Annotated in this window: 52 protein-coding genes and 2 riboswitches (1 of these 54 running past the window's edge); of the genes, 27 read left to right on the top strand and 25 right to left on the bottom strand. The window is 60.3% G+C overall.

Translation table 11 applies throughout. The annotated features are described in order from the left end of the window. Positions 1-190: riboswitch (cobalamin riboswitch) on the bottom strand (it extends 12 nt beyond the left edge of the window). A gap of 42 nt (positions 191-232) precedes the next feature. Beyond that, positions 233-457, top strand: a riboswitch (cobalamin riboswitch). A 96-nt stretch (positions 458-553) separates the two neighbouring features. From AAEZ06_RS18640 to cobM, 4 genes are all read left to right on the top strand, one after another. Further along, complete coding sequence (locus AAEZ06_RS18640) at positions 554-742, top strand: CbtB domain-containing protein (RefSeq protein WP_149414599.1); 189 nt, start codon at positions 554-556, stop codon at positions 740-742. Between the two features lie 11 nt (positions 743-753). Next, on the top strand, positions 754-1458 hold the full coding sequence (locus AAEZ06_RS18635) for a CbtA family protein (RefSeq protein ID WP_149414598.1): 705 nt from the start codon (positions 754-756) through the stop codon (positions 1456-1458). Beyond that, a complete protein-coding gene (locus tag AAEZ06_RS18630; protein WP_350615544.1) occupies positions 1455-1868 on the top strand; it encodes a cobalamin biosynthesis protein in 414 nt (137 codons plus the stop codon). Before AAEZ06_RS18635 ends, AAEZ06_RS18630 begins: the two co-directional genes overlap by 4 nt. Positions 1869-1950: 82 nt before the next feature. Next, the gene (cobM, locus tag AAEZ06_RS18625; RefSeq protein ID WP_149414596.1) at positions 1951-2697 is read left to right on the top strand and encodes a precorrin-4 C(11)-methyltransferase; all 747 of its coding nucleotides are present in this window, start codon (positions 1951-1953) and stop codon (positions 2695-2697) included. A gap of 958 nt (positions 2698-3655) precedes the next feature. Here the strand turns inward: cobM and nfuA are convergent. Together nfuA and AAEZ06_RS18615 are read right to left on the bottom strand one after the other, a co-directional pair. After that, on the bottom strand, positions 3656-4240 hold the full coding sequence (nfuA, locus tag AAEZ06_RS18620) for a Fe-S biogenesis protein NfuA (protein ID WP_149415341.1): 585 nt from the start codon (positions 4238-4240) through the stop codon (positions 3656-3658). A gap of 93 nt (positions 4241-4333) precedes the next feature. Continuing rightward, complete coding sequence (locus AAEZ06_RS18615) at positions 4334-6625, bottom strand: fatty acid cis/trans isomerase (RefSeq protein WP_350615541.1); 2292 nt, start codon at positions 6623-6625, stop codon at positions 4334-4336. A gap of 164 nt (positions 6626-6789) precedes the next feature. On the opposite strand from AAEZ06_RS18615, the gene metH reads away from it, so the two are divergent. Together metH and AAEZ06_RS18605 are read left to right on the top strand one after the other, a co-directional pair. Further along, positions 6790-10500 carry a methionine synthase gene (metH, locus tag AAEZ06_RS18610; protein ID WP_149414986.1) on the top strand — a complete coding sequence of 1237 codons (3711 nt, stop codon included), beginning with the start codon at positions 6790-6792 and terminating at the stop codon, positions 10498-10500. Positions 10501-10549: 49 nt separating this feature from the next. Beyond that, positions 10550-10768 (top strand): DUF2970 domain-containing protein, encoded by a 219-nt coding sequence (locus AAEZ06_RS18605; protein ID WP_149415001.1) that lies wholly within the window; start codon positions 10550-10552, stop codon positions 10766-10768. A gap of 6 nt (positions 10769-10774) precedes the next feature. Here AAEZ06_RS18605 and AAEZ06_RS18600 read toward each other — a convergent pair whose 3' ends face one another. After that, the gene (locus AAEZ06_RS18600; RefSeq protein WP_149415000.1) at positions 10775-11854 is read right to left on the bottom strand and encodes an ABC transporter substrate-binding protein; all 1080 of its coding nucleotides are present in this window, start codon (positions 11852-11854) and stop codon (positions 10775-10777) included. 452 nt (positions 11855-12306) lie between these two features. Here AAEZ06_RS18600 and AAEZ06_RS18595 point away from each other — a divergent pair, with 452 nt between their 5' ends. The 3 genes from AAEZ06_RS18595 to poxB all read left to right on the top strand — a co-directional run bounded on the left by AAEZ06_RS18595 (position 12307) and on the right by poxB (position 16355). Next, positions 12307-13965, top strand: a complete 1659-nt coding sequence (locus AAEZ06_RS18595; protein WP_350615538.1) for a nitrite/sulfite reductase — start codon at positions 12307-12309, stop codon at positions 13963-13965. Next, positions 13949-14443 (top strand): DUF934 domain-containing protein, encoded by a 495-nt coding sequence (locus AAEZ06_RS18590; RefSeq protein WP_133103220.1) that lies wholly within the window; start codon positions 13949-13951, stop codon positions 14441-14443. Before AAEZ06_RS18595 ends, AAEZ06_RS18590 begins: the two co-directional genes overlap by 17 nt. Positions 14444-14630: 187 nt before the next feature. Continuing rightward, positions 14631-16355, top strand: a complete 1725-nt coding sequence (gene poxB / locus AAEZ06_RS18585; protein ID WP_149414988.1) for a ubiquinone-dependent pyruvate dehydrogenase — start codon at positions 14631-14633, stop codon at positions 16353-16355. Between the two features lie 46 nt (positions 16356-16401). On the opposite strand, the gene AAEZ06_RS18580 is transcribed toward poxB, so the two are convergent. Continuing rightward, a complete protein-coding gene (locus tag AAEZ06_RS18580) occupies positions 16402-16959 on the bottom strand; it encodes an NADPH-dependent FMN reductase (RefSeq protein WP_149414989.1) in 558 nt (185 codons plus the stop codon). A 227-nt stretch (positions 16960-17186) separates the two neighbouring features. Between AAEZ06_RS18580 and AAEZ06_RS18575 the strand changes: the two genes are divergently transcribed. Next, positions 17187-17423: a hypothetical protein gene (locus AAEZ06_RS18575; protein WP_133103217.1), complete on the top strand. Its 237-nt coding sequence runs from the start codon at positions 17187-17189 to the stop codon at positions 17421-17423. 206 nt (positions 17424-17629) lie between these two features. Beyond that, positions 17630-18532 carry a LysR substrate-binding domain-containing protein gene (locus AAEZ06_RS18570; RefSeq protein WP_350615535.1) on the top strand — a complete coding sequence of 301 codons (903 nt, stop codon included), beginning with the start codon at positions 17630-17632 and terminating at the stop codon, positions 18530-18532. Positions 18533-18542: 10 nt separating this feature from the next. On the opposite strand, the gene AAEZ06_RS18565 is transcribed toward AAEZ06_RS18570, so the two are convergent. The 5 genes from AAEZ06_RS18565 to AAEZ06_RS18545 all read right to left on the bottom strand — a co-directional run bounded on the left by AAEZ06_RS18565 (position 18543) and on the right by AAEZ06_RS18545 (position 23815). Further along, entirely contained in the window at positions 18543-19112 is a 570-nt protein-coding gene (locus AAEZ06_RS18565; protein ID WP_149415002.1) for a GNAT family N-acetyltransferase, read from the bottom strand. 20 nt (positions 19113-19132) lie between these two features. After that, a complete protein-coding gene (locus AAEZ06_RS18560) occupies positions 19133-21388 on the bottom strand; it encodes an Orn/Lys/Arg family decarboxylase (protein WP_149414991.1) in 2256 nt (751 codons plus the stop codon). A gap of 216 nt (positions 21389-21604) precedes the next feature. Then, positions 21605-22345 (bottom strand): DNA polymerase III subunit epsilon, encoded by a 741-nt coding sequence (gene dnaQ, locus AAEZ06_RS18555; RefSeq protein ID WP_178114538.1) that lies wholly within the window; start codon positions 22343-22345, stop codon positions 21605-21607. 156 nt (positions 22346-22501) lie between these two features. Continuing rightward, positions 22502-22954 (bottom strand): ribonuclease HI, encoded by a 453-nt coding sequence (gene rnhA / locus AAEZ06_RS18550; protein WP_149414993.1) that lies wholly within the window; start codon positions 22952-22954, stop codon positions 22502-22504. 102 nt (positions 22955-23056) lie between these two features. Beyond that, positions 23057-23815 (bottom strand): class I SAM-dependent methyltransferase, encoded by a 759-nt coding sequence (locus AAEZ06_RS18545; RefSeq protein ID WP_350615533.1) that lies wholly within the window; start codon positions 23813-23815, stop codon positions 23057-23059. 65 nt (positions 23816-23880) lie between these two features. Here AAEZ06_RS18545 and gloB point away from each other — a divergent pair, with 65 nt between their 5' ends. The 11 genes from gloB to AAEZ06_RS18490 all read left to right on the top strand — a co-directional run bounded on the left by gloB (position 23881) and on the right by AAEZ06_RS18490 (position 38888). After that, positions 23881-24648, top strand: a complete 768-nt coding sequence (gene gloB, locus AAEZ06_RS18540; RefSeq protein ID WP_350615531.1) for a hydroxyacylglutathione hydrolase — start codon at positions 23881-23883, stop codon at positions 24646-24648. Positions 24649-24746: 98 nt separating this feature from the next. Then, the gene (locus AAEZ06_RS18535) at positions 24747-26159 is read left to right on the top strand and encodes a lytic transglycosylase domain-containing protein (protein ID WP_149414996.1); all 1413 of its coding nucleotides are present in this window, start codon (positions 24747-24749) and stop codon (positions 26157-26159) included. A 247-nt stretch (positions 26160-26406) separates the two neighbouring features. After that, a complete protein-coding gene (locus tag AAEZ06_RS18530; protein ID WP_350615528.1) occupies positions 26407-28236 on the top strand; it encodes an extracellular solute-binding protein in 1830 nt (609 codons plus the stop codon). Further along, positions 28233-30071 (top strand): extracellular solute-binding protein, encoded by a 1839-nt coding sequence (locus tag AAEZ06_RS18525; protein WP_350615526.1) that lies wholly within the window; start codon positions 28233-28235, stop codon positions 30069-30071. The genes AAEZ06_RS18530 and AAEZ06_RS18525 overlap by 4 nt, the downstream gene beginning before the upstream one ends. A gap of 1 nt (position 30072) precedes the next feature. Then, a complete protein-coding gene (locus AAEZ06_RS18520) occupies positions 30073-31146 on the top strand; it encodes a microcin C ABC transporter permease YejB (protein WP_350615524.1) in 1074 nt (357 codons plus the stop codon). Between the two features lies 1 nt (position 31147). Further along, positions 31148-32167 (top strand): ABC transporter permease, encoded by a 1020-nt coding sequence (locus AAEZ06_RS18515; RefSeq protein WP_133103206.1) that lies wholly within the window; start codon positions 31148-31150, stop codon positions 32165-32167. Position 32168: 1 nt separating this feature from the next. Further along, positions 32169-33782, top strand: a complete 1614-nt coding sequence (locus tag AAEZ06_RS18510) for an ABC transporter ATP-binding protein (protein WP_350615522.1) — start codon at positions 32169-32171, stop codon at positions 33780-33782. A 131-nt stretch (positions 33783-33913) separates the two neighbouring features. Next, positions 33914-34432 carry a sigma-70 family RNA polymerase sigma factor gene (locus tag AAEZ06_RS18505; protein ID WP_350615520.1) on the top strand — a complete coding sequence of 173 codons (519 nt, stop codon included), beginning with the start codon at positions 33914-33916 and terminating at the stop codon, positions 34430-34432. After that, positions 34429-35397: a FecR domain-containing protein gene (locus AAEZ06_RS18500; protein ID WP_350615518.1), complete on the top strand. Its 969-nt coding sequence runs from the start codon at positions 34429-34431 to the stop codon at positions 35395-35397. Before AAEZ06_RS18505 ends, AAEZ06_RS18500 begins: the two co-directional genes overlap by 4 nt. Positions 35398-35509: 112 nt before the next feature. Beyond that, complete coding sequence (locus AAEZ06_RS18495) at positions 35510-37978, top strand: TonB-dependent siderophore receptor (protein WP_350615516.1); 2469 nt, start codon at positions 35510-35512, stop codon at positions 37976-37978. Positions 37979-38054: 76 nt separating this feature from the next. Beyond that, the gene (locus AAEZ06_RS18490) at positions 38055-38888 is read left to right on the top strand and encodes a helix-turn-helix domain-containing protein (RefSeq protein WP_350615514.1); all 834 of its coding nucleotides are present in this window, start codon (positions 38055-38057) and stop codon (positions 38886-38888) included. Position 38889: 1 nt separating this feature from the next. Here AAEZ06_RS18490 and AAEZ06_RS18485 read toward each other — a convergent pair whose 3' ends face one another. The 3 genes from AAEZ06_RS18485 to AAEZ06_RS18475 all read right to left on the bottom strand — a co-directional run bounded on the left by AAEZ06_RS18485 (position 38890) and on the right by AAEZ06_RS18475 (position 40317). Next, on the bottom strand, positions 38890-39477 hold the full coding sequence (locus tag AAEZ06_RS18485) for a LysE family translocator (protein WP_149414959.1): 588 nt from the start codon (positions 39475-39477) through the stop codon (positions 38890-38892). An 82-nt stretch (positions 39478-39559) separates the two neighbouring features. After that, positions 39560-39703 carry a hypothetical protein gene (locus AAEZ06_RS18480; RefSeq protein WP_178114537.1) on the bottom strand — a complete coding sequence of 48 codons (144 nt, stop codon included), beginning with the start codon at positions 39701-39703 and terminating at the stop codon, positions 39560-39562. Between the two features lie 17 nt (positions 39704-39720). Beyond that, entirely contained in the window at positions 39721-40317 is a 597-nt protein-coding gene (locus tag AAEZ06_RS18475; RefSeq protein WP_350615511.1) for an NUDIX hydrolase, read from the bottom strand. Positions 40318-40516: 199 nt separating this feature from the next. Here AAEZ06_RS18475 and AAEZ06_RS18470 point away from each other — a divergent pair, with 199 nt between their 5' ends. Continuing rightward, a complete protein-coding gene (locus AAEZ06_RS18470; RefSeq protein WP_350615509.1) occupies positions 40517-41659 on the top strand; it encodes a GGDEF domain-containing protein in 1143 nt (380 codons plus the stop codon). Positions 41660-41955: 296 nt separating this feature from the next. Here AAEZ06_RS18470 and AAEZ06_RS18465 read toward each other — a convergent pair whose 3' ends face one another. From AAEZ06_RS18465 to AAEZ06_RS18455, 3 genes are all read right to left on the bottom strand, one after another. After that, complete coding sequence (locus AAEZ06_RS18465) at positions 41956-43107, bottom strand: alpha-hydroxy acid oxidase (RefSeq protein ID WP_133103194.1); 1152 nt, start codon at positions 43105-43107, stop codon at positions 41956-41958. A 153-nt stretch (positions 43108-43260) separates the two neighbouring features. Further along, positions 43261-43482, bottom strand: coding sequence for a PLD nuclease N-terminal domain-containing protein (locus AAEZ06_RS18460; protein WP_350615506.1), 222 nt, complete (start codon positions 43480-43482; stop codon positions 43261-43263). Positions 43483-43741: 259 nt separating this feature from the next. Continuing rightward, on the bottom strand, positions 43742-43951 hold the full coding sequence (locus AAEZ06_RS18455; protein ID WP_149414964.1) for a DUF3079 domain-containing protein: 210 nt from the start codon (positions 43949-43951) through the stop codon (positions 43742-43744). Positions 43952-44130: 179 nt separating this feature from the next. On the opposite strand from AAEZ06_RS18455, the gene AAEZ06_RS18450 reads away from it, so the two are divergent. Genes AAEZ06_RS18450 through AAEZ06_RS18435 form a run of 4 tightly spaced genes read left to right on the top strand, consistent with a single transcriptional unit; the run spans position 44131 to position 47206 of the window. Next, positions 44131-44661 carry an iron transporter gene (locus AAEZ06_RS18450; protein ID WP_149414965.1) on the top strand — a complete coding sequence of 177 codons (531 nt, stop codon included), beginning with the start codon at positions 44131-44133 and terminating at the stop codon, positions 44659-44661. Next, complete coding sequence (locus AAEZ06_RS18445; RefSeq protein WP_149414966.1) at positions 44662-44991, top strand: cupredoxin domain-containing protein; 330 nt, start codon at positions 44662-44664, stop codon at positions 44989-44991. A gap of 17 nt (positions 44992-45008) precedes the next feature. Then, positions 45009-45851: an FTR1 family iron permease gene (locus AAEZ06_RS18440; RefSeq protein WP_149414967.1), complete on the top strand. Its 843-nt coding sequence runs from the start codon at positions 45009-45011 to the stop codon at positions 45849-45851. Positions 45852-45883: 32 nt separating this feature from the next. Next, on the top strand, positions 45884-47206 hold the full coding sequence (locus AAEZ06_RS18435; protein WP_350615676.1) for a 4Fe-4S binding protein: 1323 nt from the start codon (positions 45884-45886) through the stop codon (positions 47204-47206). A gap of 47 nt (positions 47207-47253) precedes the next feature. On the opposite strand, the gene AAEZ06_RS18430 is transcribed toward AAEZ06_RS18435, so the two are convergent. The 10 genes from AAEZ06_RS18430 to AAEZ06_RS18385 are packed head-to-tail and all read right to left on the bottom strand — an operon-like array spanning position 47254 to position 57364. Further along, on the bottom strand, positions 47254-48231 hold the full coding sequence (locus tag AAEZ06_RS18430; protein ID WP_350615503.1) for a LysR family transcriptional regulator: 978 nt from the start codon (positions 48229-48231) through the stop codon (positions 47254-47256). Positions 48232-48281: 50 nt separating this feature from the next. Then, positions 48282-49217, bottom strand: coding sequence for a peptidylprolyl isomerase (locus AAEZ06_RS18425; RefSeq protein WP_350615501.1), 936 nt, complete (start codon positions 49215-49217; stop codon positions 48282-48284). Beyond that, the gene (locus tag AAEZ06_RS18420; protein ID WP_149414970.1) at positions 49214-49702 is read right to left on the bottom strand and encodes a YbjN domain-containing protein; all 489 of its coding nucleotides are present in this window, start codon (positions 49700-49702) and stop codon (positions 49214-49216) included. Before AAEZ06_RS18420 ends, AAEZ06_RS18425 begins: the two co-directional genes overlap by 4 nt. A gap of 14 nt (positions 49703-49716) precedes the next feature. Further along, a complete protein-coding gene (locus AAEZ06_RS18415) occupies positions 49717-50352 on the bottom strand; it encodes a DNA repair protein (RefSeq protein WP_149414971.1) in 636 nt (211 codons plus the stop codon). 18 nt (positions 50353-50370) lie between these two features. Next, positions 50371-52074 (bottom strand): putative porin, encoded by a 1704-nt coding sequence (locus tag AAEZ06_RS18410; protein ID WP_149414972.1) that lies wholly within the window; start codon positions 52072-52074, stop codon positions 50371-50373. Positions 52075-52113: 39 nt separating this feature from the next. Then, on the bottom strand, positions 52114-52830 hold the full coding sequence (locus AAEZ06_RS18405; protein WP_350615498.1) for an energy transducer TonB family protein: 717 nt from the start codon (positions 52828-52830) through the stop codon (positions 52114-52116). Between the two features lie 3 nt (positions 52831-52833). Further along, a complete protein-coding gene (locus AAEZ06_RS18400) occupies positions 52834-53259 on the bottom strand; it encodes an ExbD/TolR family protein (protein WP_133103182.1) in 426 nt (141 codons plus the stop codon). A gap of 11 nt (positions 53260-53270) precedes the next feature. Then, positions 53271-55079 (bottom strand): DUF2341 domain-containing protein, encoded by a 1809-nt coding sequence (locus tag AAEZ06_RS18395; RefSeq protein ID WP_350615496.1) that lies wholly within the window; start codon positions 55077-55079, stop codon positions 53271-53273. A gap of 24 nt (positions 55080-55103) precedes the next feature. Further along, positions 55104-56702 (bottom strand): ShlB/FhaC/HecB family hemolysin secretion/activation protein, encoded by a 1599-nt coding sequence (locus AAEZ06_RS18390; protein WP_149414975.1) that lies wholly within the window; start codon positions 56700-56702, stop codon positions 55104-55106. Positions 56703-56761: 59 nt separating this feature from the next. Next, positions 56762-57364, bottom strand: a complete 603-nt coding sequence (locus AAEZ06_RS18385; protein ID WP_149414977.1) for a transposase — start codon at positions 57362-57364, stop codon at positions 56762-56764. Between the last annotated feature and the right edge of the window lie 307 nt (positions 57365-57671).

The raw sequence follows: 57671 nt of genomic DNA, 5'->3' as shown, positions 1-57671 counted from the left end.
AGCGAGGCAGGTCTCCTGGCTTGGGGCTTGCCGGTCTTGCGACTGGCGCTGGCTGCGCCTTCCCGCCTTGTTCAGGCAGTGGCGTGGCAGTCAGATCAACCCTTTACAGTTGCGGGGGCAGCCGCGGCATCAACCGCGTTCCCTTCTTAGCTTCGACCTGGGCCGAAGAACCTCGAAAGCGCAAGGCTACAGGGGCTCGGCCAATTTGACTACCATCCCTCGCCCATGCTCTCCTACACATCTTGTTTCGGGTGCCCTTCACAGGGTGAAACGGGAAACCGGTAAATCATGTGCTTGACTCAAGCCATGACCAGTCCGGTGCTGCCCCCGCAACGGTAAGCGAGCGAAGCATCAGATCCACTGTGCCGAGATGGCATGGGAAGGCGATGCTTTTAGGTCGACTCTTTTCAAGAGCCCCCTCGCAAGCCCGGAGACCGGCCCGATCAATCAAATAACAAACCCGCGGTGGGCGGGCGCTGTTCAGAACCCTGCGTGCCTGGCTCGCAGGGTTTTCATGCGCTCGTTTCACCCTGACACTCGAAAGGGACGTGCCATGTCGATCATCAGCAGCACCTCGCATACCGCAAGCAACACCGCCACCTTGAGCCAACGCCTGACCGCCGCCATCGGTGCGTCGATTCTGGGCGCGTGCCTGGTGTATTTCGCCGGCTTCTCCCATATCGAGGCCGTGCACAACGCCGCCCACGATACCCGCCACAGCGCCGCGTTCCCGTGCCATTGAGACCTGCCGACATGATCAAGCGAATTGCCCAAACCGCAGGGTTCACTGGCCTGCTGGCTGCCCTGTTGCTGACCCTGCTGCAAAGCTTCTGGGTCGCGCCGCTGATTCTCCAGGCGGAAACCTTCGAAAACGTCACGGCCGCTGTCGAAGTACATGAACATGCCAACGGCACCGCTGCCACTCACAGCCACGACGCCGAAGCCTGGGAGCCGGAAAACGGCTGGCAGCGCGTGCTGTCCACCACGGGCGGCAACCTGGTGGTCGCGGTAGGCTTCGCGCTGATGCTGGCCGGCCTCTACACCTTGTGTGCGCCAACCCGCACCGCTCAGGGCCTGCTGTGGGGCCTGGCCGGTTACGCAACCTTCGTCCTGGCGCCAACCCTTGGCTTGCCACCGGAACTGCCGGGCACCGCTGCGGCTGACCTGGCGCAACGGCAAATCTGGTGGATCGGCACGGCCGGTTCCACTGCCGCCGGTATTGCGTTGATCGTGTTCGGTCGCAACTGGCTGCTGAAAGTGTTGGGCGTAGCAATCCTGGCGGTGCCCCATGTGATTGGCGCACCGCAACCGGAAGCCCATTCAATGCTGGCTCCTGAAGCGCTGGAAACGCAGTTCAAGATTGCCTCGCAATTGACCAACGTTGCCTTCTGGCTGGCCCTGGGCCTGATCAGCGCCTGGCTGTTTCGCCGTAACCGTGACGATCAATACTCGGCATGACCACTGACAACACAGCCCCGACCCTGGTGGTCGGCCTGGGTTGCCAGCGTGGCTGCGACACTGACACCCTGCTTGCCCTGTTCAACAAGGCCCTCAACGAGGGCGGCATCGATCGCCAACACATCACTGCGCTGGCCAGTATTGATCTCAAACAGGATGAACCGGGGCTGTTGGCATTGGCCAAGGCCTTGAACCTGCCGCTGCAGTTTTTCAGTGCCGGGCAATTGGCACTTTATGAACCCCGGTTGAGCCACAAGTCGGCTATCGCCTTCACCCATACCGGCTGCCATGGCGTTGCCGAAAGTGCCGCCCTGGCCTTGGCTGAACACTTGGCCCAGGGGTCGGCGAGACTGCTGATCACCCGTCAGAAAAACGCCCAGGCCACCTTTGCGTTAGCTAGTTGCGGCTAAAATCTCGATAATCGCCAGCCTTGATCATGAGCAATCTTCATCTGAAGCCTTGCACGCTTGTTTTTTTGCATAGGAAACCGTCATGACCGTCTTTTTCATCGGCGCAGGCCCCGGCGATCCCGAACTGATTACCGTCAAGGGCCAGCGGCTGATTCGCAACTGCCCGGTGATCATTTATGCAGGCTCACTGGTACCGGCCGCCGTGCTGGAAGGCCATCAGGCCGAACAGGTGATCAACAGCGCCGAATTACACCTTGAGCAGATCATCGGTTTGATCAAGGCCTCCCACGAAAAAGGCCAGGACGTGGCACGGGTGCATTCCGGCGACCCGAGCTTGTATGGTGCGATTGGCGAGCAGATTCGCTGCCTGCGGGAGCTGGGCATTCCCTTCCAGATCATTCCGGGCGTGACAGCCGTGGCCGCCTGTGCGGCGCTGCTGGAGGCTGAACTGACCCTGCCGGATATCGCCCAGAGTGTGATCCTGACCCGCTATGCCGATAAAACTGCGATGCCAGCGGGAGAGTCATTTAATAGTCTGGCCAGCCACGGTACGACTATGGCGATTCATCTGGGGGTCAATCATCTGGAGAAGATCGTCGCTGAACTGCTGCCTCACTACGGCGCCGACTGCCCGATTGCCGTGGTGCATCGCGCAACCTGGCCAGATCAGGATTGGGTTATCGGTACGTTGGCGGATATTGCCGAAAAGGTAGCGGCCAAGGGATTCAGGCGGACGGCGTTGATTGTGGTGGGCCGGGTGTTGGCCAGTGACGGTTTCAGCGAGTCATCGTTGTATCGTGCAGGTCATGCGCACTTATATCGGCCTTGAGTATTCCCGGATGCTAATGCAAAACCCTGTGGGTTGGGTTGGGTTGGGTACATATCCGTTATTTTAGTCAGGGCGGCTTAGGGTTACGCCCTTACGGCGTGTCACTTTTGAAAAGAGCCCAAAAGTAACCAAAAGGCTCTTGCCCCACCACTTGGTGCCTCGCCTAGGCTCGGCATGCCTTCACTCCGGCATTGCTCCGTGGGCCGCCGCGATGGGCCATCCTTGGCCCAGCGCGGCTAAACCGGCGTCCTGCCGGTTTACCCACGGATCAATACCTGCGTTCAGCCATCGTGGTTAACGGGGCGCCTAAGATCAAAAGCAAAAGCACGGCGGCCTGGTAGCCGAGCTGAGTGGTGAAAAGCAAGAGCGGATCTACTGCCACCTGTAGGAGCGAGCTTGCTCGCGATGGTCGTTAACGATGACGCTGGCATCCTGAATCACCGCGGCGCCCTCAGGTTCTTCGCGAGCAAGAACTAGGCGTCCCCCTCGCTCCTACAGAAAAACGGATGGCTCTTGATCTGCCTGCCCATAAAACCAGAGGCCGAACGCAGGTGTTACGCAGTGGGTAAACCGGCAAGGATGCCGGTTTAGTCGCGCTGGGCCAGGGATGGCCCATCGCGGCGACCCACGGAGCAATGCCTTCGTTCGGGTACGCCGAGCCTAGGCGAGGCGCCGATAGGTAGGGCAGGAGCGTTTTGGTTACTTTGCCGCTTTTGCAAAGTGACACGCCGTAAGGGCGTAACCCTAAGCAGCCATTACCGCAGCAACGGATATGTACTCAAATCTGCCCCCAGCCATCAGTAACCTCAAGAGAGGTATAGATACCTATGGCTATCGCAGGCAAACCTTCCCCCCACACTTAACCCTAATTATTACAAAACCCATATAACCCGTTGAATTAAGCTCATAAAAAAACGGCGCTCACGGGGCGCCGTTTTTCATGCTCGCAGCGAACACCTTAGTAGTAGGCGTTTTCTTTCTGCGTGTGGTCAGTCACATCACGTACACCCTTGAGCTCGGGAACCCGCTCAAGCAAGGTGCGCTCGATGCCTTCGCGCAAGGTCACGTCCGCCTGGCCGCAGCCCTGGCAACCGCCGCCGAATTTCAACACGGCAATACCGTCATCCACTACGTCGATCAGGCTGACCTGGCCGCCGTGGCTGGCCAACCCAGGGTTGATCTCGGTTTGCAGGTAATAGTTGATACGCTCGTTGACCGGGCTGTCGGCGTTGACGCTCGGCACCTTGGCGTTAGGCGCTTTGATGGTCAACTGGCCGCCCATGCGATCGGTGGCGTAGTCAACCACGGCATCGTCAAGAAAGGCTTCGCTGAAGGCGTCGATGTACGCCGTGAAGCTTTTGAGCCCCAGGGCGGTATCTTCGGGTTTCTCTTCCCCCGGCTTGCAGTAGGCAATGCACGTCTCTGCATACTGGGTGCCAGGCTGGGTGATAAAGACACGGATACCGATGCCTGGAGTGTTCTGCTTGGACAGCAGATCAGCCAGGTAATCGTGGGCGGCGTCGGTAATGGTTATGGCAGTCATGGAAAATCCTCACAGGCTTGTCGGCAGTTTACGCCAATCATTGCGGAGGCACAAAGTCCTAGTATTTTTGTCGGAAAAGAAAACGCGCCGTAATCAAAGGTTTTCATAGCGATTCATGTCCAATACGCCCTCTTCCATCGGCGTTGTTTCACGGATGTACTGCGACAAGTCGTGGAAATACAGCCAAAACTGCGGATGACTGCGGCGCACACCCCAGCGGTCGACAATTCTCTCAAACCGCTTGGCATCCTTGGCGTGTTCCATGTCTTCGACGAACTCGGGCACGTCTTCGGCAGCCATATTGAATATGAAGTTCGGATAGCTGCTGAGTACGCCGGGATAAATGGTCAGGGTGTCCAGACCAGGCTGATAGCGATAGGCCTCACCGAGCATGAACGCTACGTTGCTATGGGCGCGATTGCGTAACAGGCTGTAGACCTCGCGCTTGCCGCTACGGGTCTCGATGCGCAACATCGTTGCTTCAGGCAGTTGCTCGATCACCTTGAGGCCCGCCGCAGGTCGGGAGGTCAGGCGACTCAACGCCTGCTCGGCGTCTCGCAACGCCGGATCAATTGCGGGCCGCGAACAGTACGCGCTGATGCAGCGGTTGATCGGGTCAGGGCTGGCATTGAGGTCGCCATAACGGGCGAGCAACTGGTTGGCAAAATCGCGCTTGGGGTCCTTCTCATCCAGCTTCAGCCCGCTGGGTTTGTCATTATCGATAGCCTCATAGTCCAGCCACAGCTTGACCTTGCCGCTGTTCTGGTACCAGTCATCGAGAAATCCATCCCGGGAATCGGCGGGCATCAAGCGCAGGAAGTTCTGCTCGGCGCCGTTGCGGATCAGGTCGAAATACAGCCGGGTCTGCGCCTGGTGGGAGACATTGCCGAACACGTCAAAGTTGACCGCCAACTGGTAATAGGTCCGCTCCAGCAGCGGATAGTCGAACAACCACATCGTTTGCGGTACTTCGCCGATCAGGCCCTTGTTCACTGACGCGCTGTCGAAATGGCGGAAGACCGACAGCAAGGCATTGTCATTACCCGTCCACAGGCTCGACCAACTCGGCGGCGGCAGATCCGCGTAGCTGTCCCGGCGCAGGGCTTCGTATTCGTTGCGCTTGTCGCGGTAGGCCCGCCACAGGCTCAACACACTGCCCACATCGTCGTTCTGCCCCGGCATCGCCAGCAACGGAGTGGTCTGGCCGCGATAACTGGCGTCGGTGATGTACAGGTCGTGCTCAGGGTCTTGGAACAGGGTCCAGTAGTTGTCGCGGATCACGTCCGTGGCGATTTGCCCACGGCATACCGGCCCGCGAATAAAGGTGCGCACGAAGTATTCCGCGTTATCCAGCATGAACTGGTAGCGCGCCTTGGCCGGGATGGCCTCGAAGGTCTCGAACGGATTGGCCCGGCGTGCAGGACCATAGCCAGGTAGCGCGTGGACCTGCCAGTCGCCGCTGTAGAACAGCGCCTTGATCCAGGCCATTTTCTCGGCGCTGAACGGGTACGTGATATGCGTCTTGTGGACGATAACCCCTTGCACCGGCCACAAACGGTAGTACACCTGGATGCCCGGGTCGTCATTGGGCCTGCGGGTGTTGATCAGGTCAATCGGCTGGCCGCTGGGCGTACGCGAGCGCACCCACTGGAAATAATGCCCCGGTTCGCCGCCCTCTAAATAGATATGGGCAAGGAACAGATGCTCGTAGAGCCAGCGCGCCACCAGGCTTTCCCGCGCACCGGGCTGATTGAGCAGGTTTTCCCATTGCTGTACTTGCAAGGCTTCCTGGGCACTCGGCGCCAGCCCTTGTTCATCGATGGGCGCACCGGAGGCCAACCAGCGTTGCAGGGTTTGGTACTGCTGGTTGGTCAGGCCAGTGACTGCCAGGGGCATACCTTCCTTGGGGTGGTCGCTGGCATAGGCATCGAACTCCTCCGGCAGCGGGCACATGTTTTCCCGGTTCAGGCCCAGCACAATCTCGGCGGGCAACTTGGCATTGGGCGCCAATGGCGTCTTGTGGCCCAGGTCGAGCATCCGCGCCATCAACGCCGCCTGGCTGCCTTGGGCGTCCAAAACCGAACCGAAACCCAGCGCCTTCCACTGCGCCTTGCCGAACGCATCGTAAAACAAGCGCGTGGGCTGCGAAGCCTGGCTGCGCTCACCGTCGTAGACCGCAACCTTGCTCGCACCCCGTGCGGCGCCTTCGCCGCTGCCCAGGTTGAGCTGGCAGGCCGAGTCGTAGCAGGCATGGCAGGCCACGCACTTCTCGGTGAAAATCGGCTGGATATCACGGATATAGGAAAGGCTCTGCGCGGGACCTTGTGCCTGTGTGCTGCTGGCGATCAGCGCAAGAACGACGCTGATGATGAGGCGAAGTGACATGTTTCCGGTCCCGATTTAATGCATACGGTGAAAATCCCGGTGATTCTACCGACCTGCACCCTCGCCCAACATGAGCGATATTCATGCAAAAGCTGAACATGCTCTAAAAGCGCACAGGTTTGCTATGATCCACGCCCTCCGTAATGCCTGACCAGAGTAGTCCCATGTCCGATCGTAGCGCTCGTCTGCAAGCCCTTCACCAAGCCCTCAAGGAACGCATCCTGATCCTCGATGGTGGTATGGGCACGATGATCCAGAGCTACAAACTGGAGGAAGAGGACTACCGTGGCAAACGCTTCGCCGATTGGCCAAGCGACATCAAGGGCAACAACGACCTGCTGATCCTCACTCGCCCAGACGTGATCGGCGGGATCGAGAAGGCTTACCTGGATGCCGGCGCCGACATCCTCGAAACCAACACATTCAACGCCACTCAAGTGTCCCAGGCCGACTACGGCATGCAAGGGCTGGCCTATGAATTGAACGTAGAAGGCGCCCGCCTGGCGCGCAAGGTTGCCGACGCGAAAACCCTGGAGACCCCGGACAAGCCGCGCTTTGTCGCCGGCGTGCTCGGCCCAACCAGCCGTACCTGTTCGCTGTCGCCGGACGTCAACAACCCCGGCTACCGCAACGTGACCTTCGATGAATTGGTGGAAAACTACACCGAGGCCACCAAGGGCCTGATCGAAGGCGGTGCGGACATGATCCTCATCGAAACCATCTTCGACACCCTCAACGCCAAGGCCGCGATCTTTGCCGTTCAAGGCGTTTATGAAGAGCTGGGTGTCGAGTTGCCGATCATGATTTCCGGGACCATCACCGATGCGTCCGGCCGGACTCTGTCGGGCCAGACCACTGAAGCGTTCTGGAACTCCATCTGCCACGCCAAGCCGATTTCCGTCGGCCTGAACTGCGCCCTCGGTGCCAGCGAGCTGCGGCCGTACCTGGAAGAGTTGTCGAACAAGGCCAGCACCTACGTTTCCGCGCACCCGAACGCCGGCTTGCCCAACGAATTCGGTGAATACGACGAACTGCCGGAAGAGACCGCCAAGGTCATCGAGGAATTCGCCCAAAGCGGCTTCCTCAATATCGTCGGCGGCTGCTGCGGTACCACGCCGGGCCATATCGAAGCCATCGCCAAGGCCGTGGCCGGCTATGCGCCACGCCAGATCCCCGACATCCCCAAGGCCTGCCGTCTGTCGGGCCTGGAACCGTTCACCATTGATCGCAGCTCGCTGTTCGTCAACGTTGGCGAGCGGACCAACATCACCGGTTCCGCGCGCTTCGCAAGGCTGATCCGTGAAGACAACTACACCCAAGCCCTGGAAGTCGCCCTGCAGCAGGTGGAAGCCGGCGCCCAGGTGATCGACATCAACATGGACGAAGGGATGCTCGATTCGAAGAAGGCCATGGTGACCTTCCTCAATCTGATTGCCGGCGAGCCGGACATCTCCCGGGTACCGATCATGATCGACTCCTCCAAGTGGGAAGTGATCGAAGCGGGCCTCAAGTGCATCCAGGGCAAGGGCATCGTCAACTCCATCAGCATGAAGGAAGGCGTGGAGCAGTTCATTTATCACGCAAAACTGTGCAAGCGCTACGGCGCTGCGGTGGTGGTGATGGCCTTCGACGAATCCGGCCAGGCCGACACCGAAGCGCGCAAGAAGGAAATCTGCAAACGTTCCTACGACATCCTGGTCAATGAAGTCGGCTTCCCGCCGGAAGACATCATCTTTGACCCGAACATCTTCGCGGTCGCCACCGGTATCGAAGAGCACAACAACTACGCCGTCGATTTCATCAATGCGTGTGCCTACATCCGTGACGAACTGCCGTATGCGTTGACCTCGGGTGGCGTGTCCAACGTGTCATTCTCATTTCGTGGCAACAACCCGGTGCGTGAGGCGATTCACTCGGTGTTCCTGCTGTATGCGATCCGCAACGGCCTGAGCATGGGCATCGTCAACGCCGGCCAGTTGGAGATCTACGACCAGATCCCGGCCGAACTGCGCGACGCTGTGGAAGACGTGGTGCTCAACCGCACCCCGGAAGGCACCGACGCCCTCCTCGCCATTGCCGACAAGTACAAGGGCGACGGCAGCGTCAAGGAAGCCGAGACTGAAGAGTGGCGTAGCTGGGAAGTCAACAAGCGCCTGGAACACGCCCTGGTCAAGGGCATCACCTCACACATCGTCGAAGACACCGAAGAATCCCGGCAGTCGTTCGCCCGGCCGATTGAAGTGATCGAAGGCCCGCTGATGTCTGGCATGAATATCGTTGGCGACTTGTTTGGCGCCGGCAAAATGTTCCTGCCCCAGGTGGTGAAGTCCGCCCGAGTAATGAAGCAGGCCGTGGCCCACTTGATCCCGTTTATCGAGCTGGAAAAAGGCGACAAGCCAGAAGCCAAGGGCAAGATCCTCATGGCGACGGTAAAAGGCGACGTGCATGACATCGGCAAGAACATTGTCGGCGTGGTGCTCGGCTGCAACGGCTATGACATCGTCGACCTTGGCGTGATGGTCCCAGCCGAGAAAATTCTGCAAGTGGCCAAGGAACAGAAGTGCGACATCATCGGCTTGTCCGGCCTGATCACGCCGTCCCTGGATGAGATGGTGCACGTCGCCCGCGAGATGCAGCGCCAGGATTTCCACCTGCCGTTGATGATCGGTGGCGCTACCACGTCCAAGGCCCACACGGCGGTGAAGATCGAGCCCAAGTACAGTAATGACGCGGTGATCTACGTCACCGACGCCTCCCGCGCCGTGGGTGTGGCGACGCAGTTGCTGTCCAAGGAATTGAAGGCCGGTTTCGTCGAGAGAACCCGCCTGGACTACATCGAAGTGCGTGAGCGCACCGCCAACCGCAGCGCCCGCACTGAACGCCTGAGCTACCCGGCGGCCATCGCCAAGAAGCCGCAGTTCGACTGGAGCACTTACACACCCGTCAAGCCCACATTCACTGGCCCCAAGGTGCTGGACAATATCGACCTGAAAGTGCTGGCCGAGTACATCGACTGGACGCCGTTCTTTATCTCCTGGGACCTGGCCGGCAAATTCCCGCGCATCCTCACTGACGAAGTGGTGGGTGAAGCCGCCACCTCGTTGTACGCCGACGCCCAGGAAATGCTCGCCAAGCTGATCGACGAAAAACTCATCAGCGCCCGCGCCGTGTTTGGCTTTTGGCCGGCCAACCAGGTGCAGGACGATGACCTGGAAGTCTACGGTGATGACGGCAAGCCTCTGGCAAAACTGCACCACCTGCGCCAGCAGATCATCAAGACTGACGGCAAGCCGAACTTCTCCCTCGCCGACTTCGTCGCGCCCAAAGACAGCGGTATCACCGACTACGTGGGTGGCTTCATCACCACCGCCGGCATCGGCGCCGAAGAAGTGGCCAAGGCCTACCAGGACGCTGGCGACGACTACAACTCGATCATGGTCAAGGCCCTGGCCGACCGCCTGGCCGAGGCCTGCGCCGAATGGCTGCACCAGCAAGTGCGTAAGGACTACTGGGGCTACGCCAAGGACGAGCAACTGGATAACGATGCGCTGATCAAGGAGCAATACAGCGGCATCCGCCCTGCCCCTGGCTACCCTGCGTGCCCGGATCACACCGAGAAAGGTACCTTGTTCCAGCTGCTCGACCCTCAAGCCCGCGAAATGCAGGCCGGGAGCAGTGGCGTGTTCCTTACCGAGCACTACGCGATGTTCCCGGCGGCAGCGGTCAGCGGTTGGTACTTCGCCCACCCGCAGGCGCAGTACTTTGCCGTGGGCAAGGTCGACAAGGACCAGATCGCCAGCTACACCGCCCGCAAAGGCCAGGACCTGGCTGTGAGCGAGCGCTGGCTGGCACCGAACCTGGGTTACGACAACTAACGGCGCTGGATTGACTATGCTGTCCATACACACCTTCACCGGGGGATGTATGGACGATCCAGCCAACCACAAACCGCCAACCTTCTGGCAGATGCTTCACAGCGTGATAGCCGCCGCCTTCGGCGTGCAAAGCGGGAAGAATCGCGCCCGCGATTTTACCCACGGCAAACCCAGTCATTTCGTGGTGCTTGGCATCCTGTTCACAGCCATCTTTGCCCTGACGCTGTTTGGCATCGTCAAGCTGGTGTTGCACTTGGCCGGGGTGTGAAAGCGATCAGTGCATCAGCAGTTGCAAGCTGAAAGGGTAACGGTAGGTCGCGGGCCTGCCTTCGGCTGACAGCGCCCGAAAATCCACGTCATAATCCTGGTGAGCATTGATCTCTTGAAGGCGTCGGGCCTGTGCGGGGTCAATCAGCTGGAACAACGCCTCTTGGCGTTCCCGCTCGCCATGCAGGCCGATGCCCACACCCCTGGCATCGTCATGCACCAGTACCATCGCCCAACCGCCCAGGGTGAAGTGCCCAGCCACCAACGCGCTCAACCGTCCATCAAGAAGCGCTGCAAGCACTTGGGGTGAGCTGTTGACCGCACTGAACAGCACATCCTTGCCCGGCCTGCGGCCGCTGTTCTGCAGGGCGGTCATGGCGCCCAGAGCCATCTCGTCATTGGCCGACCACACCAGCGCGGTCTGCGGATAACGCTTGAACAACAGTGTTGCCTGCTCAAAGGCGCGCAGGCGGTTCCATTCGCCGTAAACCAATTGGCGCAGGCGTACTTCGGGATGCTCCCCCAGGGCTCGCTGCAAACCTTGTTCGCGCAGCTGTGCGGTGGGGGTGTTCTTGGCGCCGGAGAAGGCCAGCAAATCGAGGGTTTGGCCGGCGGCGACCGGGCCATGGATGCGCATCAGTTCCTTGAGCATCAGGTAACCGCCCTCCTCGTCGTTGGCGACGAGGCTACCAATCCAGTTGGGATATTTACGTGCGTCCAACAGTTGCACCTGGTCAGGCGTCAGGGCGTTATTGACGATCAGCAACTTGACCCCGCTGCCCTGGGACAGGCGTAGGATTTGCGGGGCGATGTACTGCTCGTTGACCAGCACCAGGTAGTCTGGGCGCTGGGGGCCTTGTAAAGCTTCGCGGGCCTGCTGGAGGGTGTTTTGCGGATCGCGCTCGGAATAACGCACGCGCAAATCCAGGCCGAGGTCCCTGGCGGCGGCCTGCATGAATTGCGCATAGTTGACCCAGAAGGCTTCGGTCGAGGTGCCAGGGTTGAGAAAAACCACCGACGCTGCATGGGCCATCGCCCAGAACGGCATACTCGCCACCAGCAAACACTTGCAGAGAACCTTCAGCATCATTACCTGAGCCCCGGATAGTTGCCGCCCAGTGTAATGGCAATAAGCCGGTCAATCTCGGCTAATCGCCACGGCGGGACAACCCCCAAAGCTCAGGCAACGTCCTTTATTGATGGCTGACCCAGAACACAGCCGTTGAAACCACCAAAATAATCAGAAAGAGAATGGCCCAGGCGTCCACGGAACTGTCGCTTTTGCGGGCTTTAGTCGGATTGCTCATCGCATCGCCTCTTGTCGGTTTTATGGGTGATTGCATTAAGACTCGCCCACAGTAAAGTCCATGATTGCCCCCGTGACAAATGTGGGTAATCCGATAATCAATCTCATTAGTCGATTTGGTTCTTTGCATATGCTTAAACATCACTTTTGCGCATAAACGCAAACTGGTATCGTGCGCCGGCTCCGTTGGAGTGCGCGGCCGTGCGCGCAGATTTGCCGAGAACAGGACCTATATGTACGTATACGACGAATACGATCAGCGCATCATCGAGGACCGCGTCAAGCAGTTCCGTGATCAGACCCGACGCTATCTGGCAGGCGAGCTGAGCGAAGAAGAGTTTCGCCCTCTGCGCTTGCAAAATGGCCTTTATGTTCAGCGCTTTGCGCCAATGCTGCGGGTTGCCGTGCCCTATGGCCAACTCACTTCGCGCCAGACGCGAATGATGGCCAAAATTGCTCGCGACTTCGACAAGGGCTACGCCCACATCAGTACCCGCCAGAACGTGCAGTTCAACTGGCCGGCCCTGGAAGATGTGCCGGACATTCTGGAAGAACTGGCCACCGTGCAAATGCACGCGATCCAGACCAGCGGTAACTGCCTGCGCAACGTCACCACCGACCAGTTCGCCGGCGTTGCAGCCGATGAGGTGATCGACCCCCGCCCATGGTGCGAAATCGTTCGCCAGTGGACCACCTTCCACCCGGAATTCGCCTACCTGCCGCGCAAGTTCAAGATCGCTATCAATGGCTCGACCTCGGACCGCGCGGCGATTGAAGTCCACGACATTGGCCTGGAGCCGGTGTACAACGCCTCCGGTGAGTTGGGCTTCCGTGTGCTGGTGGGTGGCGGCCTCGGTCGTACCCCGGTGGTCGGCGCCTTCATCAACGAGTTCCTGCCGTGGAAAGACCTGTTGAGCTACCTCGACGCCATCCTGCGGGTCTACAACCGTTATGGCCGTCGTGATAACAAGTACAAGGCGCGGATCAAAATCCTGGTCAAGGCCCTGACGCCTGAAGTCTTTGCGCAGAAAGTCGACGCCGAGATGGAACACCTGCGCGGCGGCCAGACCACCCTGACCGACGCCGAAGTGCATCGCGTCACCAAGCACTTCGTCGATCCGGACTACAAGGCCCTGAGCAATCTGGACGCAGAGCTGGTCGAACTCGACCAGCAACATCCAGGCTTTGCCCGCTGGCGTGTGCGCAATACCCTGGCCCACAAGAAGCCAGGCTATGTCGCCGTGACCCTGTCGCTGAAACCAACCGGCGTAGCGCCGGGCGACATCACTGACAAGCAACTGGACGGCGTCGCCGACCTGGCCGAGCGCTACAGCTTCGGCCAACTGCGCACCTCCCACGAACAGAACATCATCCTGGCAGACGTTGAACAGAGCCAGTTGTTCACCCTGTGGGGCGAGTTGCGCGAACAAGGTTTCGCCACGCCGAACATCGGCCTGCTGACCGACATCATCTGCTGCCCGGGCGGTGACTTCTGCTCCCTGGCCAACGCCAAATCGATCCCGATTGCCGAATCGATCCAGCGCCGTTTCGACGACCTGGACTACCTGTTCGACATCGGCGAGCTGGACCTGAATATCTCCGGCTGCATGAACGCCTGTGGTCACCACCACGTCGGCCACATCGGCATCCTCGGGGTGGACAAAAAAGGCGCAGAATTCTACCAAGTGTCCCTGGGCGGCAGCGCCAGTCGCGATGCGAGCCTGGGCAAGATCCTGGGCCCGTCCTTCGCCCAGGAAGCCATGCCCGAGGTGATCGGCAAGTTGATCGACGTCTATATCGAGCAGCGCACCGAAGATGAGCGTTTCATCGACACCTACCAGCGCATCGGCATTGACCTGTTCAAGGAGCGTGTCTATGCAGCGAATCATTAAGAACAACGAAGTGGTCGACGAAACCTGGCACTTGCTGCCCAAGGACACGACCTTCGATGGCATTTCCAACTGCGACGACCTGATTGTGCCGCTGGCCCTCTGGCGCGAGCATGCTCACGCCCTCAAGGCCCGCGACGGCGGCCTGGGTGTATGGCTGGACGCCGATGAAGAAGCCGAAGAGATCGGTGACGACGTGGAACACTTCCAGGTCATCGCCCTGAACTTCCCGGCCTTTACCGACGGTCGCAACTACTCCAACGCCCGTTTGCTGCGTGACCGTTATGGTTACAAGGGTGAGTTGCGGGCGATTGGCGATGTACTACGCGACCAGCTGTTTTACCTGCGCCGCTGTGGGTTTGATGCCTATGCATTGCGTGCAGACAAAGACCCGTACGAAGCACTGGAAAGTCTCAAGGACTTCTCGGTGACGTACCAGGCGGCGACGGATGAGCCTTTGCCGTTGTTTCGCCGGCGTTAAGCTTTAGCCCGCCACACTAAGCCCTGAACCCCGGATAGCTGGAGTTCAGGGCTTTTTTGTGGGCGTTGAAACGATCGTCACCCGGTGAAACATCTTTCATATGGCCCAGGCCATGCCACTCAAGGTGAACATTGGCAACCATCGAGTTGTCCCCTATTGATCAGCTCACTGACGATTGGAGTTCTTCATGGCGAAAATCACCCTGGCCCAGCAACTGGCGACCACTCTTGAACAAGCAGGCATCAAACGCATCTGGGGCCTGACCGGCGACAGCCTCAATGGCCTCACCGACGCGCTGCGCACTATGGACAGCATCGAGTGGATGCATGTGCGCCACGAGGAAGTTGCCGCCTTTGCCGCCGGTGCAGAAGCCGCGGCCACTGGCGAGCTGACGGTGTGTGCCGGCAGTTGCGGGCCGGGCAACCTGCACTTGATCAATGGCCTGTTCGATTGCCACCGCAACCACGTCCCGGTGCTGGCCATTGCCGCGCAGATCCCGTCCTCTGAGATCGGCCTGAACTACTTCCAGGAAACCCATCCCCAGGAGCTGTTCAAGGAGTGCAGCCACTTTATTGAACTGGTGACCAACCCCGAACAGATGCCCCATGTACTGCACCGCGCCATGCGCTCGGCAATCCTCAATCGTGGCGTGGCGGTGGTGGTCATTCCTGGGGATGTGTCGCTGCTGGAAGTCGAAGACACATTCAAGCCCTGGCCCGCGTTGCTGGCGCCACGTACCTTGCCGGCGGTACAGGACCTGCAACGCCTGACCGACATCCTTGAGCACAGTAAATCCGTCACCCTGCTGTGCGGCAGCGGTTGCGCGGGAGCCCACGATGAAGTGGTGGCCCTGGCCGACGCCCTTGGCGCCCCGGTGGTACACGCGCTGCGAGGCAAGGAGCACGTGGAATGGGACAACCCCTTCGATGTCGGCATGACCGGGTTGATCGGCTTCAGCTCGGGCTATCACGCGATGCTCAACTGCGACACGCTGATCATGCTGGGCACCGATTTTCCCTATCGCCAGTTCTACCCCACCGACGCGAAGATCATCCAGGTCGACCGTAACCCCCAGGCCCTTGGTCGTCGCGCCACGCTGGACCTTGGGATCGCCGCCGATGTCAGCGAAACCATCCAGGCGCTGCTACCACGCCTGACCCGCAAGGCTGACCGCAGCTTCCTTGAGGCGTCCCTCAAACACTATGAAAAATCCCGGCAGGGCCTGGACGACCTGGCACAGCCATCAAAGGCCAACCGACCGATCCACCCGCAGTACGTCACCCGGCTGCTCAGCGAGCTGGCGGATGACGATGCCATCTTCACCGCCGATGTCGGCTCACCCACCGTGTGGGCGGCGCGTTATCTGAAGATGAATGGCAAACGCCGGCTGATCGGCTCGTTCAACCACGGTTCGATGGCCAACGCCATGCCCCAGGCCATCGGTGCCCAGGCAGCGTTTCCCGGGCGCCAGGTTATATCGTTGTCGGGAGACGGTGGTTTCAGCATGCTGATGGGCGATTTCATTTCCCTGGCGCAGTTGAACCTGCCGGTGAAAGTCATCGTCTACGACAACGCTTCATTGGGCTTCGTCGCCATGGAGATGAAGGCCGCCGGTTACCTAGACACTGGCACGGAGCTGAAAAACCCGGACTTTGCGGCCATGTCCAACGCCATGGGTATCCTGGGGATTCGCGTGGAGCAATCCGAAGACCTGGAGCCGGCGCTACGCCGTGCCCTGGCTCATGACGGCCCGGTGCTGGTGGATGTGGTGACGGCGACCCAGGAACTGGTCATGCCACCGAGCATCAAGCTGGAGCAAGCCAAGGGCTTCAGCCTGTATATGCTCAAGGCGGTGATGAGTGGACGCGGGGACGAGGTGATTGAGCTCGCGCGGACTAACTGGTTGCGGTAACCGAACACCACCCTGTGGCGAGCGGGCTTGCCCGCTCGCCACAACCTCAACCCTTCTGCTTTTCCACCCACTTTGCGTAGGCATCAATAAACGCTTGCAGGAACGGCTTGGTCTTCTCCGACACTCTCCCCGACTCATCAAACGCATTGCCAGCGCCGCCCAGGTAGGCTTCCGGCTGCTGCATGCAGGGCACGTCAAGGAACACCAGGGACTGGCGCAAATGGTGATTGGCGCCAAAACCACCGATAGCGCCAGGCGACACACTGATCACCGCACCAGGCTTGCCACTCCAGGCACTTTGGCCGTAAGGACGGGAGCCGACGTCGATCGCATTCTTCAGCGCGGCGGGCACAGAGCGGTTGTATTCGGGGGTCACGAACAACACCGCGTCGGATGAGCTCACGTGTTGACGGAAAGTACTGTAGGCTGCGGGCGGTATTGGGCCGTCAATGTCTTCGTTATAGAGCGGCAACTCGCCGATTTCGACAATATTGAGTTTGAGGTTGGCAGGTGCTAACTCGACCAATGCCAGGGCGACCTTACGGTTGATCGACTCTTTTCTCAAGCTGCCAACCAGTACGGCAATCGTGTAGACCTTGCTCATTGGGGTTTCCCGACGTCTGACTAAAGGAGCTTGTAGTTATAGAGCCTTCACGGCCCGACCACCAGCAGGTTCTGGCAATTCCCCTGACGTTCATCTTGCACTCGCCCGTGTAAGTAACGTCTGAAAAAGTCAACGAATAGTATTTTTTTTCCATAGGTAAACTACCCCGCTCCTCTACGGTCTACAGAACCGCAAATCGAGTGTTTATCTCCAGAGGTTCTAAACAGATGGCAGCAGTACTTGTCGGACAGTTCCATGCCAGAGACGCGGAAGGTCGCGTTTATTCCGTGCATGAGTTCCAGGAATCCACCCCGCCGCTCGACGGCCTGGCTGGCTCGGCGCCCACCACTACCTACAAGCTGGCCATTGGCGACCGTGTAGAAAAAATGGAAGGCGATGAATTCCGATTGATCCAGTCGGGCACCATAATCGTCCGCGAATCGCAAACGACCCACGCTTCATAAGACTTGGTTTCAATACAACGTCTCAGAGGCGAACCTGCTCAGTCCTGGCCATTGATGGCGTGGTGACTGGGCCGGGACGGCTCGACTCCCCCCTCCAGTACTTTTGCCTCCCTTATTCAAGCCTGTTCGCCGAGCATCACGTACTTATTTCTCGCGTTCCGACTTCCCCCATTGAATCCCCAATCGGCTGAACATAGACTCCGGGCATGCGTTTACGTCATATCGAAGTGATTCAGGCCATCTTGCAGACCGGACACCTCGGCACGGCCGCCGAATGGTTGCAACTGCCCGTGGCCGATGTTGACACCGCGCTCAAGGATGCCGAGCAACAATTGGGATTCATGCTCTTCGCCAGCGTGCGCGGGCGGCTGCAAGCTACCCGTGAAACCCTGGAACTGCAGGCCCACATCACTCATATCCATGAGGCGCTGGAGCCTCTGCAGCGCCTGGCCAGCAGCCTGAAACACCATCACTCCCCGACGCTACGCGCCCTCTGCACACCGCCACTGGCCAACCAACTGCTACCACAAAGCATTGCCCTGCTGCGTCGACGGTTCCAGGACACGCCGTGCAACCTGTCGAGCCAGCCAACCCGGGATATCGTCAAAAGCCTGCTGCTGCACGAAGCGGACCTGGGCCTGAGCCTGCATGATCCTGAACACCCGCAGATTCACAGCACCGTGCTGGCCCAGGGCAAACTGCAACTGCTGGCGCCCCACGGCTGGCTCAAGCCGCGACAGAAGTACATTGCGCTGCAGGAGTTGGCCGGCCAAGCAATGGTCGGCCTGGAGGGGCAAGATCCGCTGAGTCGATTGCTGGACAGCAAGCTACAGGCACTGCGGCCGCTGCCGGTAATCCAGACGCGGGTGCAGACTTACCAGATGATGCGCAGCATGGTGGAGGCCGGGGAAGGTCTGGCGATTGTCGATCCGTTCACCGCCAGCGGCGCGCGAGAAGCAGGGCTGGATGCCTGCCCGCTGTCACCACCGATTCTGGTGACGCTGTATGCATTGACGCTAAAAGACAGCGTCGCTTCCCCGGCGCTGAATGCCTTGGTGGAAATCGTCACGCAAAAGGCCGAGGGGTTGCTGGCGGGCGCTGTGACTTAACCCGAAGAGATCAAACCGCTTCCAGCTCTGACTTGAACAACCGATACCAGAAAATTGCCACTTCCCTGGTCTGCGGATCAATCCCGCGATACCGCAGGTGATCAATCCCGCCCATCACATACCCGCAACGCTCATACAAACGGCACGCGCCAAGATTGTTGTTCTGGGTTTCCAGCATCATTCCCTGCAGACTTTTCTTGCGGCTCCAGAACTGCGCCACATCCAGCAACGCCTTGGCCACCCCATGGCGACGCGCAGGCAGCACCACTGCCAGCTCATCAACGTGGGCAAAACCGTTCCAATTGGTGCTGACCACTACATGCCCCACAGGGCGGTCATCCAGGTAGGCCATGAACACCGCGCTGTCGGCTGCATCGCGGTAGCTGGCGAACTCTTGCGGGTCGATGCCGTAGCACTTGCGGTACGGCAAGATCTGCTCAAGCGCCCATTGATCGACACGCTTGCCGATCTCCGGTACGCCATAGGCGCTGACATCAAAACTGAAATCGTTGCCCCATACGTAGGGTTCAAATCCCTCGTCGGCGACTCGAACACTGAGCCCCGGGTACTTCGGATTCATTACAGCTTGCATAACCATCCTTAACACTTGATGCAATCGACGGTGTAACAACGACCACCGCCGTCGTCTTCGTGTTGCAATCCATGAACATCGGCAACAAAACCGGGAAAGCTGCTATCGAAGGTCCGGGCAAATGCCAGGTAATCAATGATCGAACGAGTCGATTCGGTAAAGCGTTCCCCCGGCATAATCAACGGAATGCCCGGTGGATAAGGCACCAGCATCACCGCTGCAACGCGCCCTGGCAAGGCATCGATGGACACGGCCTCGACTTCACCACGGACCAATTGATCGTAGGCATCCGCCGGTTTCATCGCAATCTCCGGCAAAACCGTGTACATCCGCTTGAGGTGTTTGGCCGTTGCGTTGCTGCGATAACAGCTGTGCAACTGATCGCACAGGTCTCGCAAACCCATGCCTTGATAACGCGCGCAGCCTGTTTGAAATACGCAAGGCAAACAGCTTGCAAGGCTGACATTGGCGTCGTAATTGCGTTTGAACTCCAGCAATTCGGTCAGCAGGGTACTCCACTTACCCTTGGTGATGCCCATGGAGAACAACACCAGAAACGAATAAAGACCGGTTTTCTCCACCACCAACCCACGCTCCCATAGAAATTTACTGACGACTGCGGCCGGAATTCCGCACTCACCAAGGGCGCCTCCCGCGGTCAGCCCGGGCATTACCAGAGTGACCTTGATCGGGTCCAGTAGCACGTAATCTTCGGTGATATCACCAAAACCGTGCCAGTCGGCCTGCGGTTGCAATAACCAATCAGCAGTCGCCACACGGTCAATACCCGCCACCGAAGGTGGCTGCCAGATGGAGAACCACCAGTCTTGCGCGCCAATGTGCTCACGCAGGTTGGCCAGCGCACGGCGAAAGCTCAGGGCCTCGTCAAACATTTCCTGTAGCAGAGAACGCCCCGCTGGCCCTTCCATCATTGCCGAGGCGACGTCCAGGGAGGCGATGATGCTGTACTGCGGCGACGTGGAGATATGCATCATGAACGCTTCGTTGAAGCGGTCGCGGTCCAGTTGTCGGGCGCCGCCGTCCTGCACATGGATCATCGATGCCTGGCTGAAGGCTGCCAGCAGCTTGTGAGTGGAATGGGTGGTGAACACCAGAGGGCTATCAGCCGTGCGTAAAGTGCCCATGCCGTAGCGGCCGGCAAAGAACTCATGGAAGGCCGCGTAGGCGTACCAGGCTTCGTCGAAGTGCAGCACCTCGACACTGTTGCCCAATTGCTGCTTGATCAGCTCGGCGTTGTAACACAAGCCGTCGTAGGTGGAGTTGGTGACCACGGCCAGCTTGACCTTTGGCGCCCGACCTCGGGTGAGCGGGCTGGCGTCGATCTTGGCGCGAATGGATTCAGGACTGAACTCACTCAAGGGAATGGGCCCGATAATGCCCAGCTCATTGCGTTCCGGGCACAGGTATATCGGGATGGCACCGGTCATGATGATCGAGTGCAGCACCGACTTGTGGCAGTTGCGGTCTACCAGTACCAGGTCATCGCGCGCGACCATGGAATGCCACACGATCTTGTTGGCGGTCGAGGTGCCATTGATCACAAAGAAGGTGTGATCGGCACCAAAGTTGCGCGCCGCCCGCGCTTCGGCTTCCGCCAGGGGGCCGGTGTGATCCAGCAGCGAACCCAGCTCCGGCACCGACACTGATAAATCCGAGCGCAGGGTGTTCTCCCCGAAGAACTGATGAAATGCCTGCCCCACCGGGCTCTTGCGATAGGCCACCCCACCGCCGTGGCCAGGGGTGTGCCAGGAATAATTGGAGTCAGCCGTGTGTTGCACCAAAGCCTTGAAGAACGGCGGCAAGAGGCCATCGAGGTAGGTGCGAGCGGCGCGGGCCACCTGTCGAGCCAGGAACGGCACCGTGTCTTCAAACAGGTAGAGAATGCCCCGCAACTGGTTGAGTTCACTCATGGCGTCAGCGGGGGCATTTTCCAGGGTCACTTGCTCACCCAGGGCGAAGATCGGCAGATGCGGCGCCCGCACTCGCGCCAGGCGAATCAGCTCAACCATGTTTTGCAGCAGATGGGTATTTTCCCCGGCGCCTTCGGCGGCGATCAGCATGCAGGCCAAGCCATGATGGGTCGAGGCCACCAGCCGGCCTTCGGCGTAATCCATCGCTGAGAAGATACTGAAGCCTTCCTGTTCCAGCTCCCGGGCGATGCCCCGGACCCGATCACCGGCGACGGTGTCGGCCTTGATGTCGCGATGCACGATAAGGATGGGGAACTTCAGGTCTTTGTACATGGGAGCTTGGCGTCCTGAGAGCAATGTACTCAGGGTAGAAGCTGGGGGCGGTTGTAGCGAATGAAGAGCGTCAAATGAGGGATTTCAACTGGCAATTGTCGAGCCCCAGCGAGGCTACGTCAGCCACACCGTCGTCCTCAAATCAGCTCCCAGCACCAAGTCGCCCCCACGCAGCCTCGCTAAAGCTTGACCGTGAACTGAGTCTCTACGGGAAGGCTATTGTTCGCACAGTTGGGTCCACAGCGCAGGAGCGCCAGCGGATTTCGCAATCGCCTCCAGGCGTGCCGCATGCTCGGCCATGTCCTGCTCGCTGGCACGAATGATTGCGGTGGGCGTGCGATCGGCCGGCAGGCGGCGAATTTGCGAAGACCGATTGCCGGAGCCTTCTGCCGAACCGTTGCCATCCGAGGCATTACCCGCCAGGGACAGGCTGGTCTGCCCGCCGGTCATGGTCAGGTAGACGTCGGCCAGAATCTCGGAGTCGAGCAAGGCGCCGTGCAGCTCACGGCCGGAGTTGTCGACGCCATAGCGTTTGCACAAGGCATCGAGGCTGTTGCGCTGGCCCGGGTGACGTCCACGGGCCATCATCAGGGTGTCGAGGATCGAGCAGTGCCGGGTGATATCGGCGCGATCCGTCTGACCCATCAGGGCGAATTCGTTATTGATGAAGCCGACGTCAAACGCCGCGTTATGGATAATCAACTGGGCGCCGTTGATGAATTCAAAGAACTCATCAGCGACTTCGGCAAAATGCGGCTTGCCCACCAGGAATTCGTTGGTAATGCCGTGGACGCCGATGGCGCCCTCGTCACTTTCCCGGTCCGGTTGCAGGTACACGTGGAAGTGGCGGCCGGTGAGGCGGCGTCCCATCAGCTCGACACAACCGATTTCAATGATCCGGTGGCCGTCGGTCACCGGCATGCCGGTGGTTTCGGTATCGAGTACAACAGATCGGATGGCCATCAGGGTTCAGCTCTCAACGGGTCGGTGTATTTCAAGGGGCGGGATATTAGCACGTCATGCCACAGACGGCCCAAGGCCGACATGCAACGGGCAACAGCGATTGCTGCTCTATAAGCCCGCCGCAACACAGGGACTATGCACCGCCCGCCTTTAGCTCTGCTTGTAACCCCGCACGTCATCCACACCGCGATTGGCCAACTGATCGGCCCGTTCGTTGCCGGGATGCCCGATGTGCCCGCGAACCCACTTCCAGGTGATGTTGTGGCGATTGCATTGCTCATCGAGCAACTTCCATAGGTCGGCATTTTTCACCGGTTCCTTGGCCGCAGTCTTCCAGCCGCGCTTCTTCCAGTTGACCATCCACTCGTTGATGCCTTTCATGACGTACTGGGAGTCGGTCACCAGCAGCACGTCGCAACGGCGCTTGAGTTCTTCAAGGCCGCGAATGGCACCCATCAGTTCCATGCGGTTGTTGGTGGTGTTGGCTTCGCCGCCCCACAGTTCCTTCTCCACGCCCTGGCACACCAGCAAGGCGCCCCAACCGCCGGGACCAGGATTGCCCTTGCAGGCACCATCGGTGAAGAGTTCTACGCTATCGGTCATTGCATACTTTCCATAAAAGCCGGGGGCCATCAAAGCGGGCTGCCGATAATCGACCAGCAAAACCCGAGGCCGAGAAACTCGACCGAAATACTAAAGAGTGTTTTATTGCTCGCTGGACCGGCGATTGACCTTGGCCATCGGCATCGGCACCAGCTTGCCTATCCGTTCGCGCCGGACCTGGCTCACTGGCCGTAGCCCGACCACAATCTTGCGGGCCACCAGTAAATAGAAACCACCACCGGACAACTGCCAGGCTCCGGCTTTGCGCTCCCATCCTGCCAGGCGGCCCTGCCACTTGGTCGACGCGAGCGGCGGACGATAGCACCCGAAGCGGCGTTTCTCCAGCGCGAAGCCCAGCAGGTTAAGCCAGTCACCCACCCGTGACGGCGAGATGCAGCGGGCCTGGCGCAACCCGTCATGGGCGAACACATGCCGCAGGCCCCACGAGCTCCAGGGATTGATGCCGACGATCAGCAAATGGCCACCAGGGCGCACGCTGCTGGCGGCCTCGCGCAGCAATCCATGGGGAGATAGGCAGAAATCCAGGCCATGTTGCAGCACCACCACATCGGCGGCGTGCTCGCTCAACGGCCAGGCCTGCTCCTCGCAGACAATCTCCACCCCCGGCAACGGAGCGCCCAGGCGCACATTGCGCTGTACCTGGGGCGCAACCGGCGGAGGCTGTGCCGAGGGACCGTAGTGCACCAGATAACCGCCGAAGAACCGCCCCAGTTCGTCTTCGAGCATGCGCCGCTCTTCATCCAGCAAAAATTGCCCGATAGGCCCGGACAGCCATTCACGGGCGCCGCCGATCAGGGCCAGCCACTCGGGATCGGCCTGGGCGAACGCTTTATCAGTCATTGCATTCTCCAACTCACCAAGACGTTCTAAGATGCACCAATGTGTTCAGCTTGGCGAATCAAAGAATGATACAGATCAGTGCCCTGCCCGCCTTCACCGATAACTACATCTGGTTGTTACAGGATCATCGCAGCCATCGCTGCGCGGTAGTCGATCCCGGTGACGCCGCGCCCGTCCTGGGTTGGCTCAAGCAGCATCCGGAGTGGACCCTCAGCGATATCCTAGTCACTCACCATCACCATGATCATGTCGGTGGCGTCGAGCAACTGAAAAGTATTTCAGGCGCAACGGTTTATGGCCCGGCGAATGAACAGATCCCAGCCCGGGACGTCGCCCTGAACGATAATGACCGCATCACCGTGCTGGGTTTGGAGTTCGACGTCTTCGCCGTGCCCGGCCATACCTTGGGGCACATTGCCTTCTATCATCACGGCCTGCTGTTTTGTGGCGACACCCTGTTCGCCGCGGGTTGCGGTCGACTGTTTGAAGGCACCCCCGAGCAGATGCATGTTTCTCTGGAACGTCTGGCTGCCCTACCCGCCGACACCCTGGTCTACTGCGCCCACGAGTACACCCAAAGCAACCTCAAATTTGCCCAGGCCGTGGAACCGGATAACGCCGATATCGCCGAGCGAGTGGAAAAAGTCCGTCAGTTGCGAGCCAGCGGCAAGATGACACTGCCTTCGACCCTAGCCCTGGAAAAACTCACGAACCCTTTCCTGCGCACCTCGGAAACATCTGTTAAAGAAAAAGCGGACGAACGGAATGGCCTGGATAACCGGTCCGGGAGCGCGGTTTTTGCTAGCTTGCGGTCTTGGAAAGATACGTTCTAAGAAGACAGGTTCTGGTACGAAATTTCTGAATGGTTGACCGCAATCAAAGCGCTTTCTAGAATCGCCCGACATTTTTGCCCGGAACTAACTTCCAGCCAATGTCGTCATCTATTCGTAAATCCAACCATTCAGACGCATTGACCCGCTTGGCTCAAGCCATTGCGGTGGCTGTCTCCGCGACTCTGGCGGGCTGCCAAACGACTAATTTCGCTGCACAATCCACCGTGCAACCCAAACCCATTCTTGCTGCCAAGATCAAGCAAAAGCCCCTTTGGTTATCAGAGAAACCAAGCCCCCAGGTGCCCCAGGATGTCTGGGAACGCATGCGCCAGGGTTTCCAATTGCAGGACGGGGTGGGCGTCAACCCGCGCATCGAGCAACAGCGCTTGTGGTTTGCCAGCAATCCATCCTTCCTGGAGAACGCCGGCGAACGCGGCAGTCTCTATATTCATTACATCGTCGAACGCCTTGAAGAGCGCAACATGCCCCTGGAGCTGGCGCTGCTGCCAGTGATTGAAAGCGCCTACAACCCGATGGCCTATTCACGCAGCGATGCGGTCGGCTTGTGGCAGTTCATTCCTTCCACCGGGCGCTACTTCAACCTGCGCCAGACCCGCGCCTATGATGGCCGCCGCGACATCACCGCCTCCACCACCGCCGCCCTGGACTATCTGACACGTCTGCATGACATGTTCAACGGCGACTGGTTGCTGGCCCTCGCAGCCTATAACGCGGGTGAAGGTACGGTCAGCCGGGCCATCGAGCGCAACGAAAAACTCGGTTTGCCGACGGACTACTGGAACCTGCCACTGCCCCAGGAAACCAAGGACTACGTGCCCAAGTTCCTGGCGCTGTCCCAGGTGGTGCTGGCCCCCGAGGCCTACGGCGTCAACCTGAACCCGATCGCCAACACGCCCTATTTCGAAGTGGTCGAAGTCAAGCAAAGCATGGACCTGTCCCGGGTCGCGGCGCTGGCAGAGATCGACGAAGACGAATTGTTCCAGCTTAACCCGGCCCTCAAACAGCGCACGACCCTGGATGGCCCCCAGCATTTGCTGGTGCCGACGTCCAAGGCGCAGTTGCTGGCCAGCAGCCTGTCGGCGATGAATCCCGAGGAGTTGCTGAGCCTGCGACCGAAAAAGCCGGTGTTCGACGAAGTGGAACACAAGGCCATCGCCGGTCGCTCGCGCAGCTACAAGGTCAAGAGCGGTGACAACCTGACGTTCATTGCCAAGGCCAACAAGGTCGATGTCCATGACCTGCAGCGCTGGAACAAGCTAAACGGCCAGAGCCTCAAGGTCGGCCAGACCCTGGTCATGCAAGACACCCGCAAGGTGATGGCCAAGGCCGGCGGCAAGAAACCGGCGCAGTACAAGGTCAAGAAAGGCGACTCGCTGTACATCGTGGCCAAGCGCTTCAACGTTGAGATGCAACATCTCAAGCGTTGGAACCCGCGTACTGGCCTGGCGCTGAAGCCGGGGCAGATGCTGGTGGTTTCCGGACCGCGCTAACTGACAAAACCTCTTGGGGCTGACTTATTTGTCGGATCGCCGCACCGCTGCATTGGGCTGCGCAGCAGCCCCATTAAGGTATACATATTCCGAGGGCCGCTTCGCGGCCCAACGCGGGCAAGCCCGTTCGCCACAATAACTAGCTCTCACCTCGGATAGCCGCCATCTTTAACAACCTTTTTCCAGCCGGAACAAGCTGTTACTGTACCGATCATAAAGCCCAAGCCGCCTGGATCGGATCTCTGACTTGAAGCGTTCCCTCCTTCTACTAATAAGTCTGGCCTTGAGCTTTTCCGCGAACGCCACCATTACCGAGAGCCACGGTTATGCGCAGTTCGGCACGCTCAAGTACCCGGCCAAATTCACCCACTTCGACTGGGTAAACCCCGCAGCGCCCAAGGGCGGCACCTTGCGGGTCATGGCCGCGGGCACCTTCGACACCCTCAACCCTTATACCTTCAAGGGTACGAGCCCGGTGTCCACTGCCAATTTCCTGCAATACGGCGTCAACGAGCTTAACGAGCCGCTGATGGTCGGGACCGGCCAATACGCCCCCTCCGGCGATGAACCCACCTCCAGCTACGGCCTGATCGCGCAATCGGTGGAATACAGCGAGGACCGCAGTTGGGTGGTGTTCAACCTGCGCCCGCAAGCCCGTTTCCACGATGGCAAGCCGATCACCGCCTACGACGTTGCGTTCTCTTATCGCACGCTGCTGACCGAAGGCCACCCGCAATACCGCACCAACCTTCAGGAAGTGGCGCGGGTAGACATCCTCAATCGTCATCGCATCCGCTTTGTGTTCAAGCGCGCCGGCAATCCGCTGCTGATCCTGCGCCTGGGCGAGTTACCGGTGCTGCCCCAGCACTACTGGAAAAACCGCGACTTCAAGGCCACCACGTTCGAGCCCCCGCTGGGCAGCGGGCCCTATCGGATCGCCAAGGTCCAGCCGGGCCGGCGACTGGTGTTCGAGCGGGTCACGGACTATTGGGGCAAGGACCTGGCAGTCAACCGTGGCTTTTACAACTACAACAAGGTCGAGGTGGAGTTCTACCGCGATAGTGACGTGGCGTTTGAAGCCTTCAAGGCCGGTGAGTTCGATATCTATATCGAGCATCAGGCGAAAAACTGGGCCAACGGCTACAACTTCCCGGCGGTCAATCGTGGCGACGTGATCAAGGCGCAGATCGCCCACCAGATCCCGACCCAGAGCCAAGGCCTGTTCATGAACAGCCGACGCCCGACTTTCAGCCAAACCAAGGTCCGCGAAGCCCTGGGGCTAATGTTCGACTTCGAGTGGACCAACCGCACCCTGTTCAGCGGCGCCTACAAGCGCACGCTCAGCTACTACCCCAACAGCGAATTCGCCGCCACCGGGGTACCGGTGGGCCATGAATGGCTGATGCTCTCGCCTTATCGCGAGCAACTGCCGGCCAACCTCCTCACCCAGGCCTTCAGTTTGCCCCAGACCGACGGGCGCGGCATTCCTCGAGACACCCTGCGTCGAGCCCTGGCACTACTGGCCGAAGCCGGCTGGAAGCTTTCCGGCCAGCGCCTGCTCAACAGCGAGGGGCAGCCACTGCGCTTCGAGATACTGCTGGTCAACCCGAACCTGGAACGAATCCTTCAGCCTTATGTGGAGAATCTGACGAGCATCGGTATCGACGCCCGCTTGCGCACCGTTGACCGGGCGCAGTACAAGCAACGCCTCGATCAATTCGACTTCGACATGATTCTGATGACTCTCAACCAGACCCTGAGCCCGGGCCTTGAGCAGTGGCAGTATTTCCACTCCAGCCAGGCCGGGATCAAGGGCAGCAAGAATTACGCAGGCATCGCCAACCCGGTGATCGACCATCTGCTGGAACAACTGTTGGCCGCGCAGACCCGCGACGAGCAACTGGCAGCGGGCCGGGCCCTGGATCGGGTCCTGCTTTGGCAGCACTACAGCATTCCCAACTGGTACCTCAACTATCATCGCCTGGCGTACCGCAATCGGTTCGCCTTCGTCACCACGCCGCCCTACAGCCTGGGCCTGAGCGCATGGTGGCTGAAAGCTTCGGAGAAAGCCCAATGATGTCTTTGCGTACTGCGATTCTCAGCGGCCTGTTGTTCTGTGCTGCGGCCAATGCCGCGCCGCAACATGCCCTGACCCTCTATGACGAACCGCCCAAGTACTCCGCCGGTTTCAAACACGTCGACTATGTAAATCCCGACGCGCCCAAGGGCGGCACCTTTCGCGAGTCCACTATGGGTGGTTTCGACAGCCTCAATCCCTTCATCAACAAGGGCGTAGCAGCGGACAACATCACCCTGGTCTACGACACCCTCGCCCAACAAGGCCTCGACGAGCCCATTACCGAATACGGCCTGATTGCCGGCAAGATCGAAAAAGCCCCCGACAACAGCTGGGTGCGTTTCTACCTGCGACCCGAAGCACGCTTCAATGATGGCCACCCGGTGCGCGCCGAAGACGTGGTATTCAGCTTCCAGACCTTGATGAAACAAGGCTCGCCGATCTATCGCACCTACTACGCTGACGTCGACGAAGTGGTGGCCGAAGACCCACTGCGGGTGTTGTTCAAGTTCAAGCGCACCAACAACCGCGAACTGCCGCTGATCCTCGGTCAGTTGCCGGTACTGCCCAAGCATTGGTGGGCGACTCGGGACTTTGCCAAGGGCAACCTGGAGGTCCCACTGGGCAGCGGGCCGTACAAGGTCGTCGAGGTCAAGCCCGGCCGGTCGATTCGCTACGAGCGGGTCAAGGACTACTGGGGCAAGGACCTGCCGATCAACAAGGGGTTGTACAACTTCGATTACCGAGTCACCGACTATTACCGCGACAACACCGTTGCACTGGAAGCACTCAAGGCCGGCCAGTTCGATTACTGGCAGGAAATCAGTGCGAAAAACTGGGCCAACGCCTACAACATTCCAGCCGTCACCCAGGGCCGCCTGATCAAGGAAGAGATCCCCAATGGCAACCCGACCGGGATGCAGGGTTTCGTCTTCAATATTCGCAAGCCCATGTTCCAGGATGTGCGCATACGCAAGGCCATCAGCCTGCTGCTGGACTTTGAATGGAGCAACAAGCAACTGTTCAACGGCGCCTACACCCGCAGCCGCAGTTACTTTGAAAACTCGGACATGGCGGCCATCGGCCTGCCCGGCCCCGAAGAGTTGGCAATTCTTGAACCGCTGCGCGACAAGATCCCGCCCCAGGTATTCACTGAAGCCTTCCAACCGGCAAAAACTGATGCCAGCGGCATGATCCGCACCCAGCAGCGCGAAGCCTATCAACTGTTACAAGAGGCCGGCTGGCGCATCGTCGACGACAAGATGGTCGACGCCACCGGCAAGCCGGTGGCCATCGAGTTCCTCCTGGCCCAGACCGAGTTCGAGCGCATTTTGTTGCCGTTCAAGCGCAACCTGTCGGACTTGGGGATAGACCTGGTGATTCGTCGGGTCGACGTCTCTCAATACATTAACCGCATCCGCTCCCGCGACTTCGACATGGTGGTGGGCAGCTTCCCGCAATCCTCCTCACCAGGTAACGAGCAGCGTGAGTTCTGGAAATCTTCCAGCGCCGACAATCCGGGCAGCCGTAACTACATCGGCCTGAAAGACCCGGCCATCGACCAGTTGGTGGAAGAGCTGATCGACGCCGGCTCGCGCAAAAGCCTGATAGCCCACGCCAAGGCCCTGGACCGGGTGCTGCAGTTCGGCTACTACGTGATCCCCAACTGGCACATCAAGACCTACCGAGTGGCCTACTGGGATCACCTCGGCCACCCGAAAGTCCCGCCGCGCTATGACGTCGGCATCAACACCTGGTGGATCAAGCCCGACGCCAAACCTGCCGTCACCCTGGACACAGACCCAACCGCCGATCCGGCGAGCGGAGGCGATTAACATGCTGGCCTATATTTTTCGCCGACTGCTGCTGATTATCCCGACCCTGTTCGGCATCCTGCTGATCAACTTCGTCATCATCCAGGCCGCTCCCGGTGGTCCGGTAGAACAGATGATCGCCAAGCTCGAAGGCTTTGAAGGCGCCACCAGCCGAATTGCCGGCGGCGGCGCTGAAGTGTCGGTGGCCGGCTCCAGCTACCGTGGTGCCCAGGGTCTGGACCCGGCGCTGGTCAAGGAAATCGAGAAGATGTACGGCTTCGACAAGTCGGCGCCGGAGCGCCTGTGGATCATGATAAAGAACTACGCCAGGCTGGATTTCGGCGACAGTTTTTTCCGTGACGCCAAGGTCATCGACCTGATCAAGGAAAAGATGCCGGTGTCCATCTCCCTCGGGCTGTGGAGCACCCTGATCATGTACCTGGTGTCGATCCCGCTGGGGATCGCCAAGGCCACCCGCCATGGCAGCCACTTCGACGTCTGGACCAGTTCGGCGATCATCGTCGGCTATGCGATACCGGCGTTCCTGTTTGCGATTCTGCTGATCGTGATGTTTGCCGGTGGCAGTTATTTCGACTGGTTTCCCTTGCGAGGACTGACCTCCAATAACTTTGACGAGTTGAGCTGGGGCGCCAAGGTACTCGATTATTTCTGGCACCTGGCGTTGCCCGTCACCGCCCTGGTAATCGGCAACTTCGCCACCATGACCTTGCTGACCAAAAACAGCTTCCTCGATGAGATCAACAAGCAATACGTGGTGACCGCCAAGGCCAAGGGCCTGACCAACCATCGCGTGCTCTACGGCCATGTGTTTCGCAACGCCATGCTGCTGGTGATCGCTGGTTTTCCTTCGGCGTTTATCGGCATCTTCTTTACCGGCTCGTTGCTGGTGGAAGTGATCTTCTCCCTCGACGGCCTGGGCCTGATGAGTTTTGAAGCGGCGATCAACCGCGACTACCCGGTGGTGTTTGGCACGCTGTTTATCTTCACCTTGCTGGGGCTGGTGGTGAAGCTGATCGGCGACCTCACCTACACCCTGGTGGACCCACGCATCGACTTCGAAAGCCGGGAGCATTGAGATGAATCTATCCCCCCTCAATCGCCGTCGTTTCGAGCGCTTCAAGGCCAATAAGCGTGGCTGGTGGTCGCTGTGGCTGTTCCTGATTTTGTTCGGCGCAAGCCTGGGCGCCGAACTGATCGCCAACGACAAACCGCTGGCGGTGCATTACGACGGCGACTGGTATTTCCCGGCCCTCAAGCGCTACCCGGAAACCACCTTCGGCGGCGAGTTCCCCCTGGAAGCCAACTACAAAAGCCCGTACATCCGTGAGCTGCTCAAGGCCAAGGACGCCTGGACCCTATGGGCACCGATCCCTTATAGCTACCAGAGCATCAACTACGACCTGAAAGTCCCGGCCCCTGCCCCGCCTTCCGCGGACAACCTGCTGGGCACCGACGACCAGGGCCGCGATGTGCTGGCGCGCGTGATTTACGGCTTCCGTATTTCGGTACTGTTTGCCCTGACATTAACGGTACTCAGCTCGATCATCGGCGTGGTGGCCGGTGCGTTGCAGGGTTTCTATGGCGGCTGGGTCGACTTGGTCGGGCAGCGGTTCCTGGAGATCTGGTCGGGTTTGCCGGTGCTGTACCTGCTGATCATCCTCGCCAGTTTCGTGCAACCGAACTTCTGGTGGCTGCTGGGGATCATGCTGCTGTTTTCCTGGATGAGCCTGGTGGACGTGGTGCGCGCCGAGTTCCTGCGTGGGCGCAACCTGGAATACGTGCGCGCGGCCAGGGCCCTGGGCATGCAGAATGGCGCGATCATGTTCCGTCATATCCTGCCCAACGCCATGGTCTCGACCATGACCTTCATGCCGTTCATTCTGACTGGCGCCATCGGTACCCTGACCGCCCTGGACTTCCTGGGCTTTGGCCTGCCAGCCGGTTCACCGTCTCTGGGTGAATTGGTGGCCCAGGGTAAATCCAACCTGCAAGCGCCGTGGCTGGGCATGAGTGCCTTTGCCGTGCTGGCGATCATGTTGAGTTTGCTGGTGTTTATCGGCGAGTCCGCTCGCGATGCCTTCGACCCGAGGAAATGAGATGAATCAGGACAATCTGATCGAAGTCCGCGACCTCTCCGTCGAGTTCGTGGTGGGCGCCAACCACCAGCGCGTGGTCGATGGCGTGAGTTTTGATATCAAGCGCGGTGAAACCCTGGCCCTGGTGGGCGAAAGCGGCTCTGGCAAATCGGTGACCGCTCACTCGATCCTGCGCCTGCTGCCCTACCCGCTGGCGCGGCATCCGTCCGGCACTATCCAGTACGCAGGGCAAGACTTGCTGACCCTGAAAGAAAAAACCATCCGGCATATTCGCGGCAACCGCATTGCGATGATCTTCCAGGAGCCGATGACCTCGTTGAACCCGCTGCATTCCATCGAGAAGCAGATCAACGAAGTGCTGGGCCTGCACAAGGGCCTGACCGGCAAGGCCGCCACCATACGCACCCTGGAGCTGCTGGAACTGGTGGGCATCCCCGAGCCCCACAAGCGCCTCAAGGCCTTGCCCCACGAACTCTCCGGCGGCCAGCGCCAGCGGGTGATGATCGCCATGGCCCTGGCCAACGAGCCGGAACTGCTGATCGCCGACGAGCCGACCACCGCCCTCGACGTGACCGTGCAGTTGAAGATCCTGGAACTGCTCAAGGAGCTGCAGGCACGGTTGGGCATGGCCTTGCTGTTGATCAGCCACGACTTGAACCTGGTGCGGCGCATTGCCCATCGCGTGTGCGTGATGCAGCGCGGCTGTATCGTCGAGCAGGCTGATTGCGAAACGCTATTTCAGTCACCGCAGCATCCTTATACCCAGGAACTGCTGGCCGCCGAGCCCAGTGGCTTGCCAGCCACCAATGTCATCGGCCCGCCATTGCTGGAGGTCGATGACCTGAAGGTCTGGTTCCCGATCAAGAAGGGGTTTCTGCGCACTACCGTCGATTACGTCAAGGCAGTAGACGGCATCAACTTTAGCCTGCCTCAGGGCCAAACCCTGGGCATCGTCGGTGAAAGCGGTTCGGGCAAGTCGACACTAGGCCTGGCTATCCTGCGGCTGATCGGCAGCAAGGGCGGTATTCGCTTCGAAGGCCAGCAACTGGATCGCCTCACCCAACAACAGGTGCGACCATTGCGCCGGGAAATGCAGGTGGTGTTCCAGGACCCATTCGGCAGTTTGAGCCCGCGCATGTGCGTCAGCGAGATCGTTGGCGAAGGCCTGCGCATCCACAAGATGGGCAGCCCGGCCGAACAGGAGGAAGCGATTATCGCCGCCCTCAAGGAAGTCGGCCTGGACCCGCAAACCCGCCACCGCTACCCCCATGAGTTCTCGGGTGGTCAACGCCAGCGTATCGCCATCGCCCGGGCACTGGTGCTCAAGCCACGGCTGATCCTGCTGGACGAACCGACCTCGGCCCTGGACCGCACGGTGCAGCGCCAGGTGGTAGAGCTGCTGCGCAACCTGCAGGCCAAGTACAACCTGACCTACCTGTTTATCAGCCATGACCTGGCGGTGGTCAAGGCCTTGAGTCACCAGTTGATGGTGGTCAAGCATGGGCAAGTGGTGGAACAGGGTGATGCGCAAACGATCTTCGCCGACCCTCAGCATGCCTATACCCGGCAGTTGCTGGAGGCGGCATTTCTGGTGCCGTACCCAGAGAGCTCCTGAATCTATCCCCCTGTAGCGGCAACGGACTCTGAGGAAATACACCCAAAAGCAAACCAATATCATTTGCACTGCTTTCGCCTCTTTGCTTTAATCGCGACCAATTCCTATTTACACCAAGGCATCTGTGCCGGATGGATATTGTGTCGACCTCGCCTACCTCATTCAGCCTCCTCTATGGCACTCACCATTCCTGGCTGCTGGGGCTGTTGCGTCGGCGCCTGAGCAACCGCTGGGATGCAGCTGACCTGGCCCACGACACGTTTATCCGCGTGCTCAAGCGCCCACCGGTCGAGGCTGGTGAAGTGCGCGAACGCTCCTATTTGGCAACCATCGCCCGTGGCCTGTGCATTGATCACTGGCGCCGGCGACAGCTGGAACAGGCTTGGCTGCAAAGTCTCGCTGCACGCCCTGAAGCCGTACAGCCATCACCGGAACAGCGGGCAATCATCGTCGAGACCCTCTACGAGGTGGACGCGATGCTGGCTCGCCTGCCCCAGAAGGTCCGCGAGGCCTTCCTACTGGCCCAGTTGCACGCAATGCCCTACAAGCAAATCGGCATTCAGCTCGGGGTGTGCGAACGGATGGTGAAAAAGTACCTGGCCCAGGCGCTGCTGCATTGCGCGGTGCTGGACGGGATGCTGGTGGAATGAGCAGCCCTGGAAAGCTCAGCCACGCCAGCCTGGAGCAGGCCGCGCAATGGTACGTACGCCTGCAGGATCAGCCGGTGGGCGCGCAGGCACAGCAACACTGGCAGACCTGGCTGGGGCAAAGTCCTGAACACCAGGCTGCCTGGCGTTATGTGGAGCGTGTCAGCCAACGCTTTGCGCCGCTGGCCGAGGAGTCCCATGGTGCCAGCCGCGCCCTGCGCAGTTCTCGACGCCAGACCCTCAAGGCCCTGCTGGTGCTGTGCGCAGGTTCAACGCTGGCCTGGGGCACCTTGCGCAACACCGCCCTGCCCCGCCTGGTGGGCGGCTGGAGTGCAGACTATGCCACCGCCAGCGGTGAAACCCGCGAAGCGCTGCTGGTTGATGGCAGCCACGTATGGCTCAACGCATTGAGCGCCCTGGATGTGCGCTTTGATACCGTTCAACGCTTGCTGCACCTGCGCTTTGGCGAAGTGCTGATCGAGACCGCCAAGGATGGGAACCGTCCGTTCCTGGTGGAGACCGAACAGGGCCGCCTGCGCGCACTGGGCACCCGCTTCAGTGTCTTGCAAGACGGCGACAGCACTGCCCTCAATGTGTTTGAAGGCCGGGTCGAAGTGCGCACCGCCGCCAGCCAGCAGGTGCGAATTATCGATGCCGGGCAGCAGGTGACATTCACCCGCGACAGATTCAACGCCACCTCGCCAGCGTCCGCCACCCGCGAAGCCTGGAGCCGCGACGTGTTGCTGGCGGACAACCTCCCTCTCGGCAAGCTGATCGCCGAACTCAATCGCTATCGCCCAGGCCATCTGGGTTGCGATCCGGCGGTGGCACAACTGCCGGTGATGGGCTCATTCCCCCTCAAGGACAGCGATCACGCGCTGCACCTGCTGCAAGCCGCATTGCCGATTCGCGTGGACACACTCATGCCATGGTGGGTCACGGTCGGGCCGAAAAATCCTTCGGCATAAAAAAGTTTCCGTTATCAGTTCCCTTTTCCAACGCTCGTTCGGTTAACCCAGCAGACGCTTTCGTATTCACCGAACGACTTGATCCAACGCCTGGAAAAAAGGGAAACCCTCCATGTTGCAACCCGCTGCTTTCGCTGTACGTCCGTTGGCGCTGGCCATCACCGCTACCCTGCTCTGCCTGGGCTCGCTCAATGTCCAGTCCGCCGAAGCGCCATCGACCCAAGAAGCCACCCGCAGCTACAACATCGCCGGTGGCTCCCTGGTCAGCGTGTTGAACCGCTTTGCCGAGCAGTCGGGAACTTTCATCGCCGGTCACAACAGCCTGGCCACCGGAAAAACCAGCCCAGGCCTCAGTGGTAGCTACACACCGGCCAGCGGTTTGCAGCGCCTGTTGAAAAACAGTGGCCTGCAAGCCCTACCCCAGGGCAACAACGGCTACGTGCTGGAACTGGCGCCTGTCAGCACCGGAGCCCTGGAACTGGGCGCTACCACCATCTCCGGCCAAGGTCTGGGCGCCACCACCGAAGACAGTCACTCCTACACCACCGGTTCGATGTCTTCGGCCACCGGCTTGCCGCTATCGATCCGCGAGACACCACAATCGGTGACGGTGATTACCCGCCAGCAAATGGACGACCAGGGTTCCAACAGCATCGCCGACACCCTGCGCCGCGCGCCGGGCGTCAGCGTGCAGAATTACGACAGTGAGCGCTGGGAGTTCTCCAGCCGTGGCCTGCCGATCACCAATTTCCAGTACGACGGCGTCAACTCCACCTACGACGGTGTGTATGACTACGGCACCACCAGCACCGACATGGCCGTGTACGATCACCTGGAAATCATTAAGGGCTCTTCGGGCCTGATGACCGGCGCTGGCGACCCATCGGCCACGGTCAACCTGATCCGTAAAAAGCCCACCAAGGAATTCAAGGCATCGGTGACCGGCACCGTCGGTTCCTGGGACAACTACCGCACCGAAGGCGATATTTCCGGCTCACTGACCGAATCGGGCAACGTGCGCGGGCGCTTTGTCGGGGTCTATCAGGATCGCTCGTCCTACCTGGACCACTACCAGAACACCAAGGATATCGCCTACGGTATCCTCGAAGCCGACCTGACGCCGGACACCTTGCTGACCTTCGGCATCGACCAGCAGGACACCCGCTCCCGTGGCGCCAGCTGGACTGGGTTCCCGATGTATTTCAGCAACGGCAATCGGACTAATTTCTCCCGCTCCTTCAACCCGGCCGCCGACTGGAGCCGCCGCGACTTCCAGAACCAGACGATCTTCGCCTCGGTGCAACAAAAACTGGCCAACGACTGGTCTCTGAAAGTCAGCCTGGACCGCAAGCGCAGCCAGCACAACACCCTGCTCGCCTCCGCCAGTGGCGGCAACCCGGACCAAGTCACCGGCGACGGCATGTACATGTTCATGGGCAAGTACAAGGGCGATCAGGTGCAGAACACCCTGGACGTCAACCTCAACGGCCCGTTCAGCCTGTTTGGCCGCGAGCACGAGTTGATCATGGGCTTCATGGCCACCCGCTCGAAACAGGACATTCCGGTCTACGGCTCGATTTACCCGCCAGTGGGTGGCAGCATTTATGACTGGCGCGGCGAATACCTGAAACCGAACATCCCACGCAGTGGCCAGACCGACATCGTCGAGCGCCAGACCGGGGCCTATCTGGCCACCCGACTGAAGCCCACCGATGACTTGTCGGTGATCCTTGGCACACGGGTCAGCAACTTCAGCAGCAACGACAACACCGATTTCTACGACCCGGCGACTGCCGATAATCGCACCAGTTACAAGCAGACCGGCGTCGTCACCCCGTATGCCGGTATTGTCTACGACCTCAACGACATCTGGTCGGTGTACACCAGCTACACCAAGATCTTCCAGCCGCAAAACAGCAAGGACGTCGACCGCAAACTGCTTGACCCGATCGAAGGTGACACCTACGAAGCCGGCCTCAAGGCCGCGTTTTTCGACGGTCGTCTGAATGCCAGTTTCGCCACCTTCCGCATCGAGCAGGACAACGTTGCCCAATACGTCTCCGGCTTTGAAACCGACTCGGTGTATCGCCCGATTGCCGGCGCCACCACCAAGGGTTTCGAGGTGGAACTGGCCGGTGAAGTGCTCGATGGCTGGAATGTCTCGGCCGGCTACACCTACCAGCACACTCGCGATGCCAACAACGACTACGTCTACAGCTCAGTCCTGCAAACCACCACGCCGCAGCAAGTGGTGCGCCTGTTCAACTCCTATCGCCTGCCAGGCGCCCTGGAGAACGTGACGCTGGGCGCCGGCGTGAACTGGCAGAGCGAGTTCTTCGGCAACGTGTTCCAGCCCAATCCCAATGACTCGATCAACTTCGGTCAATACGAACGTATCACCCAGGACAACTACTTCCTGGTGGACCTGATGGCGCGCTATCGCTTCAACGAGCATTTGAGCACCACCTTGAACGTCAAGAATGCCTTCGACAAAAAGTACTACACGGGCCTGGGCAACTTTGGCACCGGCTTCTATGGCGAGCCCCGCAGCCTGCAACTGGCGACCAAGTGGGACTTCTGACCTGATGCACGTGGCGATTCAGCGCAAGGCTGTGTAATGTTCCAGGCTCGACCTTGCTCGGGATGGAGCTACGGACATGTCGCTGAACGCCACTGATCAACCTTCGTGTGCGCCGCGCTTCTGGCGCGACGACAGCCTGCCTTTCATCGAGGCCCGGACCATCGCCGATGGTCGCAAGGTCTGCTACACCCGGCATTCCCACGAGCACTTTTCGATTGGCGCAATCACCGCCGGGCAGAGCCTGTATATCCACGGTTCGTCTACTTTCCAGATCAGCGCCGGCACCGTGGTCCTGATGAACCCCGGCGACGTCCACGCCTGCAATCCCATCGACGACCAGCCCTGGTCCTATCACATGCTGTATATCGACACGCCCTGGCTGACCGATCTGCAACATCAATTGGGGTTCAGCACAGAGCTGGACTTTCGTCAGTTCACCACCACCCACACTCGCGACCCCGTGCTATTTGGCGGCTTGAACGAGCTGTATGAAGTATTGGTGGACGAGCAGGCCGAGCACTTGCACAAGCAGAGCGCGGTGGTGAGTTTTTTCAGTGAGGTGCAGTTACGCCTGAACCCGGCGACAACCGTTGTACGTGAGGTCAACCACAAGCTGGAGCGGGCCGCCGAGTACATCCGCGAACATTGTACCGAGGCGCTGAAACTGGAAGACATCTGCCAGGCGGTGCAGTTGTCGCCGTCGTACCTGATCCGGGCGTTCAAACAGTATTACGGCATGACGCCCCATGCGTTCCTGGTTAACCGTCGCATCCAGTTTGCCCGCGCCCAACTGCGCGACGGCCAGTTGATCGCCGACGTGGCACTGGCCGCGGGCTTTGCCGACCAGGCGCATTTCCAACGCACCTTCAAGCAGCACTTGGCGGCCACGCCAGGGCAGTATCGCGACTGAGTCAGGCCAGCAGCAGGTACACCACGCTGATCACCAGCAACAGCGCCATCACACGGTTGAATAGGCGCATGCCACGGGCATTACTCAGGTAACGGCGAAAGAACGTCCCAACGTAGGCCCAGCACGCCACCGATAGATAACAGACCACCAGATACACCGCCGCCAGTTGCCAGACCTGCCGGGCTTCTCCCTGAGCGGCGAACAGCCCCATCCCCGCGACACAAGCCAGCCAAGCCTTGGGATTGAGCCATTGCATGATCGCGCCGTAGAGCATCGACGGCGCGGTCGCCGTCCCTTCTGCATCAAGCCGACCATCGTCGACGGCCAGTTTGTAAGCCATGTAGAGCAAGAAGGCGACGCCGGCCCATTGAATGCCCTGAGTCAGCACCGGCCAGCGCACCAACAGCTCATGTAACCCCAGGCCGATCAACACCAGCAGCAAGGTGAACCCCAGGGATGCCCCAGCCACATGCTTCTGGCTGGCGCCAAAACCAAAACGCGCCCCCGAACTCAAGGCCACCACGTTCACCGGCCCCGGTGTAATGGAGGTGGCCAGTGCGAAGGCGGCCATGGACATGATCAAACTCATTGCGCTTCCCTTTTGTTTTGTCAGGTGGGTATGACAAACACGATAAAGCGCCTTGCTGATCAGGTATTGAAGAAAATGCCCCTCACTCCCCCGTCATCCGCTCCAGGCTATTGCTCAAATGCAGCAACATCGCCGCCCGCGCTACCGAACCTGCGGCAATGGCCGCGTCACCGTAGGCAAACACGCCGGTTATGCCTGATGGATGATTTTTTGTGGTGAGGGCCAAGGCCACTCACCACACCGTTAATCCGCAGACAACGCCGCCTTGAGCAACCGTAACTCCAGGTACTGCAGCAACATGATGGTCTTGCCATCAACGATCTCACCACGCTCCACCATGGCAATCGCCTCTTCAAACCCCAGCTCCAAGACCTCGATATCTTCGCCCTCATCTTCCAGGCCACCGCCATCCCCCACACGGTCACTGGGCTGGTATTGGCCAATAAAGAAATGAATGCGTTCGGTCACCGAGCCTGGGCTCATAAAGGCCGAATAGATCTTTTCCACATGCCCGACCCGGTAGCCGGTTTCTTCCTCTGCTTCCAGGCGAATGCGTTCCTCGGGGCTGGCGTTGTCAAGCAACCCCGCTGCGGATTCGATCAGGTAGCCATCGTGGCCGTTGACGAACGTCGGCATACGGAACTGGCGGATCAACAGCACGGTGCGTTGCAGGGCGTTGTACAGCAGGATGGTTGCGCCGTTGCCACGGTCGTAGACCTCGCGGGTCTGTGCCTGCCAGCTGCCGTCGCGACGGCGTAGGTCAAAGCTGTATTTTTTCAGCAGGTACCAGTTGTCCGAGAGGGTTTCTTCAGCAGTGATGCGTACAGAGCTGTTGTCCATGACCAGGCCTTTTTTCCTTGGGATATGGAGCATGTCGTTGCCGCTCGCGCATCGTCAAGCGGACGATGGCGCAACACCCCGTAGATCCGGCTACAATCGCGCCCCATCTTCATCCCGCTGACGGCTCAAGAGCCAGGCTGCGCCACTTCCAGGCGTCCCTCAGGGGGTATCTCGACAGTGCGTTTGCGGGGTCAAGGACATGATGCTGCACATTCCAACACTGCTGATGGTCTCGGTGTTCATTTTTTGCCTGATGGGCCTGCTGACCGTTCACGCCTGGAGCCGTGTGCGTGAGCCAACCCTGGGCTACCTGGGTGTCATGCTGCTGCTCGCCTCCCTGGGCACAGGGCTTATCGTGGTGCGCGGCGTGGGCATGGATTTCGTTGCGCTGATCCTGGGTAACATCGTGCTGCTGTTGAGCGCCGCAATGAACTGGACGGCCATGCGCCTGTTTGTCGGGCGCCAACCCTGTGTGCCGGGCATCTTTGGTGGCGCCGGCCTGTGGCTGGTGATGTGCCTGGTGCCGCAGTTCTACGGCTCAATGTCCGCACGGGTCTCCCTGTATTCGCTACTGGCGGCCAGCTATGGCGTGCTGTCGGCCCTGGAGCTGTGGCGTCATCGCAAGGCCCTTGAAGTCGCCTACATGCCGGCGCTGGTCCTGACCGTTTGGCACTCCTCTTTCTACTGCATGCGTAGCCTCATCGATCGAGGGCTGCCCATCAAGAGCGAGCATGCCTTGCTGGGTGAAGGGGTATCGTTTTTTTCCTTCATGCTGTTTGAATCCATGTTGTATGCCATCGGCATTGCCTACGTAACCCTGGCGATGGTCAAGGAGCGGGCCGAACTGCGGTTCAAGGCCGCCGCCTTCAGCGACGTGCTGACGGGAATCGGCAATCGCCGGGCCTTCATGCTCTACGGCGAGCAACTGTTAACCAACAGCCAGCAACGCGCCACCAGCGTGGCGCTGCTGCTCTGCGACCTGGACCACTTCAAGCGTTTGAACGACAGTTTTGGCCATCCCATGGGCGACCAGGCGTTGATTGCCTTCAGCCGAGTGACCCAGTCAGCGTTGCGCAAAAACGACCTGTTCGCCCGCATTGGCGGGGAAGAGTTTGCTTGCCTGCTGGCCGACACCGATAAACAAGGCGCCATCCACGTGGCCGAGCGCATTCGCCAGGAGTTTGCCAACCTGGACCTGTTGGCGCCGGGATTCCTGAGTGTGAGCATCGGCGTCGTAACGACGACCCCGGTTTGCTACGACCTTTCGCGCCTGCTTTCGCAAGCCGATCAAGCCCTGTATCGGGCCAAGGATCGGGGACGCAACCGCGTCCAGATGGACTAGGCATCTGTCCTGAACCGGTGTCGTATCGCCAGGCCCTTAATGGCTTACTGCAAGCGAAGATGCCCGCGCAGGTTGCCGGGCCTGTTCCTACACGCGGCGGCAACGCGACATAAGCTGATCCGGCACCGGTTTTGCCTGCGCGTGTCAAGCGCAAGCCCGCCCTATACGGGCCTGCAACGTTGCCTGATCAAATATTAACCTTACGTTAAATAGCCATCCCCACCGGGCTCGCGCAAGGTTATCCACAGAGATACCCACGGTTTTCGTGGACAACTCTTTTTGCGCTGGAAGCATTTTTATTGGGGGAAAGTGCCCGGCAGCAAAATCTCCCGGTTCACATTGCGAATATCGTTATAGCCGCACAACGCCATTGACACATCCAGCTCCCGCGCAATGATATCCAGGGCCTTGGTGACACCCGCTTCACCCATCGCCCCCAAGCCATACAAATGCGGGCGACCGATCATCGTGCCCTTGGCGCCCAGGGCCATAGCCTTGAGCACGTCCTGGCCGGAACGAATGCCGCCGTCGAGCCACACTTCGATGCGTTCACCCACCGCCTCGACGATGGCCGGCAACTGGCTGATGCTCGACGGCGCGCCATCGAGCTGACGCCCGCCGTGGTTGCTCACCACCAAGGCATCAGCGCCGGAATCCGCCGCCAACCGAGCATCTTCCACATCGAGAATACCCTTGATGATCAACTTGCCGCCCCAGCAACGCTTGATCCATTCGACATCGGCCCAACTCAGGCGCGGGTCGAATTGCTGGGCCGTCCAGGACGACAGGGAACTCATGTCCGCCACGCCCTTGACGTGCCCGACAATGTTGCCGAAACCGTGGCGCTTGGTGCCAAGCATGCCCATGGCCCAACGAGGTTTGGTCATCATGTTGAGGATATTGGGCAGGGTCAGCTTGGGCGGCGCCGACAGGCCATTGACCAGGTCCTTGTGGCGTTGCCCGAGGATTTGCAGGTCCAGGGTCAACACCAGCGCATCAACGCCAGCGGCCTTGGCCCGCTCAATCAATTGTTCGATAAAGGCGCGGTCGCGCATCACATACAGCTGGAACCAGAACGGCTTGCCGACGTGTTCGGCAATGTCCTCAAGCGAGCAGATGCTCATGGTCGACAAGGTATAACGCAGGCCAAACGCCGCAGCCGCACGGGCGGTGAGGATTTCGCCATCGGCATGCTGCATGCCGGCAAGCCCGGTGGGAGCCAGTGCCACCGGCATGGCCATGTCCTGGCCGATCATGGTGGTGCGTATCGAGCGCTCGTCGATATTGCGTGCCACCCGCTGGCGAAACTTGATCTGGGCAAAATCCGTTTCATTGGCGCGGTAGGTACTCTCGGTCCACGAGCCGGAGTCGGCGTAGTCGTAGAACATTCGCGGTACGCGTTTTTGTGCCAGCTTGCGCAAGTCTTCGATCGTAGTGATCAGCGTCATCGATGCCACCTCTCCCTGAACTGAACCCAGAGAGTAACCGGCTGTGGCGGGCATGGGTATCACCAATGGTGCCTTCGTCCCCAGCGGGTAATGGCGTCGGTAACGCACAAGAACACAGGCGCCTCGGCGCCTGTTTGCTTTGCCCATTCCCTGTCAGGTTTTGCTGTGCTCAGGGCCGGACGCCCCTTTGGTCGCGCCTTTTGGCCCGGTGACCGCCCAGAGAATCAGCCCCAGCAGCGGAGCAAATACAATCACCACCACCCATAGCAATTTGGTCTCGGAGCGACTGCCACTGCGCAGTACACAATTGATCGCCCATAACTCCGACAGCACCAATAGCGCCGCCAGAACGATCCAAACGTATTCTATTTGCATGATTCACCTCCTGAGGTCTCAAGGCTTAGGTCCGGCAACGGGCGCGAGGGTTCATTAAAAATTGCAGGCCCCGGCTCACACCCACTGGCAGGAAGGATGACCAGGGTTCCCATCGCACCAGAGCTTGAGTTCGATATTGGCTGAGGGGGGTAAATAGCAGGTGGGATTTTGCGTTGCGAACCATGGCGTTCCCTGGCTGAGTTCCTTTCAGGGCGCACATTGTGCCGAGGCCGTTGCCTATCTATGTCCAGCGCTGTTGTCAGCCAGGCTCGGGCACCTTGTCAGTGGCAATCAACGGATCAATCCCCCAGTCGCCATGCAGGTACCAGTCGTCCCCGATCATCTCTGCCGGATGCATGGTGCGGTCGGCGCCATTGCCACAAGCCAGGTCAGTGGTCGCGCAGTAGCGGTCGCAGCCCCAGCAGATACGTTCGGGATGCTTGGGATGCAGGGGAAAGGGCTTGGCCATGACCTGGCTCCATGGTGACGGGCAGTGATTCGAGCCTAGCGCCACGATCGTTTCACGACCTTGATCAACGTCAAGAACCACCAGGTAAATATCTCCTGAAAACTTGACAGGAATCATTATTATTTACAGTGAAAGTTTCTAGACTCGGGTCAAAATTTCCCCCTATCAGGAAGCATTCCATGCGTATCCCCTTCACGCTGTCACTGGCCCTGCTGTTGTCGACATCCACAGCCTTCGCCAAGGAGTACCCCATTGGCGAACCGCAGATGTGTCCTGGGCTGGAAGTCGGCGCGGTGTACCTGCAACCGATTGAAATGGCGCCCGCAGGCATGATGCGCGCCACCGCCGATTCCGACGTGCACCTGGAAGCCGATATCCGCGCCACCGCCGACAACCAGCAAGGTTTCCAGGAAGGCAGCTTCGTGCCGTACCTGACCGTGTCATTCCGTCTGGAAAAACAAGGCAGCGCCACCCCTATCAGCGGTGACTTTCACGCCATGGTGGCCAATGACGGTCCGCACTACGGCGACAACGTCAAACTGCAAGGTCCTGGTAAGTACAAGCTGACCTTCACCATCCTGCCGCCCAGTGGTCACGCCTCCCTGGGCCGCCACACCGACAAGGAAACCGGCGTCGCTCCCTGGTTCGAGCGTTGCGAGTTGCACTACGAGTTCGTCTACGCCGGCATCGGCAAAAAAGGCGGTTATTGAATGACCCGCTCCCTGGTTTTGGGCGGCCTGATGCTGGTGGCCGGCAGCACGGCCCTGGCTGCACCGTTGCCCACCTATGAACTGACCCTGCAAGACGGTCACTTCAGCCCGGCGCAACTCAAGGTGCCCGCCGGGGAGCGCTTCAAGATCGTGCTCAAGAACATCGGCCAGGGCCCGGCCGAGTTTGAAAGCACGCCGTTGCGGGTGGAAAAAGTGCTGTCGCCGGGAGTGACCACCTTTGTGGTGATCCATCCCCTCAAACCTGGCGAGTACCCGTTCTTCGACGAATTCAATTCACAGTTGCCCGAAGGCAGCATCCTCGCCCAATAACGGCCCTGGAGCGTTTGATGAATCAATCAATGTTTATCGTCTGGCGCGAAAGCGTCGAGGCGTTGCTGGTGATCGGCATCCTCCAGGCCTGGATCAGCCAGCGACCCGACGGCTCGCGCCTGGGCCGTTTCCTGTGGGCGGGCGTGATCCTGGGGCTGCTGTGCTCCGGGCTACTGGCCGGCCTGATGCTGTGGGCCGGCGACGCCATGAGCGGCGCCAGCGGCGAATGGTTCCAGGCCGTGCTGACCCTGGTCGCCAGCCTGTTGATGGTGCAGATGGTGTTCTGGATGCACCGCCACGGCCCCACTCTCAAGCACACGCTGCTGCGGGACGCCGACCAGCGCTTGGCACGCCAGGGCGGCCTGGGGTTGTTGTTACTGGCGCTGTTGGCGGTCAGTCGCGAAGGCAGCGAAACCGTGGTCTTCCTGTTCGGCGCCGGCGCACACTTGCACGGCCCAGCGCTGGGTCTGTTCGCTCTCGGCGGCGTATTGGGGCTGATACTGGCGGGCTTGACGGTGATGCTGTTACGCAGCACCCGTCGTTTCATCTCCTGGTCACGCTTTTTCGCCCTCAGCGAAGCCCTGCTGTTGCTGCTGGGCGCCGCCTTGCTGGTGGCCGCCGCTGAACGCATTGGCGGGCAATTGCTGGCGATGGACATGCCCGAATGGGTCTACGCAAGCTTCGGTGAAGCCTGGTGGGACAGCAGCGCCCTGCTCAGCGACAGTCATGGTGTCGGCGCCGTGCTCGCCGGGTTTGCTGGTTACCGGGCGACACCCAGCGTCGTCACCCTGCTGGTGCTCGCTGGCTACTGGTTGCTGGTGGGCTGCGGCCTGCATCAGACCCGTCGAGCGTCATTGTGAATACCCCCTGGTTGCAGCGTTTTGGCGATGGCATGCGCCGTCATGCCCGGCTGATTCGCCTCGCACAATGGACAGTGGTGCTGTTTTACGCTGGCCTGCTGTTGCTCCCCACGCTACTGCCTTTGCCCGATAGCCAGGCACGTATACTGGATAACCTGGTGCTGCTGGCACAATTCCTGTTCTGGGGCATCTGGTGGCCGTTTGTGCTGCTGTCGATAGTGCTGTTTGGGCGCCTGTGGTGCGGCGTACTCTGTCCGGAAGGATCGCTCAGCGAATGGGCCAGCAACCATGGTCGCGGCCTGCGCATTCCCGGCAGCCTGCGCTGGGGTGGCTGGCCGACGTTGGGGTTTTTCCTGACCACCCTCTATGGCCAGTTGATCAGCGTCTATGACTACGCCCAGGCGGCGCTGCTGATCCTTGGCGGGTCCACGGTCGCCGCGGTGATCGTCGGCTTGCTGTTCGGGCGTGGCAAGCGGGTCTGGTGTCGCTACCTGTGCCCGGTCAGCGGCGTCTTCGCCCTCCTCGCCCGCCTGGCGCCGATGCATTTCCAGGTGAACGAACAACGCTGGAAAGCCAACGATGGCCCACGCCTGCCATTGCCCAATTGCGCCCCCTTGCTGGACATCCGTCGCCTGCAAGGCGCCAGTACTTGCCATGCCTGTGGGCGTTGCAGCGGGCAACGTGGCGCGGTGCAGTTGATCGCTCGCTCGTGTAACGAAGAAATCCTCCAGGCACCGCACAGGCCAGCATCAGTGTGGGATGCGCGGCTGTTGCTGTTTGGTGTGATCGGCTTGGCGATGGGCGCGTTTCAGTGGACGGTCAGCCCATGGTTTATTGGTCTCAAGCAGTTTCTGGCGCAGTGGCTGGTGGAGCGCGATTGGCTGTGGCCGTTGCAGGACACGGCGCCCTGGTGGCTGCTGACGCATTACCCACAAGCCAATGACAGCTTCAGTTGGCTGGATGGGTTTTGTATTGTGGTTTATCTGGGGGCCTCTTCATTGCTGATCGGCGGTGGGTTGCTGATCCTGCTGCGCCTGGCTGCACGCCTTGCCGGTGATCGCACGCTGTATTGGCCTCTGGCGCTGACCCTTACGCCCCTCGGTGGTGCGGGGCTGTTTCTGGGGCTGTCGGCGACCACGGTGAAATTGCTGCGCTACGAAGGGCTATTGCTGGAATGGGTGCAGCCGGCGCGGGGGCTGTTACTGGCCGCCGCGATGGGCTGGTGCTTGTGGCTGGGATGGCGGCAACTCAAGGATATTGCCCTGGCGCCGCGCGCGAGTGCATGGTTTTGCCTGCTGCTGGGCATCGGGCTGGTCGGGCATGGTTGGTGGTTGCAGTTTTGGGGGTGGAGTTGACTGTATATATCCGTTATGGGGGGTAACGGACATACACAAAAACCCCCTCAATCAAACCACTCCCCCCGCTCCCGAAACGTATTAAGGACCAGCTCAACAATCAACTCCACCTCCTGCAGGTGCTCAACCTGGGCATTGACCGCCATCCACACCTGACGCTGCATACTCTGGGCAAACAACCCCGGCAAGGCCGTCAAGCCACGGTCAAAGCAGCTCATATAGCGCGGCAGTAAACCGATGCAGGCGCTGCAACGAATCATCTCCAGCATCAACGGATACGCCTGCACCTGTACCACTCCGGCCAGGCGCTGTTCCACCACATTGTTCCAGGGCCGCAAGGCTTCGATCTGCCGGTCGTGCTGCCATTGCACCAGCATGTAATCGGCCAGATCATCAACGCTGTCCGGTCGCGCCGCCAGCCGCGAGTAGCGCTTGGCGATATGGGGCAGGTAATCCAAGCGAGCCAGGGCTTGCGGTGCTTGTGTGGCAAAGCTCGGCCCCGGCTCAGGCGAGTCGATGCCTGCCAGCCACAGCACCACGTCGGCCTCCACGGCCTGCAACGACAGTTGACTGTCGATGGAGATAATGTCCAGCCGTACACTGGCGTTGCGCCGCAGCAGCGCGATCAGGTCGCGGCCGATAATGTCGTGCAGGATCGACTCGGCAACCGCCAGGCGAATCAACGGCTGCTCGATCACCGGCAAGCGCCGCTCATGGGCCAGGGCAATCAGCCGCGCCTGCAACTGCTGGCCGTCGCGACTGAGGGCCAGGACGTTGCCCTGGTAGCTGAACAGCGTGCGGCGCATTTGCTCCTCCAACTGCGCCAGCCGTTTACGCAACAGCGTCGCCTTGATATTGAGGCTGCGGGCCGCCTGCATGAAGCAGCCGCAACGGGCGCTGATCAGGAAGTAACGGGCCACCTCCGGGTCGATAGTGGCAGCCACGGCCAGCCAGGTCTCTCGCCCTTCGCCAGGCGCACGGTATGGCGTCATACCTTGGGGTGCAGCGGGTTCTAAATAGGCCATGAGGGACTCCCTGTCTGATGGGTCTGTGCATCCATGCGTGCAGTGGCCGGTTACTCCAGAACCTTGTTCAACTCGGCGCCATCAATGCTCAGGGTGGCGGTGTTGAGCATGCCTTCCAGGTAGGCCTTGGCGATCTGTTCCTGGCGTTGCGCACGCAGTGCCTGAGTCAGGCGTTCGCGTAGTTCGTCGAGGCTGGCAGTGCGCGCCGGCTGTTGCCCGGTGAGTTTGAGCACATGAAAGCCCGCCGCACTCTGCACCACGTCCGACACCGCGCCCATTTTCAGGCGCGAGACCGCAGCGCGCACCTCCGGTACCAGTTGCTGCAACGGTTGTAGACCGGAATCGCCACCGCGCTGGGCGCTGTCGGGGTCCTGGGAATACTGGCTGGCCAAGGCACCAAACTCACCCGGCGCCGACTGGGCACGGCGGCTCAATTCCTGGGCCTGGCGGCGCACCGTTTCGACCATTTGCGAATCATTCACCGCAAGGAAAATCTGACTGACCTGGTACAACGGCGGCGTCACCCACTGCGCCTTGCCGCTGTCATAGGCCTGTTGCAACTCCCCAGCACTTGGGTAATCGGCCGGCACCTGGCTGACCGACAACATGTAGTCGCGAAACACGATCTGCTCGGTGGCTGCGCGGGTTTTCTGCTCCACCTCCGGGCGCTGGCGCCAGCCTTGGGCATCGGCTTGTTCGAGTACCGCTTTTTGCGCCAAGCGCGAACGAATCCAGGCTTCCAGGGCGCCACGATTGCCGCGCAACTGCTCGCGGGAATCGGCCGGCAAGGTCGCCAGCAAGGCCTGGAGTTCGGGCAGTGCAACCTGTTGATTGCCCAGCCGCGCCACCGCGGGTCCATCAAGGCTGACAGCAGGCGCCGGTTGCTGGGCGGCGACCGGGTCGCTGCCCGGCCGCAGGCTCAAGCCCACCGCCACCACCAGCAGGGCCAGCGCACCGGCGCCGACCACCAGGGTTGGTTTTTTCACAGGGCAGGCGCCTCTTCACGGGTATCCACGGCAGGTGCGTCTTCGGCCTGAGCCTGAAGCTGGGCGGCCTGCTGGCTGTACTCACGCAGGTAGACGATAAATTCCTGCAACAGCCGATCCCACAGCTCCAACTGGCTGCGCAAGTGAGTGGCGCCGACGCCGGCCACTACCACGTCCATTTCCATCAACAAAAACTCGCCCTGCAACGACAGTCGCGCAAATCTCCGTGATGCATTCCACACCTGGGCCAGGCCCTCGGGCAACTGGCCCTGAACCCGCAGCGCGCAGCTGTAGGTGAAGTCCACGTAGCTGGACTGCTCTGCCGCCGGGTTGCCGAAGCGCACGGCAAAGCCAATGCCCTGGCTGGCGCTGAGTAACTGCACGATGCCGTTCTGTTCAGTCTGGTTGACCCGATAACCGGCTTCTTGCAGCAACTCGGTCAGGCTCTGGGGGGTGACGCTGGTAATCAATTCGCTCATGGTCATCTCTTCCTTGTTGATCAGTGATTAACGCCTGCCTGGGGGGCATCAAAACGGGTTTTGTACAGATCGTCGCCAAAGCCCTGGGCCATTTCTTCAAACTTGACCCGAGCGCTGCTGGCGAAGGGTTGGCGAATGCTCATCACCTGGGCCACATCGATTTTTTCGTAGGCCGCGAGCAACTGCTGGGCCACGCCGTACATCTGTTGATTCTTGGCTGAACATTGCTGCACTTGTGTGTCACGTTCGGTTAATTGCACTTGCAAGAGCGCCCGCTCGGTCTCTTTGCCACGGGCCATGACCAGCAATTCCTCGTAGGCTTTCTTGAACTTGCCGGTCTGTTCATTACTCGCAGTCACCTGAGCCTGGGCTTGGCTGTGCAGGCTTTGTTGCTGGCCGGCCAGTTGCTCGGCGACGCCCCGGGCCTTGTCCAGCTCAGCGGTTAATTGCTTGATTTGCACCTGAGCCTGTTTGGCCTGGTTTTCGGCGGCGATGCGTGCGGCAGCGGCCTGGGCCTGTTCGCTTTGCAACGTCTGCAACTGCGCGGTGGTGCTGCGCAGTTGGGTGCGCAAGCGTTCCTCCATGCCTTCGGCCGAGGCGCCGCTGGCGGCCAGGCAGCCTAGGACCAACAGCAGCCCGCAAATTCGCGTGTTCATGTGGCGTCTCCCTGCGCGTCAAAAGCGCGTGTTGATTTCCAGCTGCATGACGTCGACTTCAAACGGCGCGCCATACACTTCGGAGGCGCTGAGCCAACGGGCACTGGCGTAGATATTCTTGTCGATGCCGTAGTTGCCACCGATGAAATAACCCTTGGCGTTGGTGCCACCCAGGTGGAACGAGGAATCGTTAAAGCCGTCTGGCAACGCATCGGGCTGGATGTACTTGTAGCCGGCCAACAGGTTCCAGTCGCCGGCCTTTTTCATCTCCAGCGCGCTGCCCAGGGTGAACTGCACCATCAAGGCATTGGCGCCGCTTTCGAATTCGCCCTTGCGGTTAATGTTGTTGACGATCTCGCCTTCGCTGCGTTTGAGCATCTCGCCCTTGTCGTAGGCCAGGTTGTGAATGAAGTTGGTCTGGCTACGCAGCTTGAGGTCGTCCGGCAACTCGCTGTCCCACACCAGGTTCAGGTCCAGTACATCAAACTTGGAGGCGAGGCCCACGTACTGCGGTTGCGGGGTCAGCCCAGGGGTGGCTGGGTTGGCGTTGATATTGCGCAGCAGGAACACGCTGTTGCCCTTTTGCATGAAGGCCACGCGCGAGCCGTCGGTGTCGCAACCCGGCGCACCGGCCCACGGCGAGCACGGGCTGGAGCGCTGCCCTTCGATATCGTCGAAGCGGTAGTAGGCCAACGCACCCTTGAGGCTGTTGCTGCGGTTGATCTTCCAGTTGGCGCCAATCTGTCCGCCAAACAGCCATTTATTGTCGCTGTCTTCCTTGTCGAAACCGTTGCTGCTGGCGGTGTCGGAGCTGTATTCCACCGGGAACGCGCCGAGGGTGCCGAACACGCCCCAGTCGTTGTTGAGTCTGTGATTGAAGATTGCTGCCACACCGTCGAAGTTGAGGTCGTTGGAGTACATCATGTCGGTGGAATAGAACGGGTTTGCGATCCGCCCACCCGTCAACGTCAGGTCTTGGGTGGCTTTCCAGGTCAGGTAGCCCTGGTCAAGCCAGATGTCTTTCTTGCCAAAGCCGCCGCCCAAGGTTTGGGTGGTGGAGACCGGGTTGTTGTCGGAGCCCGTGCCGATGCGAATGCCGGCGGTCCATTCCGGCGAGATGATGGCTTTCATGCCCAGGCGAGCGCGCAGGCGGAACAGGTTGTCGCGGTCTTCACGGGTGTTGAGCAGGGGCGGTAGCCGGGTATTGGTGTTTTTGTTGACGTCGTAGGGGCCGCTCTCGTTGAGCTTGGCGTAGTCGACGATTTCATTGCTGTTACTGCCCGAGAAGAACCGCGACTCGTCCCGCAGGCGGATGTCGCCGTCGAAGCTGATGCGCGAGACCCAGTCGGGGAAAGTGTTGGGCTGGGCCCAGTTTTCCTGCTTGGCGGTGGCCATGACCTCGGCCTTGACCTGGTCGCGAATCTGGTCACGCACTGCCGCCGGTACATACTGCACCCGCACGTCCCCCGCCGCCGTGGCCGGGCCTGCTGCTGCCGCCGCTGTGGCGGTACTGGCCTGACGTGCTTGCACTGCCTCATTTTCGGCCTGGGCAATCAACCCTTCGGCCTGTTCCTGCTTGAGCACACCTTGCTGCACCAGCAGGCGGATCAGGTTGATCGTGGCGTTTTGCGAAGGCGCAGCCGGGGCTGCCGCCGCCTGGCCGACCAGGGTCGCGATGACCATGCCGACCGCCAGGGTCAATCGATTCACGTGGAAAATCATCTGCACACAACTCCTGTAGAAACTGCAAAAAGGGTTCGATCAATCCGGGCGCCGGCCCTTGAGAGACAGGCGTACCGGCAGGGTCAGCGAGGCCGGCGTGCGCTCCTTGAAGCGCGGCGTGGCACGCAAGGCTGCCAATATCTGGGCGTCGGTCTGGGCATCGCCGCTGGACTTCGCAAGCTCCACGCGGGTGACTTGGCCATCAGCGCTCAACCACAAATCGGCCTGGACCGCGTAGGCCTTCTTGCGCAGCTGCGGGTCTTCACGCAGCAGGCGCTGGAAGACGCCGGCCAGGTACTGCTTGAACGTCCCGGTTCCCAAGCCACCACCACCAGAGCCGGCCATGCCGCCGCCCTTGCCTGCGCCGATGTTGAAACCGTCGTTCCCAGCCTGGGCATCACCGTCGATTTGCATCGGGTTGGCCAGGTCATCGGCGGGGCTTGGTGGAGCTTCTTCCTCGGGTTTGACCTCGTCGGGGGTGGGCGTTGGTTCTGGCTCAGGCACCGTTTCTTCCACCTGGGGCTCGGGCTCCTTGGGTTTTTCCGGTGGCGGTGGTGGCGGTGGTGGCGGTGGTGGCAACGGAATAATCATTGGCACCTTGGGCGCTTCACGGCGCACGCCGCTCATGTCATTGGCCCATTGCCAGAGGAACCAGGCCGCCACGGCGCCCAGCAGCAGGCCTGCGCCCCACTTCAGCAGGCGCAACGTCGGCTTGTTTTTCACAGGCATGGGCGGGCTCGGGATCTGTGCGGTCATGGCTCAGCCCTGGCTCGGTTTGCCGGTGACCAGCCCGACCTGGGACAGCTCAAGCCGGCGCAGCAAGTCGAGCACCTCGATCACCTTCTGGTACTGCACCAGGGCATCGCCGCGCACGATCACCGGAAAATCCGGGTTCAGCGCCTTCTCGATGCGCAGGCGCTCTTCCAGCTCACCGAGGGTCACCGGGTAGGCGTCGAGGAACACCTGGCCGCCGTCATTCACCGAAATGGCCTTGGTCTTGGCCTCGGACAGCGACACCGAAGCACTGGCCTTGGGCAAGTGGATCTGAATCCCCGAGACCTGGGCGGTGGCGGTAAGGATAAACATCACCAGTACCACCATCAGCACGTCCACCAGGGGCGTGATATTGATGCTGTCGACGGGCGCATCATCGTCATCGTCGTGGGAGGCATTCACGGAAGCCATGCGGGTTCTCCTCAGGCCGATACGGTGACGTGGTGGCCGCGCGTATGCGCCACTTCACTGGACTGGCTTTCGCCGTGCATCTCCGCCAGGCGAGTGATGAACTCGTCGACAAATACGCGCATGTCGGCGCTGACTTCCTTGTTGCGGGTAATCAGCCGGTTGTAGCCAAACAGCGCCGGAATCGCGACGAACAGGCCCATGGCCGTGGCCAGCAAGGCCGCCGCCATGCCGGGGGCGATGGCGTTGATGTTCACATCGCCGGCCATGGCCGTGCCAAGGAACACCACCATGATCCCCAGCACCGTACCCAGCAGGCCGATATACGGGCCACCGGCGATGGCGTTGGAAAGCGTCGAGAGCTTGGAACTCAGTTGCTGGTTTTCGCGGGTGCGCACGCCATCCATGGAGCAGCGGATGGCCTCGATGGTTGCCGCCGAGACCGACGTGGTGTCGGCGCCCTGGGCACGTCGGGTACGAATTTCCTTGACCGCCACGCGGTACAGGCGCCACAGCGAGGAATAGGTCAACCGCTCGGCCAGCACAGCGTCGTCGTAGTACATTTCCAACCGTGTACCGATCTGCGAAAACTGTTCGCGGAAGATCTCGTTGGCGCTGCTGACCCGGCTAACCATGCGGTTTTTGCGGATCATAATGACCCACGACTGAAACATCATCGCCACCAGCACCAGGATGATCACCCAGGCATCCACCGGCACGGCGTTGAGCAAGAAACCCAGGCTGCCAAAACCGAAGCCCGACTGCTCTTCATCGACCCCGTAAGCCACCAGTTTCGACTCGGCGCCCTGGGCGCCCTGGGCGCCGGCATCAGCCAGCAACAGGTTGGCCGGACGAGCGACCTTGGACAGGCGCAGTTCATCCATGGCCCCGGCCAATGGCAGGAAGCTGCTGACCGCTTCCGGCAAATCAGCACCGATGGCCAACTGCGAATTGAACGCCGGCATCGCCATGGCCAAGGTCGCGGTTTCGCGGCCATTGACATACAGCGTCACCTTGTCGCCCTCGGCCGTCAGTGCCAGGTGCTGCCATTGGCCTGGGTTCAGCGGCTGGGTCGATACCGCGCGCTGGCCGTCGATTTCCACGAACGGCATGCCTTGGTTCAAGCCCAGCAGCAGGCTGACTGCGCCTTCGCGACGGGCCAGCACCACTTGTTCACCATTGGCCTGGTCCAGACGCAGCCAGGCACTGAAGGTAAACGCGCTGCCGGCGTTGTGTTGCAGCGATGGGCTGGCGGGCAGCAGCAACGGCTGGCCGTTGAACTGCAATGCACGACCGATCACCCCGTCGATGCTGGCGCCGATAGCGTTCAGCGCGGTGTTGCCGTAGACCGTGGTGTCGCGGGGCGGCGTGCCGTTGGCACCGTCAAAATGGTAGAGCGCGGTGTAGTTTGGATCGAACGTCAGTTGACCGTTGGCGGTGGCCGGGGCCTTCTGGTTGCCGTAGTACATCCACAGGTCCTGGCGCTGGGCGCCTTCGACCTTGGGCACATCAACCCAGATCAACGCTATGCCCATCAGCGGGTCAAAGCTTTCGATCTGGTGGTTGAATACGGTCTTGTCGTCGGCGCTGACAAAGCGCAGGTCGGCGCCGTCGTCCTTGACCCCGTCGAAGGTGAAGTTGCCGGTGTGCAGACGCACCAACAATGCGGTGCGGCCCAGGGCCTGGTTGATCGCCGCTCCCTGGGGGGTGGTGTCCACCGAAATTTGCTTGCGGTAATGCCAGTCGTCCTGCCACCAGGCATGGGCGGTGGCCGGGAGCGCGAAGCCCAGGCAGATCAACAGGCTCAGAAATAGGCGTTGCATGTGAAGGGATCTCCGTAAAAAGGGTCAGAAAGTCGCCTGCACACTGAAGTGCAGTCGCGAGTCCTGTTTCTGGGTGTTTGGTCCATCGAGCAGCGGATAGCCCCAATCCAGGCTGCCGGACAACCACTTGCTCAAACTGGCGCGGGTGCCCAGGCCGACACTGGCCAGGCTGTATTCATCTTCTTGCTCGGGGAGTGGGTCATGCAGGCGCAAGCGAGCGCCTTCGGCGAAGGCGTAGAAGCGCCACTCCTGCACATAACTGCCGAGAAACTTGGCCAGGGACGGCGTGCGCAGTTCCTGGGATAACAGGTAGCCCTCATCGCCGGTGCGCTCGGCGGCCAGGTACCCGCGTATCGAAGTAGCGCCGCCAGCGGAGTACTGCTCGTTGGATACCAGGGGCCCTGAGGCCAACTGGAAACCGGCCTTGGACGCCGACTGCCAGTCGCCGGTAAAGGTGTAGGTGTAATTCAGGTCGCCCTTAAGCACGGCAAAACTGGGGCTGGCTTTGTCACGTTTGTACTGGAACTCTTCGTCATCGCTGCCGTAGCCGAAAAATGCCCGGGTGCCGACCACCAGGTTCAAACCCAGCCCCAGTTGCGAGTTGTCGCTGTAGCGGTAGCCGTTGTAGCCGAAGGTCAATGGTGCGTACTTGAGTGGAATCTGATCGCTGCTGGCGCCAAACTTCATCTGCTCATCGAAGTCCTTGAAGTCCACCCCCACCGACAGCGAGTTGGCCCAGTTGCCCGCCGCCGGCAGGATGTAAATGGCCGACACACCGTAGGAGTGGCCCTTGCCGAGGACGTTGCTGCCGCCGATGGTCGCGATGTTGCTGTCGGACTGATAACCGGAGAACTGCAAGGTCCAGCGCTCGCTCAACGGCGCGCTATAGGAGCCCGACCAGACCTTCGCGTTTTCACTGTCCTGGGGCGCCGTGAAGTAAGTCAGGGAAACGATGTGGCCCAGTTGCCAGAGGTTGTCGTAACCCAGGGTGGTGACGCTGCGCAGCTTCTCGGTGTCGGCGCTGTAGTCGTTGTTCAGGCCGATACTGGCGTGCCAGGGATTCTTGTCTTCGACTTGCAGGTCGACGTCCATGGTGCCGGGGCGCTGGCCTTCGCGCACCAGCGGCGTGACCTGGCGCCCGGCGCCGCGATTGAGGCCAGCCAACTGGGTTTGTACGCGGGCGAAATCCGGTACGGCCCCTTCCTTGAGCGCGGGAACTTCGTCGCGGATTTCAACGGGCGAATAGTGCTTGGCACCAACCACCCGCACCCGACCGACCGTGGTCTCACTGACTTGCAGGTAGACGATGCCGTCATCGACCTTCTGCTCCGGCAGCTCGACAAACACCGACTGGTAGCCGCGTTCCTGGTAGATCTTCTGCAAGGCATCGCGAGCACCCTCGATATCTCCCAGGTTTTTTTGCGGCCCCAGGAACGGGTACACCGCCTCCTCGATGGCCCGGGCATCGAGCACGGTATTGCCGCGCACGAAGTACTCATTGACGTCCACCAGCCGCACCGGAGCCTGGGGCTCGGCGCCCTCCTCCTCGGCCTGCACCGGCTGCGCCAGTGCTACCAGCGTCAGCCAGCACAGCGCCAGCGTTGACTTGAACAGATGCTCCACACCGCCCCCTAGATTGCTGAAAATATTCGCCGTCGCTGTCTGCACAGCGTTTGGCCTGCTCAATGGCTGGATGCCTTGGTGTGGACGTGCCGTGCCAGCCAGGTATGCAGCAAGGCGAAGTTCAGCGAGAACTCCGGCATGTGCAGCAAGGCACCACAGAACACTTCACCGATGATTTTCTGGATCAGTTGCACCGCCTGCGGGTTGTCCAGCAGCGTGGCGATGTCGCGTTGCAGGACGTTGATGCCCCAAACTTTCTGGTGGAGGTCCAGGCCGACGAACCAGCGGAACAGCAGGTTGTAGTTGAGCTGTTCGTGCAGTTGCTGGTCGCTGGGGACCGAATACAGCAGTTGCAGCAAAAGGATTTGCAGCACGGTGCGGGGAGCAATCAACATGCCCGGCTCGGTGTTGAGGGCCTGGAGCAGGTCGCGGTGCTGGTCGAACACCTCGTCGATCTGCGGGCGCAGCAGCACCAGCGAGTGGCCTGCGGGGATGTAGTTGGAGACTTCTTTCAGGGCGCCTTGCCAGTCGTCCTGGGAAACGATCCAAACCCACGGCGCGCCGTAGCGATAGACCGAAATCGGCTTTTTGCGCGCGGCCTCGACGATCTTCGACAGGCGCTGATCGAGCTCTTGCATGCCTACTTTTGAGTAACGTTCCATAGTGCCCATCCCGCCCTACTCCTGGCTTGCTGCTACCGGCTGAAAAAGCGCCTTGCGGCGGTCTCAAGCGCGTTACATAGGCAAGACGGGGGTGGGGTGGAGCTACCGAACTTTTGTCATAAAAGCTTCATTCGGGGGCGGGCTGGTAGCGGGCCGGTTTTTTTTGTTGGAGTGCATATCCGTTGCTGCGGTAACGGCTACTTAGGGTCCGGAGGTTTGAACCCACGCTGTTTTTTAACGAAACGTCCTACCACGCGGCCAGATAACCTCTACTCCCCGGCCTTGTAAACCTCTGCAAAGTCTCTCG

The organism is Pseudomonas sp. HY7a-MNA-CIBAN-0227 (assembly GCF_040310325.1).
Taxonomy (GTDB): domain Bacteria; phylum Pseudomonadota; class Gammaproteobacteria; order Pseudomonadales; family Pseudomonadaceae; genus Aquipseudomonas.
The sequence above is the reverse complement of the archived record's forward strand: the minus strand, read 5'-3'. Positions and strand labels throughout refer to the sequence as shown.

Coding starts and splice junctions, on each gene's coding strand:
- AAEZ06_RS18445 (WP_149414966.1), top strand. CDS start 44,662: ATGACCCGCTCCCTGGTTTTGGGCGGCCTGATGCTGGTGGCCGGCAGC.
- AAEZ06_RS18405 (WP_350615498.1), bottom strand. CDS start 52,830: ATGACCGCACAGATCCCGAGCCCGCCCATGCCTGTGAAAAACAAGCCG.
- AAEZ06_RS18485 (WP_149414959.1), bottom strand. CDS start 39,477: ATGAGTTTGATCATGTCCATGGCCGCCTTCGCACTGGCCACCTCCATT.
- AAEZ06_RS18440 (WP_149414967.1), top strand. CDS start 45,009: ATGAATCAATCAATGTTTATCGTCTGGCGCGAAAGCGTCGAGGCGTTG.
- AAEZ06_RS18590 (WP_133103220.1), top strand. CDS start 13,949: ATGCAGCGAATCATTAAGAACAACGAAGTGGTCGACGAAACCTGGCAC.
- AAEZ06_RS18520 (WP_350615524.1), top strand. CDS start 30,073: ATGCTGGCCTATATTTTTCGCCGACTGCTGCTGATTATCCCGACCCTG.
- AAEZ06_RS18495 (WP_350615516.1), top strand. CDS start 35,510: ATGTTGCAACCCGCTGCTTTCGCTGTACGTCCGTTGGCGCTGGCCATC.
- AAEZ06_RS18500 (WP_350615518.1), top strand. CDS start 34,429: ATGAGCAGCCCTGGAAAGCTCAGCCACGCCAGCCTGGAGCAGGCCGCG.
- AAEZ06_RS18410 (WP_149414972.1), bottom strand. CDS start 52,074: ATGATTTTCCACGTGAATCGATTGACCCTGGCGGTCGGCATGGTCATC.
- AAEZ06_RS18400 (WP_133103182.1), bottom strand. CDS start 53,259: ATGGCTTCCGTGAATGCCTCCCACGACGATGACGATGATGCGCCCGTC.
- AAEZ06_RS18640 (WP_149414599.1), top strand. CDS start 554: ATGTCGATCATCAGCAGCACCTCGCATACCGCAAGCAACACCGCCACC.
- AAEZ06_RS18510 (WP_350615522.1), top strand. CDS start 32,169: ATGAATCAGGACAATCTGATCGAAGTCCGCGACCTCTCCGTCGAGTTC.
- metH (WP_149414986.1), top strand. CDS start 6,790: ATGTCCGATCGTAGCGCTCGTCTGCAAGCCCTTCACCAAGCCCTCAAG.
- AAEZ06_RS18615 (WP_350615541.1), bottom strand. CDS start 6,625: ATGTCACTTCGCCTCATCATCAGCGTCGTTCTTGCGCTGATCGCCAGC.
- AAEZ06_RS18600 (WP_149415000.1), bottom strand. CDS start 11,854: ATGCTGAAGGTTCTCTGCAAGTGTTTGCTGGTGGCGAGTATGCCGTTC.
- AAEZ06_RS18505 (WP_350615520.1), top strand. CDS start 33,914: ATGGATATTGTGTCGACCTCGCCTACCTCATTCAGCCTCCTCTATGGC.
- AAEZ06_RS18560 (WP_149414991.1), bottom strand. CDS start 21,388: ATGTACAAAGACCTGAAGTTCCCCATCCTTATCGTGCATCGCGACATC.
- rnhA (WP_149414993.1), bottom strand. CDS start 22,954: ATGACCGATAGCGTAGAACTCTTCACCGATGGTGCCTGCAAGGGCAAT.
- AAEZ06_RS18635 (WP_149414598.1), top strand. CDS start 754: ATGATCAAGCGAATTGCCCAAACCGCAGGGTTCACTGGCCTGCTGGCT.
- AAEZ06_RS18525 (WP_350615526.1), top strand. CDS start 28,233: ATGATGTCTTTGCGTACTGCGATTCTCAGCGGCCTGTTGTTCTGTGCT.
- AAEZ06_RS18435 (WP_350615676.1), top strand. CDS start 45,884: ATGCGCCGTCATGCCCGGCTGATTCGCCTCGCACAATGGACAGTGGTG.
- AAEZ06_RS18420 (WP_149414970.1), bottom strand. CDS start 49,702: ATGACCATGAGCGAATTGATTACCAGCGTCACCCCCCAGAGCCTGACC.
- nfuA (WP_149415341.1), bottom strand. CDS start 4,240: ATGACTGCCATAACCATTACCGACGCCGCCCACGATTACCTGGCTGAT.
- AAEZ06_RS18570 (WP_350615535.1), top strand. CDS start 17,630: ATGCGTTTACGTCATATCGAAGTGATTCAGGCCATCTTGCAGACCGGA.
- AAEZ06_RS18515 (WP_133103206.1), top strand. CDS start 31,148: ATGAATCTATCCCCCCTCAATCGCCGTCGTTTCGAGCGCTTCAAGGCC.
- gloB (WP_350615531.1), top strand. CDS start 23,881: ATGATACAGATCAGTGCCCTGCCCGCCTTCACCGATAACTACATCTGG.
- AAEZ06_RS18545 (WP_350615533.1), bottom strand. CDS start 23,815: ATGACTGATAAAGCGTTCGCCCAGGCCGATCCCGAGTGGCTGGCCCTG.
- AAEZ06_RS18460 (WP_350615506.1), bottom strand. CDS start 43,482: ATGCAAATAGAATACGTTTGGATCGTTCTGGCGGCGCTATTGGTGCTG.
- AAEZ06_RS18535 (WP_149414996.1), top strand. CDS start 24,747: ATGTCGTCATCTATTCGTAAATCCAACCATTCAGACGCATTGACCCGC.
- AAEZ06_RS18580 (WP_149414989.1), bottom strand. CDS start 16,959: ATGAGCAAGGTCTACACGATTGCCGTACTGGTTGGCAGCTTGAGAAAA.
- AAEZ06_RS18395 (WP_350615496.1), bottom strand. CDS start 55,079: ATGCAACGCCTATTTCTGAGCCTGTTGATCTGCCTGGGCTTCGCGCTC.
- AAEZ06_RS18430 (WP_350615503.1), bottom strand. CDS start 48,231: ATGGCCTATTTAGAACCCGCTGCACCCCAAGGTATGACGCCATACCGT.
- AAEZ06_RS18565 (WP_149415002.1), bottom strand. CDS start 19,112: ATGAATCCGAAGTACCCGGGGCTCAGTGTTCGAGTCGCCGACGAGGGA.
- AAEZ06_RS18470 (WP_350615509.1), top strand. CDS start 40,517: ATGATGCTGCACATTCCAACACTGCTGATGGTCTCGGTGTTCATTTTT.
- AAEZ06_RS18415 (WP_149414971.1), bottom strand. CDS start 50,352: ATGAACACGCGAATTTGCGGGCTGCTGTTGGTCCTAGGCTGCCTGGCC.
- AAEZ06_RS18490 (WP_350615514.1), top strand. CDS start 38,055: ATGTCGCTGAACGCCACTGATCAACCTTCGTGTGCGCCGCGCTTCTGG.
- AAEZ06_RS18475 (WP_350615511.1), bottom strand. CDS start 40,317: ATGGACAACAGCTCTGTACGCATCACTGCTGAAGAAACCCTCTCGGAC.
- poxB (WP_149414988.1), top strand. CDS start 14,631: ATGGCGAAAATCACCCTGGCCCAGCAACTGGCGACCACTCTTGAACAA.
- AAEZ06_RS18385 (WP_149414977.1), bottom strand. CDS start 57,364: ATGGAACGTTACTCAAAAGTAGGCATGCAAGAGCTCGATCAGCGCCTG.
- AAEZ06_RS18575 (WP_133103217.1), top strand. CDS start 17,187: ATGGCAGCAGTACTTGTCGGACAGTTCCATGCCAGAGACGCGGAAGGT.
- AAEZ06_RS18595 (WP_350615538.1), top strand. CDS start 12,307: ATGTACGTATACGACGAATACGATCAGCGCATCATCGAGGACCGCGTC.
- AAEZ06_RS18450 (WP_149414965.1), top strand. CDS start 44,131: ATGCGTATCCCCTTCACGCTGTCACTGGCCCTGCTGTTGTCGACATCC.
- AAEZ06_RS18465 (WP_133103194.1), bottom strand. CDS start 43,107: ATGACGCTGATCACTACGATCGAAGACTTGCGCAAGCTGGCACAAAAA.
- AAEZ06_RS18630 (WP_350615544.1), top strand. CDS start 1,455: ATGACCACTGACAACACAGCCCCGACCCTGGTGGTCGGCCTGGGTTGC.
- AAEZ06_RS18605 (WP_149415001.1), top strand. CDS start 10,550: ATGGACGATCCAGCCAACCACAAACCGCCAACCTTCTGGCAGATGCTT.
- AAEZ06_RS18455 (WP_149414964.1), bottom strand. CDS start 43,951: ATGGCCAAGCCCTTTCCCCTGCATCCCAAGCATCCCGAACGTATCTGC.
- cobM (WP_149414596.1), top strand. CDS start 1,951: ATGACCGTCTTTTTCATCGGCGCAGGCCCCGGCGATCCCGAACTGATT.